The 57,671-nt window shown below is 37.2% G+C and carries 58 protein-coding genes and 1 riboswitch (2 of these 59 cut by a window edge); of the genes, 9 read left to right on the plus strand and 49 right to left on the minus strand.

Features of this window, described 5'->3' with window-relative positions; translation table 11 throughout:
* The 24 genes from KHA95_RS13960 to KHA95_RS14075 form a co-directional block, all read right to left on the minus strand.
* A protein-coding gene (locus tag KHA95_RS13960; protein ID WP_213138551.1) for a glycosyltransferase family 1 protein crosses the window boundary here: on the minus strand, window positions 1-207 show its start. It extends 918 nt beyond the left edge of the window; only the first 207 of its 1,125 coding nucleotides appear in the window; it begins with the start codon at window positions 205-207; the stop codon falls past the left edge of the window.
* Between the two features lie 63 nt (window positions 208-270).
* Window positions 271-1,356 carry an EpsG family protein gene (locus tag KHA95_RS13965; protein WP_213138143.1) on the minus strand — a complete coding sequence of 362 codons (1,086 nt, stop codon included), beginning with the start codon at window positions 1,354-1,356 and terminating at the stop codon, window positions 271-273.
* Window positions 1,357-1,417: 61 nt separating this feature from the next.
* Window positions 1,418-2,308 carry a glycosyltransferase family 2 protein gene (locus KHA95_RS13970; protein WP_213138144.1) on the minus strand — a complete coding sequence of 297 codons (891 nt, stop codon included), beginning with the start codon at window positions 2,306-2,308 and terminating at the stop codon, window positions 1,418-1,420.
* A gap of 5 nt (window positions 2,309-2,313) precedes the next feature.
* Window positions 2,314-3,423, minus strand: coding sequence for a glycosyltransferase family 1 protein (locus KHA95_RS13975; protein WP_213138145.1), 1,110 nt, complete (start codon window positions 3,421-3,423; stop codon window positions 2,314-2,316).
* Window positions 3,408-4,562, minus strand: coding sequence for a glycosyltransferase family 4 protein (locus tag KHA95_RS13980; protein WP_213138146.1), 1,155 nt, complete (start codon window positions 4,560-4,562; stop codon window positions 3,408-3,410). The genes KHA95_RS13975 and KHA95_RS13980 overlap by 16 nt, the downstream gene beginning before the upstream one ends.
* 6 nt (window positions 4,563-4,568) lie before the next feature.
* Window positions 4,569-5,447 (minus strand): UTP--glucose-1-phosphate uridylyltransferase GalU, encoded by an 879-nt coding sequence (galU, locus tag KHA95_RS13985; RefSeq protein ID WP_213138147.1) that lies wholly within the window; start codon window positions 5,445-5,447, stop codon window positions 4,569-4,571.
* 16 nt (window positions 5,448-5,463) lie between these two features.
* Complete coding sequence (locus tag KHA95_RS13990) at window positions 5,464-7,296, minus strand: polysaccharide biosynthesis protein (RefSeq protein WP_213138148.1); 1,833 nt, start codon at window positions 7,294-7,296, stop codon at window positions 5,464-5,466.
* 291 nt (window positions 7,297-7,587) lie between these two features.
* Window positions 7,588-8,253, minus strand: coding sequence for a CpsD/CapB family tyrosine-protein kinase (locus tag KHA95_RS13995; RefSeq protein WP_481748447.1), 666 nt, complete (start codon window positions 8,251-8,253; stop codon window positions 7,588-7,590).
* Window positions 8,240-8,983 (minus strand): YveK family protein, encoded by a 744-nt coding sequence (locus tag KHA95_RS14000; RefSeq protein WP_213138149.1) that lies wholly within the window; start codon window positions 8,981-8,983, stop codon window positions 8,240-8,242. Before KHA95_RS14000 ends, KHA95_RS13995 begins: the two co-directional genes overlap by 14 nt.
* Before the next feature lie 158 nt (window positions 8,984-9,141).
* Window positions 9,142-10,938 (minus strand): ABC transporter ATP-binding protein, encoded by a 1,797-nt coding sequence (locus tag KHA95_RS14005; RefSeq protein WP_213138150.1) that lies wholly within the window; start codon window positions 10,936-10,938, stop codon window positions 9,142-9,144.
* A 12-nt stretch (window positions 10,939-10,950) separates the two neighbouring features.
* Window positions 10,951-12,123: a nucleotidyltransferase domain-containing protein gene (locus KHA95_RS14010; RefSeq protein WP_213138151.1), complete on the minus strand. Its 1,173-nt coding sequence runs from the start codon at window positions 12,121-12,123 to the stop codon at window positions 10,951-10,953.
* Window positions 12,116-12,601, minus strand: a complete 486-nt coding sequence (locus KHA95_RS14015; RefSeq protein ID WP_213138152.1) for a lasso peptide biosynthesis B2 protein — start codon at window positions 12,599-12,601, stop codon at window positions 12,116-12,118. The genes KHA95_RS14010 and KHA95_RS14015 overlap by 8 nt, the downstream gene beginning before the upstream one ends.
* A gap of 15 nt (window positions 12,602-12,616) precedes the next feature.
* On the minus strand, window positions 12,617-12,919 hold the full coding sequence (locus KHA95_RS14020) for a lasso peptide biosynthesis PqqD family chaperone (RefSeq protein ID WP_213138153.1): 303 nt from the start codon (window positions 12,917-12,919) through the stop codon (window positions 12,617-12,619).
* A gap of 4 nt (window positions 12,920-12,923) precedes the next feature.
* Window positions 12,924-13,853 (minus strand): phosphoenolpyruvate carboxykinase (ATP), encoded by a 930-nt coding sequence (locus KHA95_RS14025; protein ID WP_213138154.1) that lies wholly within the window; start codon window positions 13,851-13,853, stop codon window positions 12,924-12,926.
* 91 nt (window positions 13,854-13,944) lie between these two features.
* Complete coding sequence (locus tag KHA95_RS23180; RefSeq protein ID WP_213138155.1) at window positions 13,945-14,124, minus strand: paeninodin family lasso peptide; 180 nt, start codon at window positions 14,122-14,124, stop codon at window positions 13,945-13,947.
* An 18-nt stretch (window positions 14,125-14,142) separates the two neighbouring features.
* Window positions 14,143-16,092 carry an asparagine synthase-related protein gene (locus KHA95_RS14035; RefSeq protein ID WP_213138156.1) on the minus strand — a complete coding sequence of 650 codons (1,950 nt, stop codon included), beginning with the start codon at window positions 16,090-16,092 and terminating at the stop codon, window positions 14,143-14,145.
* A 95-nt stretch (window positions 16,093-16,187) separates the two neighbouring features.
* The gene (locus tag KHA95_RS14040) at window positions 16,188-16,325 is read right to left on the minus strand and encodes a paeninodin family lasso peptide (protein ID WP_213138157.1); all 138 of its coding nucleotides are present in this window, start codon (window positions 16,323-16,325) and stop codon (window positions 16,188-16,190) included.
* Window positions 16,326-16,339: 14 nt separating this feature from the next.
* Entirely contained in the window at window positions 16,340-18,274 is a 1,935-nt protein-coding gene (locus KHA95_RS14045) for an asparagine synthase-related protein (RefSeq protein ID WP_213138158.1), read from the minus strand.
* A gap of 303 nt (window positions 18,275-18,577) precedes the next feature.
* A complete protein-coding gene (locus tag KHA95_RS14050; RefSeq protein ID WP_249316926.1) occupies window positions 18,578-18,805 on the minus strand; it encodes a hypothetical protein in 228 nt (75 codons plus the stop codon).
* 74 nt (window positions 18,806-18,879) lie between these two features.
* Window positions 18,880-19,746, minus strand: coding sequence for a DNA-3-methyladenine glycosylase family protein (locus KHA95_RS14055; protein ID WP_213138159.1), 867 nt, complete (start codon window positions 19,744-19,746; stop codon window positions 18,880-18,882).
* Between the two features lie 96 nt (window positions 19,747-19,842).
* Window positions 19,843-20,637, minus strand: coding sequence for a delta-lactam-biosynthetic de-N-acetylase (gene pdaA / locus KHA95_RS14060; RefSeq protein ID WP_213138160.1), 795 nt, complete (start codon window positions 20,635-20,637; stop codon window positions 19,843-19,845).
* A gap of 74 nt (window positions 20,638-20,711) precedes the next feature.
* Window positions 20,712-21,497 carry a YfkD famly protein gene (locus KHA95_RS14065; RefSeq protein WP_213138161.1) on the minus strand — a complete coding sequence of 262 codons (786 nt, stop codon included), beginning with the start codon at window positions 21,495-21,497 and terminating at the stop codon, window positions 20,712-20,714.
* 84 nt (window positions 21,498-21,581) lie between these two features.
* Complete coding sequence (cax, locus tag KHA95_RS14070; RefSeq protein ID WP_213138162.1) at window positions 21,582-22,640, minus strand: calcium/proton exchanger; 1,059 nt, start codon at window positions 22,638-22,640, stop codon at window positions 21,582-21,584.
* Window positions 22,641-22,804: 164 nt separating this feature from the next.
* Complete coding sequence (locus KHA95_RS14075) at window positions 22,805-23,653, minus strand: YihY/virulence factor BrkB family protein (protein ID WP_213138554.1); 849 nt, start codon at window positions 23,651-23,653, stop codon at window positions 22,805-22,807.
* Between the two features lie 139 nt (window positions 23,654-23,792).
* Between KHA95_RS14075 and KHA95_RS14080 the strand changes: the two genes are divergently transcribed.
* Window positions 23,793-24,017: a DUF1128 domain-containing protein gene (locus KHA95_RS14080; RefSeq protein ID WP_213138163.1), complete on the plus strand. Its 225-nt coding sequence runs from the start codon at window positions 23,793-23,795 to the stop codon at window positions 24,015-24,017.
* Between the two features lie 57 nt (window positions 24,018-24,074).
* Here the strand turns inward: KHA95_RS14080 and KHA95_RS14085 are convergent, their stop codons facing one another.
* The 5 genes from KHA95_RS14085 to KHA95_RS14105 form a co-directional block, all read right to left on the minus strand.
* A complete protein-coding gene (locus KHA95_RS14085; RefSeq protein WP_213138164.1) occupies window positions 24,075-26,117 on the minus strand; it encodes a GDSL-type esterase/lipase family protein in 2,043 nt (680 codons plus the stop codon).
* 290 nt (window positions 26,118-26,407) lie between these two features.
* Window positions 26,408-27,238: a MetQ/NlpA family ABC transporter substrate-binding protein gene (locus tag KHA95_RS14090; RefSeq protein ID WP_213138165.1), complete on the minus strand. Its 831-nt coding sequence runs from the start codon at window positions 27,236-27,238 to the stop codon at window positions 26,408-26,410.
* 19 nt (window positions 27,239-27,257) lie between these two features.
* A complete protein-coding gene (locus tag KHA95_RS14095; protein ID WP_249316929.1) occupies window positions 27,258-27,920 on the minus strand; it encodes a methionine ABC transporter permease in 663 nt (220 codons plus the stop codon).
* Window positions 27,913-28,923: a methionine ABC transporter ATP-binding protein gene (locus KHA95_RS14100; protein ID WP_213138167.1), complete on the minus strand. Its 1,011-nt coding sequence runs from the start codon at window positions 28,921-28,923 to the stop codon at window positions 27,913-27,915. Before KHA95_RS14100 ends, KHA95_RS14095 begins: the two co-directional genes overlap by 8 nt.
* A gap of 72 nt (window positions 28,924-28,995) precedes the next feature.
* Window positions 28,996-29,100, minus strand: a riboswitch (SAM riboswitch).
* Window positions 29,101-29,147: 47 nt separating this feature from the next.
* On the minus strand, window positions 29,148-29,936 hold the full coding sequence (locus tag KHA95_RS14105) for a carbon-nitrogen family hydrolase (RefSeq protein ID WP_213138168.1): 789 nt from the start codon (window positions 29,934-29,936) through the stop codon (window positions 29,148-29,150).
* Between the two features lie 110 nt (window positions 29,937-30,046).
* Here KHA95_RS14105 and KHA95_RS14110 point away from each other — a divergent pair, with 110 nt between their 5' ends.
* Complete coding sequence (locus tag KHA95_RS14110; protein ID WP_213138169.1) at window positions 30,047-31,219, plus strand: pyridoxal phosphate-dependent aminotransferase; 1,173 nt, start codon at window positions 30,047-30,049, stop codon at window positions 31,217-31,219.
* A gap of 775 nt (window positions 31,220-31,994) precedes the next feature.
* Here KHA95_RS14110 and KHA95_RS14115 read toward each other — a convergent pair.
* Both KHA95_RS14115 and KHA95_RS14120 read right to left on the minus strand, forming a co-directional pair.
* Window positions 31,995-33,578, minus strand: a complete 1,584-nt coding sequence (locus KHA95_RS14115) for an aminotransferase class V-fold PLP-dependent enzyme (RefSeq protein WP_213138170.1) — start codon at window positions 33,576-33,578, stop codon at window positions 31,995-31,997.
* Window positions 33,578-34,153 carry a glycerol-3-phosphate acyltransferase gene (locus KHA95_RS14120; protein WP_213138171.1) on the minus strand — a complete coding sequence of 192 codons (576 nt, stop codon included), beginning with the start codon at window positions 34,151-34,153 and terminating at the stop codon, window positions 33,578-33,580. The genes KHA95_RS14115 and KHA95_RS14120 overlap by 1 nt, the downstream gene beginning before the upstream one ends.
* Before the next feature lie 165 nt (window positions 34,154-34,318).
* Between KHA95_RS14120 and KHA95_RS14125 the strand changes: the two genes are divergently transcribed.
* Both KHA95_RS14125 and KHA95_RS14130 read left to right on the plus strand, forming a co-directional pair.
* The gene (locus KHA95_RS14125) at window positions 34,319-34,738 is read left to right on the plus strand and encodes a MarR family winged helix-turn-helix transcriptional regulator (protein ID WP_213138172.1); all 420 of its coding nucleotides are present in this window, start codon (window positions 34,319-34,321) and stop codon (window positions 34,736-34,738) included.
* A 12-nt stretch (window positions 34,739-34,750) separates the two neighbouring features.
* On the plus strand, window positions 34,751-35,944 hold the full coding sequence (locus KHA95_RS14130) for an MFS transporter (protein WP_213138173.1): 1,194 nt from the start codon (window positions 34,751-34,753) through the stop codon (window positions 35,942-35,944).
* A gap of 40 nt (window positions 35,945-35,984) precedes the next feature.
* On the opposite strand, the gene motB is transcribed toward KHA95_RS14130, so the two are convergent.
* The 9 genes from motB to hmpA all read right to left on the minus strand — a co-directional run bounded on the left by motB (window position 35,985) and on the right by hmpA (window position 44,670).
* Window positions 35,985-36,764 (minus strand): flagellar motor protein MotB, encoded by a 780-nt coding sequence (gene motB, locus KHA95_RS14135; protein WP_213138174.1) that lies wholly within the window; start codon window positions 36,762-36,764, stop codon window positions 35,985-35,987.
* Window positions 36,751-37,551, minus strand: coding sequence for a flagellar motor stator protein MotA (gene motA / locus KHA95_RS14140; protein ID WP_213138175.1), 801 nt, complete (start codon window positions 37,549-37,551; stop codon window positions 36,751-36,753). Before motA ends, motB begins: the two co-directional genes overlap by 14 nt.
* Before the next feature lie 99 nt (window positions 37,552-37,650).
* Window positions 37,651-38,328, minus strand: a complete 678-nt coding sequence (locus KHA95_RS14145; RefSeq protein WP_213138176.1) for an amino acid ABC transporter permease — start codon at window positions 38,326-38,328, stop codon at window positions 37,651-37,653.
* A gap of 17 nt (window positions 38,329-38,345) precedes the next feature.
* Window positions 38,346-39,209 carry a transporter substrate-binding domain-containing protein gene (locus tag KHA95_RS14150; RefSeq protein ID WP_213138177.1) on the minus strand — a complete coding sequence of 288 codons (864 nt, stop codon included), beginning with the start codon at window positions 39,207-39,209 and terminating at the stop codon, window positions 38,346-38,348.
* Window positions 39,210-39,538: 329 nt separating this feature from the next.
* Window positions 39,539-40,552 carry an AI-2E family transporter gene (locus KHA95_RS14155; protein ID WP_213138178.1) on the minus strand — a complete coding sequence of 338 codons (1,014 nt, stop codon included), beginning with the start codon at window positions 40,550-40,552 and terminating at the stop codon, window positions 39,539-39,541.
* A gap of 155 nt (window positions 40,553-40,707) precedes the next feature.
* Window positions 40,708-41,649: a metal ABC transporter substrate-binding protein gene (locus tag KHA95_RS14160; RefSeq protein WP_213138179.1), complete on the minus strand. Its 942-nt coding sequence runs from the start codon at window positions 41,647-41,649 to the stop codon at window positions 40,708-40,710.
* A 17-nt stretch (window positions 41,650-41,666) separates the two neighbouring features.
* Window positions 41,667-42,527 (minus strand): metal ABC transporter permease, encoded by an 861-nt coding sequence (locus tag KHA95_RS14165; protein ID WP_213138180.1) that lies wholly within the window; start codon window positions 42,525-42,527, stop codon window positions 41,667-41,669.
* Window positions 42,524-43,273: a metal ABC transporter ATP-binding protein gene (locus KHA95_RS14170; protein ID WP_213138181.1), complete on the minus strand. Its 750-nt coding sequence runs from the start codon at window positions 43,271-43,273 to the stop codon at window positions 42,524-42,526. The genes KHA95_RS14165 and KHA95_RS14170 overlap by 4 nt, the downstream gene beginning before the upstream one ends.
* A gap of 173 nt (window positions 43,274-43,446) precedes the next feature.
* Window positions 43,447-44,670, minus strand: coding sequence for an NO-inducible flavohemoprotein (gene hmpA / locus KHA95_RS14175; RefSeq protein WP_213138182.1), 1,224 nt, complete (start codon window positions 44,668-44,670; stop codon window positions 43,447-43,449).
* Between the two features lie 198 nt (window positions 44,671-44,868).
* On the opposite strand from hmpA, the gene KHA95_RS14180 reads away from it, so the two are divergent.
* Window positions 44,869-45,309 (plus strand): Rrf2 family transcriptional regulator, encoded by a 441-nt coding sequence (locus KHA95_RS14180; protein WP_213138183.1) that lies wholly within the window; start codon window positions 44,869-44,871, stop codon window positions 45,307-45,309.
* Between the two features lie 81 nt (window positions 45,310-45,390).
* The gene (locus KHA95_RS14185) at window positions 45,391-46,623 is read left to right on the plus strand and encodes an aminopeptidase (protein WP_213138184.1); all 1,233 of its coding nucleotides are present in this window, start codon (window positions 45,391-45,393) and stop codon (window positions 46,621-46,623) included.
* Between the two features lie 214 nt (window positions 46,624-46,837).
* Here the strand turns inward: KHA95_RS14185 and KHA95_RS14190 are convergent, their stop codons facing one another.
* From KHA95_RS14190 to KHA95_RS14200, 3 genes are all read right to left on the minus strand, one after another.
* Entirely contained in the window at window positions 46,838-47,626 is a 789-nt protein-coding gene (locus KHA95_RS14190; RefSeq protein WP_213138185.1) for a formate/nitrite transporter family protein, read from the minus strand.
* A 9-nt stretch (window positions 47,627-47,635) separates the two neighbouring features.
* A complete protein-coding gene (locus KHA95_RS14195) occupies window positions 47,636-48,601 on the minus strand; it encodes an L-lactate dehydrogenase (RefSeq protein ID WP_213138186.1) in 966 nt (321 codons plus the stop codon).
* A gap of 335 nt (window positions 48,602-48,936) precedes the next feature.
* Complete coding sequence (locus KHA95_RS14200) at window positions 48,937-49,197, minus strand: hypothetical protein (protein ID WP_213138187.1); 261 nt, start codon at window positions 49,195-49,197, stop codon at window positions 48,937-48,939.
* A gap of 98 nt (window positions 49,198-49,295) precedes the next feature.
* Here KHA95_RS14200 and KHA95_RS14205 point away from each other — a divergent pair, with 98 nt between their 5' ends.
* Together KHA95_RS14205 and mreBH are read left to right on the plus strand one after the other, a co-directional pair.
* The gene (locus KHA95_RS14205) at window positions 49,296-49,817 is read left to right on the plus strand and encodes an acyl-CoA thioesterase (protein WP_213138188.1); all 522 of its coding nucleotides are present in this window, start codon (window positions 49,296-49,298) and stop codon (window positions 49,815-49,817) included.
* Between the two features lie 327 nt (window positions 49,818-50,144).
* Window positions 50,145-51,155 (plus strand): rod-share determining protein MreBH, encoded by a 1,011-nt coding sequence (gene mreBH, locus KHA95_RS14210; RefSeq protein ID WP_213138189.1) that lies wholly within the window; start codon window positions 50,145-50,147, stop codon window positions 51,153-51,155.
* Between the two features lie 124 nt (window positions 51,156-51,279).
* On the opposite strand, the gene KHA95_RS14215 is transcribed toward mreBH, so the two are convergent.
* The 4 genes from KHA95_RS14215 to queF all read right to left on the minus strand — a co-directional run bounded on the left by KHA95_RS14215 (window position 51,280) and on the right by queF (window position 54,847).
* Window positions 51,280-52,815: a flotillin family protein gene (locus KHA95_RS14215; RefSeq protein ID WP_213138190.1), complete on the minus strand. Its 1,536-nt coding sequence runs from the start codon at window positions 52,813-52,815 to the stop codon at window positions 51,280-51,282.
* 17 nt (window positions 52,816-52,832) lie between these two features.
* Window positions 52,833-53,363, minus strand: a complete 531-nt coding sequence (locus tag KHA95_RS14220) for an NfeD family protein (RefSeq protein ID WP_213138191.1) — start codon at window positions 53,361-53,363, stop codon at window positions 52,833-52,835.
* Window positions 53,364-53,706: 343 nt separating this feature from the next.
* Complete coding sequence (locus tag KHA95_RS14225) at window positions 53,707-54,342, minus strand: queuosine precursor transporter (protein WP_213138192.1); 636 nt, start codon at window positions 54,340-54,342, stop codon at window positions 53,707-53,709.
* 10 nt (window positions 54,343-54,352) lie between these two features.
* Window positions 54,353-54,847 carry a preQ(1) synthase gene (gene queF, locus KHA95_RS14230; RefSeq protein WP_213138193.1) on the minus strand — a complete coding sequence of 165 codons (495 nt, stop codon included), beginning with the start codon at window positions 54,845-54,847 and terminating at the stop codon, window positions 54,353-54,355.
* A 230-nt stretch (window positions 54,848-55,077) separates the two neighbouring features.
* Between queF and KHA95_RS14235 the strand changes: the two genes are divergently transcribed.
* A complete protein-coding gene (locus KHA95_RS14235) occupies window positions 55,078-55,650 on the plus strand; it encodes a beta-class carbonic anhydrase (protein WP_213138194.1) in 573 nt (190 codons plus the stop codon).
* Window positions 55,651-55,709: 59 nt separating this feature from the next.
* On the opposite strand, the gene KHA95_RS14240 is transcribed toward KHA95_RS14235, so the two are convergent.
* Entirely contained in the window at window positions 55,710-57,167 is a 1,458-nt protein-coding gene (locus tag KHA95_RS14240) for a PAS domain S-box protein (RefSeq protein WP_249316930.1), read from the minus strand.
* Window positions 57,167-57,671: the 3' portion of a response regulator gene (locus KHA95_RS14245; RefSeq protein ID WP_283248170.1), read on the minus strand. The gene runs 143 nt beyond the window's last position; only the last 505 of its 648 coding nucleotides appear in the window; the start codon falls outside the window, past its right edge — the gene reads right to left on this strand; its stop codon occupies window positions 57,167-57,169. The genes KHA95_RS14240 and KHA95_RS14245 overlap by 1 nt, the downstream gene beginning before the upstream one ends.

The following is a 57,671-nucleotide window of genomic DNA, read 5'->3' on the forward strand; positions in this document are numbered from 1 at the left end:
CATAACATCCATCAAGTTTTTTATATATTTAATCGGGCCTATTGTTCCAAGACTAGGAAGGTTGTAGATTTTTCCACCCAAAGATTTAATTTCATCATCGTAGTCCATGGGTCCTTTACTATGGGTAATAAAATCAAATTGGAGCTTTGTTCGATCTATCTTTCGATAAATATTCATAATTAGTGTTTCTGCTCCACCTCTCCCCATTGAACTTACAATATGAAGGACCCTTTGAGGTTTATCTAAAACTTCCAATTTGTGCCCCCCTTCCTATTTTAAAAGAAAAACATCAAGAAAATTACTTCTATATTGAATATCTAAAGTAATTACATTTTCGTAATAATAATAAAGGAAATAACAAGTTACCAAAGAATAATAAATAAACCTTTGGCTTTTGTCGTTGAAAATTTTTACAATCCAAGATATAAGGATTAATTGATACAAATTGAAATAGATCGAAAACCTTGCAAATATCCAGTTTTGTGTTGATATAATCATAAAAATTAATCCAACAAGCGCCATATTAACGATATAATCACTGCTCGGAAATATCTCCCTCAGTTTATCTCTTCCAAAATAAGCGATGATCAGTGGGACTGCATCTACAGCCACTCTAATTTTACTTGCTCCACCTTCATGAAACTCCGAATAATGTCCATACTGAGTATTTTCAATAGCGGAAAATAAAAAAGTTGAAAATTGTCCATAACCTATAACTATGGCTATCGAAAAAAACAGAAGTATAAATGTTGCTTTAGACCAGGCTTTATATCTAACTAAAAAATAAATGGGTATAAGTATTAGTGCACTTTCATGAAATGTAGATGCAAAGACGATCACTAACATGTATTTCAACCAATTGCCTTGAATTAAAAATTTTGTGGCCGTGAAAATAATTGCGGCAGTCATTACCTGCCTAATCCCGTTCATAGAAACCAAATATAATCCGCCTGTAATATAAACGTACAAACTTAATTCGATCATTCGAGAATATTTAAAAAGAATAAGTACGATCAGAACGTTTGTGATCAGTGCTGCTGTAAATAGTAATATTTGGGGATCATCTGAGTATTGCTTAAGTATCATTTGAAAGATCCAAAATCCAATATTTTTTTGATTTTCGATATCTCTCAAGGTAAAATTAGTGATCTCATAAGCATGTTTATAAAAATAAGTATCACCAATATTGGATCTTAAACCCGAAACGAGTACCAACGATAACATAGAAATGAAAACTAAGGTTTTATTTGGCTTTATTGGAGCCCTTGACCCAATTGTTAATACTGGTGTGGCGAAGTACCTTGAAAGAAAAGAACAAATAAATACGATAGCTAGATTAAACCATAAAAAAGTCATAATATATTTCCCTTCATGACAGATATTTCCGACACCCGTACATTAAAAAAGGTCGTTCAGATTAACTCTGTACAGCCCTAGTCTTGGTTGTAATGTATAAATATAGTAAGAAACCTATTGGAGTAGCTAAAATTGTTAACCCTTTGTTTGGAGTTTCTCTTAAAAATCTTCTGTTTTTTGACAGTATACTACTAGAAACATAATGAATAGCTTGCCTATATTTAAAAACTAGGCTTCCAAAAGGTAATTTCATTAATTCTTTCCGATAAAAAGCAAAACCTTTTGGATTTTTCCGATATTGCCGAAACATATTAAGTGATGAGCCATCTTGAAGATACTCCACACAACATAATATTTCATTCATCAGGAGCAGCTCGTATTGTTGATCGAGCATATAATATTTGTATGCAAGCCCAACATATTTTTCATTTGTGAAGAGTGGATATGGAAATTGTTTCGTTAATTCAGTTCGATAGACGAGCTTTTTGTCACCAATTACACCATGCTTATAATAGAGATCAAATAAGGTTGAGCTTTTTATGTGTTCTGGTAATTTTGTTCCAATGAGCTCTCGGTTCGTATTTGCGTCAAGTCCAATCAGACCACTAAGCTTATCACTTCCATATTTCCGCCAAAATTCTCCTATCTTTTTCACAGCATCTTCCGGCATGTAGTCATCTGAATCAATACATACATTTAGTTCAGTATCAATTAGTTCGTATGCAGAATTATGCGCACCATGCATACCTTGATTCTCTTGCCAATAATATCTAATTTCAATGTTATTTTCCTTTATCCAGCCATCTACTAAATCTTTTGTATTATCAGTGGACCCATCATCAATAATTAACCAAATAAAATCATTACAGGTTTGGTGCACCAGGCTTTGGTAACACGCCTCTAGGCAATATGCTCGATTATATGTTGGTGTAAATATTGTTAATAATTTCAATGTTTTCACCTCAATACCTGTAAGTAATAGCTTGTCATATCTCGTGCTGTGGATGAAATATCAAAACCTTTATTCACTAAACCGTTCTTATTAAAATCTCTTTTTTGCTGCCTTAAAGCGGTTTCCTCTAATCCATCTATCCATATTTCTTGATTGTTTAAAGAGGCAAATTTAATTAAATTCAAATCTAAATCAACGTCTTGTGAAACCTGATCAGATATAAGGCAAGGTAATCCAGCTCCCTGAGCCTCAATAAGCGAGACTGGCAGACCTTCGAAAATGGATGGAAATATGAAGACATCAAAAGCTTGCAGAAGTCGTTCTATATCACTCCGCACTCCAGTAAATTTCACTTTTTTTTCTAAATTCAAGTCCTTTACTTTTTTTTCAATATTAGCCTTTAAAGGCCCCTCTCCTACTAGTATTAGCACTGAATTCTCCTTCACTTTGACGAATTTTGCGAAAACATCTATAAGAAAGTTATGATTCTTTACATGTGAAAATCTTCCGACATGGCCTATTACAAATATATTATTATCAAGCTTTAACTCTTCTCTCATTTTTTTTCTAATATTAGGAGAGAAAGAAAATTTTTCACTTTCAATACCATTTTTAATAATCATTGTTGATTCTAAATTATTGGTAAATAACCATCGAGCAGCGTGTTCAGAACATGCGATGAAGTGAGTAGCATTTTTAGCGATTAATTTCCCTGAATACCATTTATATGTTTTCGAAAAATAACCACCTTCACTACTTGTGCTATGACTATGTGAGATACGGATAGGTATTCCCGCTTTTTTTGCTGAGCGAAGTACAACTCCACTCATCTTATCCAGATGGGAATGAACAATTCTATACTCATTATGACTGGAAAAAAACTGTTCTAATTCTCCTATATACTTAAAATGCCCGACATCTGATATATACGGAATCCTATGAATTTTTCCACCTAGTTTGATAATTTCATCATCGAAAACACCGGGTCTAGACGTTAAGAAATCAAATTGAACAGCGGAGCGATCAATATTACGATATAAATTCATAATTAAGGTCTCGGCCCCACCACGGTTCATATTTACAACAACATGCAATATCCTTAATGGACCGCCCACAAAACTTCCTCCATCTCATCCATCACTTTTTTATACATTAGACTTTTTTCTTCTAGAACTTTATTTAAAGAAAACTTTTCCTCTATTATTTTTCTGCTATGTGATCCAAATAAATCCCTTAAATCTTCATTTGTAGCAAGATTTATAATTCTATCCGCTATGTTACCGATGTCTTTTTCAATAAGCCATCCATTTATATTATTTGAAATAAGCTCCCTATGCCCCCTATTATCAACTGCTACAATTGGCAATCCACATGCCATCGCTTCCATAATGTTCACGGGTAATCCTTCTCTTGAACTTGAAGCAACAGCAATATCGCTCATTTTTAATAATGAAACTATATCGTTACGATATCCTAAAAAATCGATTAAATTCTCTACCCCTAGTTTGACCGCCAGTTGTTTGCAATGTTCTAAAAGTGAACCTTCCCCTGCTAAAAGTAGCTTTATATTTGGCACATGCTCCTTCATCAGAGCTAATGCCTCTATAAGAATTTGTTGGTTTTTATTCTTATTAAATTCTGCAGCATAAAACAGCAAAAAAGCATCATTATGATAATGATACTTTTCCCTTAGTTTTATTTTTTCAGATTCACTTACCGGTTTAAATAATTCTGTATTTACGCCGACTCCATGGACATGCTCAATACGGTTAGCCTTAAAATGATGATTAATGGCCAAACTATAATCTTCTTTATTAATTGTAATTAAACAATCAGTATAGCGAGCTAGCGTTCTTTCGATTGGGTAATATATAAACCAATTTACTAGAGGAGCACCTTTACAAAAATGAAAGCCGTGCGCAGTATAGATGATTTTTGTTTCATGTTTCCTTGCCTTTCTAGCTGCTAATCTGGTTATAACCCCTCCCATTGGTGTGTGACAATGAATCATTTCATACTTATTTTTATCAATCAAATATTTTAATTCCTTATATGCATCAATGTTCTTCCTACTAAATGGAGACCTTTGAATAGGGATATTATATTTCTCATCTACATACGGGAGATCAATATTACCCGCAGCAGCTACATGAACTTCCCATCCTTGTTCCTTAAACCATCTTAAATAAGGTATATGAAAGGCACGAAAATGATAATCAACCGTTGCACAAAACATCACCTTTTTCCCCATCATCCTCACCTACTTAATCATTTGTCTATCAAGAACAGAAGATAAGTAATCGATTAGTTCCCTTCTTAAATCCTCTCGTTGTAGAGCCATCTCGATCGTCGTTTGAATAAATCCCATTTTCTCTCCGACATCATAACGAATCCCTTCAAAATCGTAAGCATAAACAGCTTCATAAAGATTTAACTTAGCGATCGCATCTGTTAATTGGATTTCCCCACCTGTACCTGGATCTTGCCTTTCAAGCAGATCGAAAATTTTAGGACTTAAAATATATCGGCCCATAATTGCTAAGTTTGATGGTGCATCCTCTTGCTTTGGCTTTTCGACTAAATGATTCACATTATAAAAACGTTCTCCTATTTCATTCCCATCAACGATTCCGTATCTCGAAACTTCATTTTCCGCAACCGATTGGACGCCGAGAATGGATGCGTTATATCTTTCATACTGTTCCATCATTTGCTTAAGTGAGGGTTTCTCTGCCTGAACAATATCATCACCTAACAATACGGCAAATGGTTCATCCCCAATGAATTTGCGTGCACACCAAACTGCATGACCTAAACCTTTCGGCTCTTTTTGCCGAATATAATGAATGTCTACCATCTTTGAAGTTTTTTGTACTTCATTCAATAAATCAAGCTTTCCCTTTTCTAACAAGTTCTGCTCTAATTCAAATGAATGATCAAAATGATCCTCAATTGCCCTCTTTCCTTTTCCCGTAACAATCATAATATCTTCAATCCCTGATTCAATGGCTTCTTCAACAATGTATTGAATCGTTGGTTTATCTACGATTGGCAGCATTTCTTTTGGCATTGCTTTTGTAGCCGGAAGAAATCTTGTTCCTAGACCTGCCGCTGGAATAATGGCCTTTCTAACTTTCATCTTTACTTCCCCTTCCTTACTGTTGTATTGAAAATATTGGTTCTGATGTTAATTCGCCTTTATTATTCGCTATATTAAGAAGCATTTCCCTTAATGTTTCTTTCTCTATATTAGAATAGGTTTGGATAATATTATCTATTTCTTCAAGATATAATTTCGCTGTTTTTCCAATATAAATGTTTTGGTATACCTGTTGCTCATGCACTTCATCTTCCTTTAATAACTCTTCAAATAGCTTTTCACCTGGTCTTATTCCGGTAAATTCAATTCCAATATCCTCAAAGGCATGACCGGATAACTGTATTAAATTTTTTGCTAAGTCAACAATTTTCACTGGCTCCCCCATATCTAGAACGAAGATTTCTCCACCTTTTGCTAGCGCTCCTGCTTGAATAACTAATCTTGATGCTTCGGGAATCGTCATAAAATATCGAACCATCTTCGGGTGTGTAACGGTAATTGGGCCACCTTTTTCGATTTGCTTTTTAAATAATGGGACGACACTGCCTTGGCTTCCGAGCACATTACCGAATCTTACAGCAACAAACTTCGTATTACTTTTTTTGTCCATGTGCTGAATGATCATTTCTGCCAACCTTTTTGTTGCCCCCATCACACTAGTAGGGTTGACTGCTTTATCAGTAGAGATCATCACAAATGTTTCCACACCATGCCAGCTCGCCGCTTCAGCAACATTTCTTGTTCCAATAATATTGTTTTTTACAGCTTCTTCCGGATTTCTTTCCATTAGAGGTACGTGTTTATGAGCAGCAGCATGGTAGACAACATGGGGGTGATATCTCCCCATCACTTCCATCATTTTCTTTTCGTCTTTTAAATCGGCAATTTCTGTTATGAATTCAATTCGTACTTGCCCGAACTGTTCCATTAACTCTAGCTCAATCGCATGAATACTATTTTCACCATGGTCTAATAAAATAAGTTGCTTCGGCCGAAATGTTGCAATTTGCCGGCATATTTCCGAGCCAATCGATCCTCCTGCCCCTGTAACGAGCACAGTTTTGTTTGTCACGTAATCGGATATGCTATCAAGATCTAATTCTACCGGTTTTCTTCCTAATAAATCCTCCACTTGTACATCGCGAAATTGATTGACAGAAACCTTACCTGTGACAAGATCTTCTAGCATCGGCAATATTTGTGTTTTCGCTTTCGTTTTGCAGCATTCTTGGAAAATCGTGTTTAGCTTCCTCTTATTTAGAGAGGGGATTGCAATAATGATATGGGTAATATGTAAATCTTGAACAGTCTTTTCGATTTCCTTCACACATCCAACAACAGGAATTCCTAAAATATGTAGCTGTTGTTTCTTTTCATCGTCATCAATAAATGCAACGGGATAAAGGTCTGCATCATTGCTTTTCAACAATTGCCTCGCAACCATCATTCCCGCTGAACCAGCACCAATAATAAGTGTTCTTTGTTTATGTCCATCTTTATTCAAATTATGGTTGCGATGCACTCGCCAATAAAACCTGGTCCCTCCGATGAGCAACATATGGAGCAACCACGTAACGGTGAGTAGCCGAAAATAAACTTCATTAACCGTTATCTTCTGAACGATACTTGCTATTATGATTGATAAGGTCACAACCTTTAAAATAATAATGAACTCCCCAACACTCGCATATTTCCATGCCTTTTTATAGATCTTGAAAATAAAAGAAAAGAGATGATGGCTAATAATAATCGTAACCGCACTAATTATGATAGGAATTGTTAAAGCATGAAAGCTTCCATTAACTAAGAAATAGCTAAAAAAAATAGCCGTAAGTACGAAACACGAATCCAATAAAATAAATAATGATAGTCTTTGTCGATAAGACAATACGACCCCTCCTAGAACGATTTCCACTGAATGTTTTATATTAAAGTGCTTAATGATGAGGTCTTTCTAAGTATAAAATTATTGCTAGAAAAACAGCATGATTAAGTCCTTTAATTGAAATTGGGCATCTAACCCTCCCTCACATCACACTTTCGACGACTGGCGTCTAAGGCTTCTCAACCCACAGCATGACCGAGTATCTCCATTGATATTGGTCAGGAGACATCACCATATCTTTCAAATAAAGCGAATTAAATATTCTCAATAGCGAACAAAAGAACTTAAAAATTTCTAGTAAACCTTTTCATTTAACACAACACCAATAATATGAGCTTTCGCATATTCTAGTACTTTTTTTGTTTCAATAATTTTTTCACTTTTTGTTTTGTTTTGCCTCACGACCAATACAACGCCATCACATAAATTTGCGATAATTTTTGTATCAGTTACTTCTAGTACTGGCGGTGAATCTATGATGATCGTGTCATAAAATGAATTTAGCTTTTGTAATAATTGCTTCATTGAATATGAAGCTAGCAATTCAACTGGATTGGATGGAATGGGACCGCTTGTTAATATGTCCAAGCTTCCAATCTTTGTAGGGTAAACAGCATTTTCAAATGTTGATTTCCCAGTCAATACATCTGTTAATCCCGTCTCATTAGATGATTTAAAAATGTTATGAATATTAGGCTCTCTTAAATTCCCATCAATAAGTAAAATCTTTTCTTTTTGTTGAACCATCGATACCGCTATGTTAGCCGCTGTTGTAGACTTGCCGTCCTGCTTGCCAGCTGAGGTGATTAAAATGTTTCTTCCCTTTTTTTCCCCCATGATAAAGCTTATATTCGTTCTGATCGTACGAAATTGTTCTGAAATGAGAGATTCCGGATCTGTGTAAGTAACTAAATTTCTATTCTTCGTAGAAAACAGCATTTTATAATTATTTAGATCCAATCGTCTCACTCCTTAACTCTAATTCCGCTTTTTTCTTTTTCTTAACGTTCCTTTTATTCTTTTTATTTATTTTAGAAACATTACCTATTACTTGAATACCTAGAATCCTTTCGATTTCACGCTCCGATTTTATAGAATCATCCAATGCATCAATTAAAAATATCAAACCAAATCCTGTGATCATTCCAAAAATTGAAGCTGCGATAATAATCTTGTTCCGATTATCCTCATTAATAGGTATGGGATTAGATTTAGCCGATGATAATATGCGAACGTCTTCAAATTCAAGAATGTTCGGAATTTCAAGCTTAAACACGTTTGCAATCGTATTTGCTATATGTGCCGCTCTCTCTGGATTCGTATCAATCACACTAATCTTCACTACTTGTGAGCTATCAATACTCTCCACATTAATTTGCCCCGCCAATGCCTTAGGCGATTGTTGCAGCCCTAGTTCACTAATCACCTTGTCTAACACAATCGTATCTTTAATAATTACCTGCAGCGTTGTTCTCAGTTCAGCATTTGCTCCAATAATGATATTTGCTGAAGATTCATATAAAGGTGAGGACTTATTGAGGTTACTATAGAACCAACCTGCGACTGTGACTACTATAGTTATTAACAGAACAACCCACAGTCTCCTTTTTATTATTCTGAATACTTCTTTTAAATTTATTTCCTTGGCAATTCTTTTATCATCAATATACACGTGATTTAATTGATTCATAAAACCCCACCTTTATTGACAGTTCATTCGTTCCTAATAAAGAACAAATCAATATTATGAACTCCCTTCATTACATAATATTCTGATTATACACTCATCATAGTTCTTTATAAAGAACAAGTCAATACCCAATTTCTTCTTTATTACAAAAGTCAAATTTATAAGGTAGCTTCCATTTGTTTTCCTAATAAATTACTAAACATCCCCTGTTTTTCTCCCGCTAACTGACCAAACTCACCTTTTTGGATAATTTGCCCCTCATCGAGAACAACAACTTGATCCGCATTCCTAATGGTAGAGAGGCGATGCGCGATCACAATAATTGTCATTTTACCTTTTAATCTTTCAAGCGCCTCTTGAATTTTTGATTCATTCTCAGTATCTAATGCACTTGTTGCTTCATCCAAAACTAAAATAGACGGCTTTCTTAATATGGCACGAGCAAGGACAAGACGTTGTCGCTCCCCTCCTGATAATCTTATTCCTCTATCACCAATGAGGGTATCTAATTGATGGGGAAGCTTTTTAACAAAATCATCAGCAGCAGCGAATTGCAATGCTTCCCATAGCTGATCTTCAGTTGTACTTGGCTGAATTAACATTAAATTTTCTCTTATCGTCGTATTAAATAAAAATGGATCCTGCGGAACATAACTAATCGAACGCCTAAGTGATAGGAGGTTATCTTTTGTTAATGGAATCCCATCTAATAAAATTTCTCCCTTTTCAGGTTGGTTTAGTCCCATTAAAAGGTCAATTAAAGTGCTTTTACCAGCTCCAGACTTTCCAACTACAGCCGACATACGATTTGAAGGGAAGAATACATCAACTCCATTTAATGCATATACATTTTCATTCTGATTATACCGAAAGAATACATGATTACACTGAATACCTTCTTTAATATTGATGGGCATGATTGATTGATAATCTAAATCATCTACCTCTTTAGCAAGTTTTGATTCTATTGTTAAGTTTATCACCGCTTTCAGGGCAGGGATGGTTGTCGCAATTTGTTCCAAACTAGCCTGAATCCCTGTCACTCTTGGCCACAACCTAGTAAAGATAATAATGATTAACATCAGTTGAGCAGCTTGGGAATTAAATAAGTTCACAGATAAAAAAATAAAAATAGAGATTAATACTGCTGATGCTATTTTATAATAAAACTGAGAAGCAGTTTTTAATGTTATATATCCCATTTGCTCATCATACATACGTTGGGAAATGGAGCGGAACCAATTCATTCGTGATTGCTCCAACGTATTGCTTTTAATATCTTTAATTCCATTAAAATTATCTGTTATACCAGCCAAAAAGTTTTGCGCTATCTCTGAAGTTCTCCCACCTAATTCCCTGGATCTTTTAATAAATCCGCGAGAAAAAACTGCTAATATTAGTCCACTTAATAAGACGAATATTGTAATTTTTGGAGATAATAAGAATGCAATACCGATCTGGATGAATGTAAAAATAATTCCCGTTATAAACTGCAGAAATGTATTCGTTCCGGCACTCACACGTGCTAATTCTGCCGTTATAGTATTAATTAGGTCTGATTTTCGTCTTTTAATATAAAAATCCCAATTTGCACAGAGTAAATCCCGATAAATTTCTAATCGCAAATATCTTGCAAAGCCATGCTGAATCTTTACGTTTTGGATCGTTACGTATCGGGAAATTAAATTTTGAAAAATATTAACGATCAAAAACATGGCTAGAATAAAAGTTAAACCTAATGTACTAGGTACTTGTTGCAGTAAACCAAAGGCCGTTTTTGCAAGTGAATTGCCCGCCTCAAAGTTTACAATTCCGCTATAACTTATCACTGGAATTAACAATAACAAAGCAATTCCATCAAGAAGACTAATGAGCACCATCCCTAGAAGGTTAATATATAGTTTTTTACCAGAATAAGAGTATAACTGTTTAAAAAAATATAAAACAGATTTCATCGCTAAGTCCTCCTAAGGTAGTGTATGTTTCCTTGTTTTTCTCAAAATCCATAAAAACGGCCGCAAGGGAAAATAAAGAAAGTGGAATTCTTTTGGTAATGGCAATGTTTCAACGTCTGTGTAATATGGATGTAACATGCTTAAAATATAAAGTGATTTTTGTTGAAATGACATTAAAGAGAATAAATGCTTTTTATGATATTTAGCTATCTCATTAGGAACAGGTTCGGTATGCAAATTGACCATTTGTTCTAAATAAAACATTGATTCTTTAGCTAATCGATTCGGGCGATTTCCCTTAATGAATGGTGACATATCTTTCGTTATGATTGTACCTAGCAATTGATTAGCAAGAATAATTGATTGCCCTCCAATATGGTCACTTTGATATTTCCTTAATAGATCATAAATGCGATCCCACTTCAGATTCTTTTTTATCATTTGATGAATATCTACTAACCACCGCAAGCGGGACCATCCATGGCGTGCACCGTGAGTAACAAGAAAAAAGAACAAGTCTTCGTCTCCCATAATATAAGTTGGATAACTAGCAATCGAGCTTTTCTTCTTTCTACTCCATAATTCATCAAATGTTGGTTCTTTGCTAGGTGCGGGATTTAGCCTCCAATGGACCTCAATTTTCGTACCATGACTCGGGTGATAATAAGTAAAATGATGATGTCTCCATTTCCAATCATTCAATACAGTTAAAATATATTCATCTTTCTCGTATCCTTTACTTTCAAGTAATTCATTTACTCTGTTTAAATCTTCTATACAAACGAGAATATCTAAATCCCCCGATGTTCGTTTAGATATATCTCCATACAGATCTGCCGCGAGAATAGGCCCTTTTAGAAAGAGATGACGAATTTTATTATCGTTAAATAATCTACTCATTTTTTCCATTTCTCCATATAAATGGAGCATCCTATAAGTATTTTGTTGATAGTAATGGTAAAAGGACTTAGAAATATGTGAAGGAATTAGATAGCCTTCGGTCTTCATTAACTCGCTATATAATAACGGGTACAAGCGATGATGCAGTGCCAAGTTGAGAAATAAATCCCAGTCTATATCGACATACCATTCCTTTGAAAGTTCATTTTCTCCTTTGATTATTTTCAGTATTAGTTTTAGTTCTTTTGGTATTTTTGTCACCTTTAAATCCATATTTTTATTCATCGCTTTCCCCTTCTGCCGGCGTATTGCTTATTTTCTTGGCAAACATACTAACGATCGTAAATTTCTCCATCCCCTCAGCACCAGAAATATAATAAGGACCACTTCGAAGCCATGCGTGAGCAATCATTTGTCCCGCATCATCTCTTCCAGTTCCTAAATAGAGGGTACTATCAATCCCCCTCCTTTCTAGCATTTTCATTCCTGCCATCGCTTTAACAAGGCATTGACTTTCCCAAAGAGTATATTTACTCATAATATGGATAGCATGTGAAATATTCTTTACTCTTTCATTATTCCCTTTACTATTATAATGATGGGGAGTCTCATACATATGTTCACCTAATAAAGGTGCCACTTTAGAGAATGGAACTTTTTTTAAAATCCGGGCCCACCCTAAGAACAGATATGCTTCAATAAGAAGCAACATCGTTTTTGGTCGTTGTGCAAAAAAAGTTTTAAGCTTATTTATTATTTTCATTCCATTTACACCTTATTAACGACCCTTATTAGTAATTTCAATTAGACCTTCTTCAAACAAGTGTAATAAAAAGGTAATTACCTGCTCCTCACATTCTTCTTGATCTATTTGATAATTAGATAATAATGTTGTAATTATTTTGTTTACCGAGACTGGTTCTTTTATTACATCCCAGATGACTCCCCCCGTCTCACCTAAATTGTAATATTTCCCATTGTCTATACTTAACATTACTTTTTCTCCACCCATATCGCTGACAATATGGCCTTCTCTTTGGCTAACTATATCGTTTAATAAAATACTTTGATTTGTAATCATTTATTCATTCCTCCTTATTAATTTTATTTAGAATCAGATTGGTTAGATCATTTGCAGTAAATCGATTAATTGGTCGCTGTAATTGAAAGGCCTCTATCTTGGTCGCGATCTTTGCCGTTATATGAAAATGCCACTCCATTAAGCCAAGACGAGCCATTAAAAAATTACGATACGTATGATAAAACAACATATGCAAACGTTCCAATGACGAAATAGCTTCTATCTTAATATCATCGTTTTCTGTTTTAATTAATTCAAACACTCCTGTTAATGGCAGTGATGTCGATGAAAATTGAGCAGTTACTGGAACCGCAAATTTCATTTCTCTCTCAAATATTGGACGATAGTTAGCCGACTCCATTCCAAAAGCATCTAAACTTTCTTGCCAAAGCTTTTGTTGTGGATAGGCAGGCGTTACAATTGGAATATTTTCATTAGAAAGAGAAATAGGTATGACATCATCACTCAATAGTTGATAACCTTTATTTAAAAAAGAAGAAGCTAATGTTGACTTTCCAGCCCCTGAATCACCAACAATCGCATAAGCCCTTCCATTTATAGCAATTGCACTTCCATGTAAAGGAAGGATTTTTCTTTGTAATAAAAGTGCCCCCATACAAGTACCAAGAATATAAAGACGAACATGGTCTGTGTTCGCACCTCTCATAGGTGAAACAATAATCTTATGTCCATTCTCTATCATATAAATTGCCGTATTCGGTACTTGAAACATTACCAAGTTTTCTTTAACAACATAATAGCGGTTTGGTTCTGCTAATTCATTCCAGCGATGTGTTAACTCTTTAAATTCTACGAAAACATCAATTGTATCTAGCTCCCTGTCTGCCATCCTAGGTAATTCAGGTAAAGGGACTTGACTAATAATATTTAAGCCGAAAGCTTTATAAATGACCTTGTTTAAAGTAGTTACCATACTAACCTCCGGGCTTTTCTTTTAATGTTTTTGTAAAGCCCTTATACTTCGTGATTTAGTATAAGAGCTTTTACAATAGTAAAATAATAATTTAACTAGTTCCAAGAGGATCACCACCATTACCTTTACAACTCGCATTCGATCTTCCTGGGTGAGTTTCATGCTTTCCTTCTGAAACATCAAAGCAATCGGCATTGGCGTTTCCAGGTCCATTCAACGTCATACTGATATCAAGAGTCTCTATCACTGGAATTTTCCATTGTCGCTTCATTTATTCACCTCCTTTCAGCTAAAAGCTCTTCAAGAATCGATAAACGATTAAACTTCTTGTTAATATTTTAAATTCATCTGTCCATACAAAATTGGGACTAGGTTGATCCTCTAATTTTGATAAAATATTCCCGATTACATTTATATCTAAAATATTGGCCATAGCGGAATCCTGCTTAATCTGATGTAGTTCTTCTACAAAAGCTTTCCAACTATCTTTCATACGATGAATTGTATCTGCTGCTTGAATTCCTCGAACATAATGGTTTAGCCTTACACTATCTGGAAGGATACCTTTCGTTGCTCTCCGCAAAAACGATCGTTGCATTCCATTTTTAACATATTGATCTTCCGGTATCGATAAACAAAATTGGATAACACGTAAATCATTTGTGGGATCACGATCCCATAATGAATATCGTAAAGACATTTTCGTTGTGGCTGTTCCGCTTTTGTTCCAAACATAAAGTTGGTTATAATAATTCTTTCTATATTCATTAAGATCTCCATGGAAATTCCCCGATATGCCAATATCATATTGTTGAAGTTTATTATATATATTAGTTTTCTGGGCAAATGTCGAATTAATAAAGGCTGGGAATTGATAGGCAGACCCTTCAGCTTTTCTGAAAAAATTAGCGATTTTAGGAAACGCATTCCTTACCGCAACCGGCAAAATCACCTTTTTACCGGTTATGAAGTTCTGACAGTATATAGTTAATTCTCTATTTAAGTGAAATAATCTTAGCTTTTTTAATAGTGAGGCATAGTATTCAATATTTAGTCGCTCAGACCCCCAAGAGATGGAGTGATTACCTCTCGATCCGTTTAATACTATTTTCACACCATCTTTTTGAGCCTGGTCACCTATACCGCTTAGCCAATAGGCATTTTCAAAAAATTTATATGGCATTTCCAACAGATCTAAGAAATTATCTACTTCAGATAATGGATTTTTGTCTTCAAAGCTTAGATATCGATCTTTAATATTCCCTACATAACCGACAGTTTCTTTAATATATGGAGTTTCATCTGCTGCATAATATTTTGGAGTCCAATCATTAAAACTTTCTTCTGGGATGTAGCTATACGTATGTAATCGTTTATTTATTTGTTTAAGCGCTTTAGCTGCAAAACTTACAACCGATCCTGAATCAAGCCCACCACTTAGATGTGCTCCAACATTTCCATGTGTACGTAGTTTTTCAGTAACCGCTAAATTAAAAACCTCGTGAAACGCTTCGTAGTACTCTTCATCAGATTTTAATCTTAAGATTTCAGTTGCGGGTAAATGCCAGTATCTTTCAAGAGAGACCTTACCGTTTTGTATTGTAATAGTATGAGATGGAGGAAGTTGAAAAATATCTTTATAAACTGTGTTATTTACGTTTACACTTTCAATAATCGTTGGAATCGCTATAAATTCCGCAAGCCACTCTTCATTTAATTTCTTTTTGATATATGGCAGCTTGAGAAGCGGTTCCAAAATTGTGCAAAAGGTAAAACGTGAATGATCTTTGTAATAATAAAGGGTACGTGCTCCCGAAAAATCTCTAGCACCAAAAAGAGTCTGATTTCTTTCATCCCAGATCATATAGGCAAAATCACCGATTAAATATTTAGGTGATTCCTTGCCCCATTTTAAGTATGCAAGTAAAATTAATTCACTATCTGTGATCGTAGTTCTTTCAGATTTATTTACTTGTAATCTTTCAAATAATTCCGTTCGATTATCTATGATTGCATCAGCTGTAATAGCAATCTGTCGTTCATAATCATAATAAGGTAATCGTTCATTAATAGATTCAGGGGTGATCCATTGGACATGGCATCCGAAAAAAACTTTCCTACTATGCCATATGTGAATATCATCGGAAGGAAATCGTTCGAAGGATTTCATCAAATTATTGCCATGATCAAGAAGGATTGGATCATTAGTGAATTGGTAAATTCCTGTTATTGCGCTCATTTTGTAAACCTCCTTTCCTTATGGATTTCATTTTTAGAAAAAGCCCTCATACTTCCGATTTGTATAAGGGCGGTAACTCTAAATACTTTAAATCCTTAACTATAGTGGACGACATCATGCTCCATTGCATCTGGATCTGGTTGAACAGCATCCGGCGTTTTAATTCCAGGTCCGGCCATTGTCAAACTTACATTAAGTATTTCTATCTCTGGCTTTTTCCACGCTTTTTTCATCGTGTCACCTCCTTTCAATTTAGGGTTTTAATAAATCGGTGTAAAATAAGACTTCTCATTAAAACTTTTAACTCAAATTCAAATGCTAATTCAGGTTTTGGATTATCTTTAATCATCGAGACGCACTTTTCTAAAACATGAACATCTAAATACTCCTGTATGAACGGTTCGCTTTTTAATTGTTCTACTTCATTGATAAATCTACCCCAATATTGCTTCATCCGATGTACTCCATCAGCCCCCTGAACACCTTTAGTTCGCACATTTAAACGTATTTTGTCAGGTAAATAACCTTCTGTGGACCTTCTTACTAGGGCCCTCCCTATACCGTTTTGTACATATTGATCTTCAGGAAGTGATAAGCAAAATCGCACCACTCTTAAATCATTTGTGGGATCACGGTCTACTACCCCATAGTTCAATGATAACTTTGATCCATATGTTCCAATTGTGTTCCAATAATACAATTGTTGAAACTGTCGCTTTCTTATCTTATAGGAATTTGAATCTATCCTACCTCTAGGGTCGATACCATGTTCATATAATTTCTCTAATACATTAGTTCTAATAGCAAAATCTTTGTTTATGAAAATAGGGAATTCGTCTTCTTTTGAATATTGATTCTGATACAAGAATGGAAATGCTTTTTTTGTTACCGCTGACATTACTCTTTTTCTCCCTGAGCCTACATTTTTACTAAATTGATACACTTCTTTATAAAGTCGCAACCAATTCAGTCTTCTTAACAATAAGGCATAGTAATCCACGGTTGGTCCCCAAGATATAGACCAGTTACCTCTCTGGCCATTTAAAAGGATTCCGATTCCCTTTTTACTCGCTTCTTCATAAATCCCCTTTAACCAAAACGTATTTTCAAAGAATTTATAGGGCATTTCCATTTTCTCAATCCAATCATCTATCTCCGTATATGGATTCCGATCCTCAAAGCTTAAATAATTCGGTGATATATTCCTTACATGTTGTACGATCGACTCGATTTGTGGTCTTTCGTCGGCAATTCTACTTTTGTGTGTCCAATCTACAAAATCCTCGACAGGAACATAACTAAAAGTATGTAATCTTTTATTCTCCTTTAAAAGAGATTTTGCTGCAAAGCTAGCGACCGATGACGAATCCAATCCCCCACTTAAATGTGAACCAACATGATGATGAGTACGTAATCGATCGTTCACAGCTCTTTGAAAGACATCCTTAAATGCCTCTACGTATTCCTCATTTGATTTTAAAATGAGTTTATTTCCTTCGGGTAAAGTACTGTATCTTTTAAGTGTCACATTATTTTCTGTAACTAAAATTGAGTGTGAAGGAGGAACATGCTCAACATTTCTGTATATCGTCGATATTGGTTCAACCGAGTCAAACATTAATGGATTAGCCAAAAACTCAGCAAGCCATTGTTCATTCAATTCTTTCTTAATATAAGGTAGCGTAAATAATGGCTTTATTACGGTACAAAAAGCAAATCGTTGTTGACTTCGGAAAAAATACAGCGTTCTTGCTCCCGAAAAATCCCTTGCTCCAAACAACTTACACTCTTTTATATCCCATATCATAAAAGCAAAGTCTCCGACCAAAAATTTCGGTGATTCTTCCCCCCACTTATGGTAAGCAAGCAAAATTAATTGGCTATCAGTTATCTTTGTTCTATCCTCACAATTTACATGTAATCTTTCAAACAGTTCATCTCGGTTATCAATGATGGCATCGGCAGTGATCGCTAGCTGTCTATCATAATCGTAAAATGGTAATTGTTCACCGATTGATTCAGGGGTAATCCACTGAGCATGACAGCCTAGAAAAATATTTTCTTTACGCCATGTCTGAATATCATTTGCAGGAAACTTTTCTAGCGCTTTCATTATTCCATTACTTTGATCAACGGATACTGGTTCGCCGTTAAGATGATAAATACCAGCTATTGCACTCATTTTTTCCCTCCAACATAAACCATAGTTGTTCTTATTAAAGAACAATCGAATTAAATTGTGTAAGGCATTTTTAAAAAAAATACCTATTTATAATTTGCTAGTTGTCAGAATAATATTCTTTAAAACAGCCAACTTGTTCTATATAAAGAATATATATGTAACAAAAATAACACCTATGAAAGCGAAAGTCAACTACTTCATACATTTTTTTCAGAATTTCGCCAAGCTTCTTTCCTATAAATAGTAGCCAATAAAAACACAACGGTATTTGTACGAATGGATAAACAAATACCGTCAGAATGATTATTTAACAAGTTTATATGGATCTTCATTTGAAGCAGTCAATTGCATTTTTTCAAGTTCTAACTTTAATTTTTCTGTTTCTAATAAATAATTTTCATGCTTTATTTTTTCTAATTGTAATTGTTCTTGAATTAAGCTCATTTTTATTTTATTGCTTTTTCGAAGATGCTCTGTGATGATGGCAACGATTGGTATTGAAAAGATCATAATTGGAATAACTATCCACATTGATTTGACCTCCCTATTACGTATTATTTTATAAGTATATAATATATTCACAGAACTTGAAATTACTCTTCACCCTAATTTTCAATACTTCGCCATAAATAGAGTGATGCATAGCTTAAATAAGGCTCCCATTCCTCACTATATTGCTGCATCTCGGTTATTGTCGGTTTTTGCTCAAGCTTAAATAACGCTTTGATTGCGTTTTGAATGCCGATATCTGCCATCGGAAATAAGTTTGCTCTTCCAAGACCAAATAAAAGGAAGTTTTGAGCAGTCCATGGTCCAATTCCCCGAATTTTTGTTAACTCTTTGATGACTACCTCTTCCGGTAGCTGCGCAAGATGTTCTAAATTGAGCTCGCCACTTACAATTAGTTTTGATAAATCGATGATGTACTCCGCTTTCCTCTGGCTAAATTTTAAGTTTCTTAATTGCTCAATATGTAATTCCGCTACGGTTTTGGGCGATGGATAAAAAGGGACCCCATCCAATTCAAAGCCAAATGTTTTAACAAATTGTTCTGTTAAAGAAATGGCAAACTTCATGTTCAATTGCTGATGAATAATCGATTTCACTAATGTATTGTATAAAGAAAACTCCAATACAATCGGTGTGCCATAATGTTTTGCAAAAACATCTTTCAAAGACGTTGTAGAAAAATGCTGATCAATCTCACTAAGAGAAATATCCCACTGAAAAATAGAAGCGACCTTTTGCAGCACATTGAATTTTGACGAAGAATCCTGTCCACTAATAAGGAACTCGGGCTTTTCAGTCGTTCCGATCGCTCGAACTGTCGCAACCTCCGGAGAATTTGAATAGATCGGAACCTTGATCATCCTTTCCTCCTGAGTAACAATATTTAACGGATCTATTGCTAGTCTACTTAATGCGAGATCAAATTGATACGGACCCGCGATTTCGATTTTTTCCTGCCACATTTATATTCACCACGCTTTCCTTCTTTCTCATTATATAATAATTTATCGTACTAAAAAACACACTGCGACATTTCATCGAGTGTGTCTTCGATTGGCTTAGTTTATAATCGGATTCTTCATTCTTTCTTTTATCATATACTCATCCAAGCTTTTAAAGACATATCCGCGCTTCTTTAAGTCTTTTAGGACTTGTTCCAGTGCGTCTGCATTATCTTTTGATACGGTGTGAAGCAGCATGACTGAGCCGGGGTGAACTTGGGCCATTATATTGTCGTATGCATATTTCGAACCCTTTTGGTCATTTGTAACCCAATCCCGGTAAGCAAGCGACCAAAGGACATGGATATAACCGGCATCTTTCGCAATTTTTAACGTTCTTTCACTTAATATTCCACGCGGTGGGCGTAAATATTGCATCGTTTTTTGACCAGTAAGCTTGGCAGTTGCTTCTTGCACTTTCGAAAGCTCTACTATTATTTGCTGTTCGCTAATTTGCGTCATATCGGGATGGCTCCATGAATGATTCCCGATAATATGTCCTTCATTAACCATTCGTTTCGCTAAGTCTGCCGCTGTTTCTAAATAGTGTCCTGTTACAAAAAAAGTCGCAGGTACTTTTTCTTTTTTTAGAACATCGAGTATTTGAGCCGTGTAGCCATTTTCATATCCATTATCAAATGTTAGGTACAATATTTTTTCATTTGGACTGCCTTTATAAAAAGCATCATATTTTTCTAAAAGCTGATCATAAGGAACTCCTGCCTCTGCTTGTTGTTCATTGGAGCCTTTTTTAAATCCCCAATGAATCGGTTGATTGGATAGCGCTGATACAGGAATCGCAGCTAGAAAAATAAGGAAAAGAGCTGGGATTACATAGATAATCTTTTTCATTTGTATTCCTCATTTCTTTCTTTTCCTATATATTTTTCATTTGCCGTAAAATCATGCCTTCCAGCTTTTACAACTTATTTTGCTTGGTATATAAAAGATAGATGATCTTGAATCGGCAACCATGCCCCAACTGGCTGCGATGTAGCATTTTTCACAACAATTTTTCGTTTTGTGCCTTTAATAATTAAGTACACTTCACCGTATGTTACCTCACCTTTTTCAATGACTGCTGGAACGTAGGCATCTAAGTAGCCAGCTTGCTTCGGATGAACATTATAAATTTGATGATGCTTCGTACCTGCCCCAATATTTGTTTCATTTCCAAGAGGTAGCTTCGACTTTTTCATTGCCTTCAATAATATCATTTTTTGTACATCATCTGAATGAGGTACTTTCAACGTTAACCCGCCTTTTACTCTTTTATGCATTTGCTGTGTATAAGAAATCTGATGGTTGGCTGTTCCGGCATTGTTATCATACACGTTCGTATTTACTTTTTGATATTTCCAATTCACATTCATTTCATGTGATTTATAATTTAATGGCCATTCACCCATATAGATAGTTGCACGCATTCCAATAGAAAAGGGTGATTTATTAATCGCAGATTCATTTAAAAGTCGAATTAAATGGGGGTTTTCGATTGGCTCTTCCGCCGAATCAAGTAATTCTTTTGTAAATTTACTTGGCTTTAAATACGGCTGGTCCTGTGCTTGACTTGGAATTGTGTTCTCCTTTCCAATATTTACAACGGAGGATGGTATTTCAAATGTCTTTTCAGCACCATGAACGGATGCTCCACCAATTACAATAAAAAATAATAAAAGCACCATTTTCACGAATGTCATCGACAGTTTCATAAAGGTATACTCCTTTCCTATGGGCGGCTGCTCGAGCCGTCGTTTACCTTTATGTTTTTCCTAATTGAACATGTTTATCCACTCTTATAATAAATAAAAGCCAATTCCCATAATCAAATAAGCGGCTAACAATGTTGCCCCTTCAAACCAGTTGGATTCTCCATCGTTTGCAATGACGATCGTGAGAAGAACGGAAGTCACCATTGCAACGACTTCAGGAATAGTAAATACGAGTGGCATGTTAATCTGGAAAAATAATGATGCAATGACGAGAATCGGCGCAACAAACATACAAATTTGTAACGTTGAACCAACAGCGATTTCAACAGCTACATCCATTTTATCTTTATAGGCCATTAATACAGCCGAAGCATGCTCTGCCGCATTTCCAACGATTGCGACGATGATGACTCCAATAAATAATTCAGTCCATCCGAATTTTTCACCAACGGCTTGAAATGTATGAACAAGTCGTTCAGACGTATAAGCAACAGCGATTGTCGAAATTCCTAAAATAATAATCGCCTTTGTTTTTGTCCACTCGGGTATTTCTTCTTCTATATTTTCTTCCGTTTCTTTCGACTGATACACTCCCCGATGGGTAACAAGTTTAAAAAAGAGTGCAGCCAAATATAATGTAATCATGATAATCGATATACCAACACTTAAACTAATCGTTTTCGCCTCATTCATGTTTTGTGAAAAAATTTCTGGGATGACAAAAGCGACGATTACAGCAAACATGAGCAAACCTGAATTATGCCTTGCATCGTACACATTAAATGTTTGCCGCTTAAACTTTAATCCGCCGATAAAAAAGGACAGCCCGCCAACAAGCAATAAATTCCCAATAACAGAACCTGTTAAAGAGGCAAGCACAACACCAATAAGACCCGCCTTTAACGCAAAGATTGAGATAATTAATTCAACGGCATTACCAAATGTTGCATTCAGTAACCCTCCAATACGAGGACCGGCAACAATCGTTAAACTTTCTGTTGCTCTCCCCATAATACTAGCAAGCCCGATAATCGTAATACAATAAACTCCAAACATGAGTACATTAGAGAAATGGAATAACGATCCGATTACTGATAAAGGAAATCCGATGAAAACGACTCCTAAAAAAAATTTGTTCAACATCTCGTCCAAATCCTTCCATTTTGAATAATGCTCGATCTTTCATTAATATTTCAACTTTTCCCTAGAATAGAGTTTTTTACCCTTACTTTTTTCTTGTTTTTCCAGCTTTCTATCGAAAAAGGGACTTATCAGATAAGATGACAAGTCCCCTCATTCAAACGGTGTTATGAATGGCATTCTCCATTTCGCTCACCAAAAAGTGAATTCACTTCTCCTCCTACCATCATAATAATGGCAGAAATATAAAACCAAAGCATCAGAATAATGATTCCTCCAATACTTCCGTATGTCGAGGAATAGTTCCCAAAATACGAAACATAATGGGAAAACCCTAAAGAAACGATGATCCATCCGACACTAGCAAAAATGGCACCGGGAACGGCTGCTAAGCATTTAATTTTTACACTTGGCGCAATATAATAAATGCCAAGAAATACGATAAATAAAATGACCGGACTTATAACCCATCGTAATAAATTCCATGTTTTTAAAAAAGCTACTGACAACCCAAATTGAGAGAAAATAAATATTCCGAGCTGTTTACCAAATACCGGAAGTAGAAGCGCTAATAGAAAAACAAAGATCATTGCAAGCGTTAATAATATAGCTAGCCCTCTTGCTACTAGAAACGGTCTTTTTTCCGTTACATCATATGCTCTATTTAACGAGCGCATTAGCGCATTCATCCCATTTGATGCCGACCAGATTGTCCCGATTATCCCGATCGACAACAGCCCTCCGCTTCTGTTTTCCATAACTTCATTAATTGTATTTTGAATCATGGAAAATGTCTCCGTAGGTGCAAAATCTTTAATAACATTAAAAATATCATCCTGTGTCAATGGTGTATACGGAAGTAATGTAACGATAAAAATAAGCAAAGGGAACAATGAAAGTAAAAAGAAATAGGCTAATTGAGCAGCCATTCCTGTAACATCATTATCCATCACTTTTGCCAACAGTCTTTTTAAAAACTTCCGATTTATTCGTACGTTCTTCTTTCGCTTTTTCAGAGTGGCCACCACCTAAATATCATCATTACTTTATATTTTACCTTTTTTCTTATCATCAAACATATTCATAAAATGTTGACAATTTCCCATTGTAATGAAAGGATGGAAGATATGAATAAAAGGATAGGGGGTTTGGATTATGGATTTGACAAAAAGTTCACGTGAAAATATTGAATATATGCTTAACGAAATTATTACGAAGTTAAGAATGGTTAATATCGGAGCAATTAAATCAGATAGCCTTGACGAAGAGCGCTACGAAGAGCTTCAGGAAATTTATGAATTGGTGATGAAAAAAAATAGCTTTAGCCCAAACGAGATGCAAGCATTGGCGGAAGAGCTTGGTCAATTAAGAAGAGCGTAAATGATAAATTAAGGGAAAGGAAGGCGAACCCCTCCTTTCCCTTATTCTATGAAACTACTATGCATTAATTGATAAACGACGTTTTCTCGAAAGCAAGAACATTGCAACACCCGTTAATAATAGGGATATTCCAAGCATGAGCCAATTATAATCGTTTGTTGCCGTGTTTGGTAAGCTGCCTTTCTTTGTATGTTTCGTTTTATCGTCCTTTTTATCTTTTTTCGTGTCATCTTTTGATCCATTTCCAGGATCTTTCGCACCCGGGACAGGGGTTTTATCGTCATCCCCATCATCTGGATCTTGAACAGGATCTTTAGGATCGACAGGTGGTGTGTCGTCTGGCTTGTCAACTTGAGCAAAGACACCGTAATTCGAGAAGTGAGTAACAACTATGCTAATTGTTTGTAACTCCTTATTTTTCTCTCCTTTCTGACTTTCCCATTTACCTTCGGCTTCGTTATAATAGTAAATATCTACATCTTCCGGTGAATCAGCATCATAGCCCATCATAAGTGTAAACGTTCCTTCGTAATCTTTAAACCCTTCTGGATATTGGAATTCAAAATTCAAAGCATCGCCAAAAGCTTTTAGTCCTTCTGCTTTGGAGAGGGCATCTTCGCTTGTAAGTGTAACAGTGAGTAACGTTCCTTCTGGAAGATCATTCGGCAATAATAAGGTTACATCCGCTCCAATAATCCGGATCAGCTCATCCGAGTTCACCATTAGCTCTTTTCCTAATTCAACATCTTTTACATAAGGTTCTTCCGGGTCTGGATCTTCGATTTTTGGGAATGACGGATTAATTGCTCCGATAAATGCACTAGCAAGTGCTTCATACCCAGCCGCACTTGGATGAATATTAGCTTGGTTCGGAAGATACGTTTGATAGTTTCCTTCAAATAATTGAGCAACGGGTACAAACGTCGCACCAAATTGGGATGTTGGCATTGATATTGCCGTGTTTAAATTGAATAGCATTGGCTTCGTCATAATTTCTTGCACTTCCGCTGGTAAATATGGAAGAGCATTATAATAACCCATAACGTAAATTTTAGAAGTAGGGTTTACCGACCTAATTGCCCCTAATATTTGTGCCGTGTTCGAGCCAACCTCCCCAATAATCCCTGGAATCGCAGCTAGTTTTGTCAATGCATCTCCTAAAAGCTGAGCCGCTTGTTGTGCTTGCTCGGCAGCCACTTTTGCTTCATTGGACACATTTACAGCTGTTATTGCACCATCGGCCGCTGCCTTTGCTGTACTCGCCTTTGCCGAAGCATCGGATAATTGGGCCACAATCTCATCTGCCAATGTTTTTAAGTCATCCGGTATAAATGTTTTTAGTGAATTGATTATAGTTACCGTCTCATTTAGTTTTGCCCCAGCGGTATTCAATTCACTTGAAACTGTTTCTAATGACCCCGCGCTATTATAAGTATCCAGAGCTAATCCAACACTCGTCTGTGCAGTTAAAACATTCGAAAGAATATTGTCTAAAGTCGGCTGAACGAGTGGAAGTTTCTCAGCAGGTATTTTTGTTTTGATCACCTCTATTGCTCCCGTGACTTCTAAATTATTCATTGCGTTCTTAATTTCGTTTACTTCTCTTTCAACTGCGCTTTTTGCAATATCCTCAGCATCTGCCGCTAGTTTGGCATTCGCCATTGTTACTTCGGCTAATTGTTGTACTTCTGCTAATTTTTCCTTGTTTAAATCAGCTGGATTTATGCCGGAACTAAGTATCGGCATTAGTCCTCCTAAAATATCATTCGCACCTACGCTTATCGTGATAATGTCCGCATCTGCTAATTTTGAAATTTCGGATAGCCCCGCTAGTACTTGCCCTGACGTAGCACCCGATTTACCGGCATTATGTACATTTACCTCATATCCATTTCCCTCTAGACTATTTTTAATTAATCCAACATACCCCGTACTAGGTGTATTGTCAGAAAGAATTCCTGCCGCCAATGAATCACCTAACGCGACATAATTAACTGTGTTTGTCTTCCCTTCATTAGCTAATGTTGATAATGGGGCAAAAGCGAGTACAAAGACAAGCATTAATAGTAGTGCGCGCGATCGTTTTATTACTCTTTGCAAATGAAATCATCCTTTCCTTTTAAGTATTTTTGAGGACCTTAAACTATGTAAACTCCATAGTATAACTCGTTAACTACTAAATTATTACCTTCCTTTCATAGATTATTTATTATATATATATTATCAAAAGCAATACAATTTGCAATATTCTGTATTTTTCTTTAAGTAAACTTAATATATATAGTCCTTTCGAACTAACATCTAACTTTCTATCCGGAGCCTATTGCAATAGAAAAAGCCCTTCCTCGCTTATAATCGAGAAAAGGCTTATTTAAGGATAAGTGCAACTATTATCTATTTTGCATCCAATCCGGTTTTGTAAAATCAACGAAGTCTGAGTCGATAACCGCTTCGAATTCTTCTGATTCTACTACTTCTTTAATGTCTTTTACAAATTGAGCATCTTTGTTTTTTGTGTCAATAACGACGCGGTTGCGGAAAACATCATCCATATCTTCAATTGCAATGCCGTCTTCTGGTTTCATTTTCGCTGCAAATGCGAAGTTTCCTGGTACTGCTGCCATATCCGCGCTTTCAACCGCACGTGGAAGCTGACCTGCTTCAATCGGTTGGAATTTAATATTTTTAAAGTTGTCTTTAATGTCTTTTTCAGAAATCGTTAAATGACTAACATCGTCTTTTAATGTAATCAAGCCTTCTTGTTCTAAAATTAATAGCGCTCTTCCCATATTCGTTGGGTCATTTGGTAACGCTAGAGTCGCTCCTTCTGTAATTTCATCTAATGAATTAAATACATTAGAGAAAATAACCATTGGTGAAGTTGGAACAGTAATTACCTCTGACAGGTTCAGTTTGTTTTGCTCTGCAAAAGTTTCCATGTATACTAAATTTTGAAAGACGTTCGCATCGATATCACCGTTTGCTAAAGCATTGTTTGGCTGAATGTAATCGCTGAATTCTACTACTTCCACTTTATAGCCTTTTTTCTCCAAGCCAGGTTTAATCGCTTTTGTAACCATATCTGTGAATGGTCCAGCTGTTGCACCAATTTTTACTTCCTTTTTATCTTCGTTTGCTGCACCTTCGTCTTTGCTACCACCACATGCAGCAAGTACACTAATTGCTAGAATGATTGTAACTGCTAAAAACCATTTTTTCATGTCTGTTTCCTCCTGAAGTTTATCTTTTATCTGCATATTTTGCCCAGCGGTCTCCAATAAATTGGATCAACTGAACTAATATTACTAACAAAATAACGGTTGTAAACATAATGACTGTATCATAGCGATAATATCCGAAGCGAATGGCTAAATCCCCAATACCCCCGCCGCCAACAGTACCTGCCATCGCTGAGTAAGCGACAAGGCTAATCGTCGTTAACGTGATACCTTGAATAAGACTTGGCTTTGCTTCTGATATGAGCACATCTTTAATGATCATCCACGGTGTTGCGCCAACTGCAATCGCCGCTTCGATCACCCCTTTATCAATTTCTCTAAAAGATGTTTCTACAATTCTTGCATAAAATGGGATCGCAGCAACCGATAAGGAAACGATGGCTGCCGTAGGTCCTATAGCTTTTCCTACAATTAAAATCGTAAATGGAATGAGGAGAACGAGTAAGATAATAAACGGAATCGAGCGAATTAAGTTTACTAGAAAGCCAACTGTCGATTTCACCAACTTATTTTCCCAAAACATACCTTGATCCGTAACAAACAGTAGTACCCCTAACGGTAATCCAATAATGACCGAAACGAGAAGTGCAATCCCGACCATATAAATTGTTTCAAAAAAAGCTTTATTCAAATCTGGCAGCATTTCGATTATATGCTCAACCATGAGTGACCACCTCTGCATTTCCCGTTCTTTCTTGTAAATATTGAATGGCTTTTTCTACCTCTGGTCCCTCGCCAATCAATTCCATGATGAAAATTCCTAACGGTTCTTCTTGAATATATTCAATATTCCCATGTAAAAAGTTCCCTTTAACTTTGAATTGCTGCAGCGCATCTGAAACGACCGTTTCACCGGCTTTTGATCCCTTAAATTGGATTCTTACAATTTCTCCCGAACATTGTTTTAATAATTTCTCCGGAATATCCAATTGTAAAATATCACCGATAAACTCCTTTGTTAGCTCTGCCTTTGGCGTTGCAAAAATATCGTATACTGAACCAAGCTCAACAATCTTTCCATCTTGCATGACAGCCATCCGATCACAAATTTCTTTCACAACTTCCATTTCATGTGTAATCAGAACGATTGTGATGCCAAGCTCTTTATTAATTTTTTTCAATAGAGCTAAAATCGACTTCGTCGTGCTTGGGTCAAGCGCTGATGTTGCTTCATCACATAATAAAACAGATGGATTATTCGCAAGTGCTCTAGCAATACCGACACGTTGTTTTTGTCCACCGCTTAATTGTGATGGATACACATCCCTTTTATCGGAAAGACCTACCATATGGAGTAGTTGTTCTGCCCTTTTTACACGTTCTGCCTGTGGATAATTGGCGGCTTTTAAAGCGAAGATAATATTTTCAATAATCGTTTTAGAACTAATTAAGTAGAAATGTTGAAAAATCATCCCAATTTTCAGACGAGCTTGGCGCAGCTCAGACGCTGAAAGCTTTGTTAAATCAGTCCCATCAATAATTACAGACCCTGATGTCGGTTTTTCCAGCAAATTCAGGCAGCGAATCAGAGAACTTTTACCAGCGCCTGAGTAACCGACGATGCCAAAAATTTCACCTTTTTTTATCGATAAGGATACATTATCGACACCAACCACTTCGCCTTTTTTTGTTTTATATTTTTTTGTTATATTGCTTATTTGTATCATATTCTCCACCTCAAAAAGTAAAAATGCCTCTTTCATCTTGAAAGAGGCATCGAAAATTCATTGTTCGCTTTCGACTTATCTTTCAGAATTTTCCATTCCGCAGGAAGTGGCACCTTTCCCCAATTGGAGGTTGCCGGACGTCTTCGGGCCTGATCCCTCAGTCACTCTTGATAAGTTTCATATTCATATGGATAAAGTTATTATGACGAAAAAGTCGAAACTTGTCAACAGAAATATTTCTTTGGCTGGCGATCGTCAAAAATAGGGATGCGGCTGCGAATTTCTTCAATTTCATCAAGGTCCACTTCTCCAACTAATAATTCTTCGTCAATTCCACCTTCAGAAATGATCGTCCCCCACGGATCAATGATGAGTGAGTGACCGGCAAACACATTATTCTTGTCTTCACCTGCACGATTGCATGCAATGACATAACATTGATTTTCAATCGCACGAGCTTTTAATAACGTTTGCCAATGATCCAGTCTTTGAATCGGCCATTCTGCGACAACAAACAATGCCTTTGCCCCATTTAGCACAGGTTTTCTTAACCATTCCGGGAAGCGAATATCATAGCAAATAAAACTTGCCGCTTCTTCTCCATCAAGCGTAAAATTGGTTTCGTCATTGCCCGCCTGCAAATATAAATGCTCATCCATAAGCTGGAACAGATGAAGTTTACTATATTCGTGAACGAGCTTTCCTTCGCTGTCGATGATGTACATCGTATTTTTTACGCCATCTTTTGTTTTATTTGCTACCGAGCCACCAACGATATGAAATTGATGTTTCTTCGCTTGTTCTTGTAAAAACGCAATCACATCACGTCCTTCTTGATGAGCAATTTCATTTAAACGGGTTAAATCATAGCCTGTTGTCCATAATTCTGGCAAAACAACAACTGTACATTGTTCTTTTGCCGCTTTTTCAAACCATCGCTCCGCACGTGTAAAATTTCCCTCTGGATCTCCGAACGCAATGTCCATTTGAATACAGCCAACTTTCCACTTCATCCCCAAATTCCTCCCCAAATTTTCTGTACTTTACAAACATTATTATTCGTTATAACATGGAACACTAGAAATGAAAAGGAAAATCCAATTAATTTTATTGAGGTGGCGGAATGAAAAACTTTGAAACTTCCGATATATTAAAACAGTTACCGAAGCAATTTTTTGCCTCGCTCGTGCAAAAGGTAAATCAAAAGATTGCTGCTGGACATGATGTCATCAATCTTGGGCAAGGGAATCCTGATCTCCCGACACCGGGTCATATCGTCGAACGCTTAAAATCAGCGGCAGATGAAGCCTCTAATTACCGCTATCCACCTTTTCGCGGCAAAATGGAACTAAAAGAAGCAGTAGCAACTTTTTATAAACGTGAATATGATGTTGATCTTGACCCTGAAACAGAGGTCGCTGTTCTATTTGGCGGAAAAGCGGGACTTGTTGAGTTGCCGCAATGTTTACTAAATCCTGGTGACACGATGCTCGTACCAGACCCGGGTTATCCAGATTATTGGTCCGGCGCTGCCTTAGCGAAAGTACAGATGGAGATGATGCCATTAAAAGCAGACAATCATTTTCTTCCACGCTACGATGAGATCCCCGCTTCAATTGCAGAAAAGGCAAAAATGATGATCTTAAATTACCCGAACAATCCGACAGGAGCGATTGCTGACTTAGAATTTTTTGAAAAAACAGTTGCATTTGCAAACGAGCAAGATATTTGTGTCGTTCATGATTTTGCATACGGTGCGATCGGTTTTGATGGTAAAAAACCAATTAGTTTTCTCCAAGTACCCGGAGCAAAAGAAATTGGCGTAGAACTTTACACAATGTCAAAAACATACAATATGGCAGGCTGGCGTATCGCATTCGCCGTTGGTAATCGCTCTGTTATTGAAGCAATCAATTTATTGCAAGACCATTTATATGTTAGTTTATTTGGCGCTATTCAAGACGCAGCAACAGAAGCACTGCTTAGTTCACAGGCATGTGCGATTCAGTTAAATGAAACGTATGAAAAGAGACGAAACACCTTTATATCTAGCTTGCATGAAATTGGCTGGAATGTCGATGCACCTCCAGGCTCCTTTTTCGCTTGGTTAAAAGTTCCAGATGGATATACGTCAGAAGCTTTTGCCGAACTCTTACTAGAAAAAGCACATGTAGCCGTAGCACCTGGTATTGGGTTTGGTGAACATGGCGAAGGATATGTGAGAGTTGGTTTATTAACAACCGAAGACCGTCTACGCGAAGCGGCCAAACGAATAGCAAAACTTGATATTTTTTAAAACTCTGGGGGATTAGAAATTCTAGCTATGGCTTGTGGAAATCCTCGCTATGGCTTAGAAATCCTCGCTATGGCTTAGAAATCCTCGCTATGACTTAGAAATCCTCGCTATGGCTTAGAAATCTTCGCTATGGCTTAGAAATCTTCGCTTTGGCTTAGAAATCTTCGCTATGGCTTAGAAATCCTCGCTATGGCTTAGAAATCCTCGCTATGGCTTAGAAATCCTCGCTATGGCTTAGAAATCCTCGCTATGGCTTAGAAATCCTCGCTATGGCTTAGAAATCTTCGCTTTGGCTTAGAAATCTTCGCTTTGGCTTAGAAATCTTCGCTTTGGCTTAGAAATCCTCGCTATGGCTTAGAAATTACCGCTACGGCTTAGAATTTCTAAAATGGGCTAGTGATTCTATCACTTTCGGTCTAGATTTACTGCTAGTACATAATAAAAGTGTGTTTTTATCTTTCTATATAAGTTGAAGTTAAGATGTTCATTTAAATGGTTTTAAACAGATTGATTAGAGTGAAAGACGGCGACTCCTGGGGGATTAACGGCAAACATGAGATCCCACAGGAGCGCATTTTAAGGAACGAAGCCTTAAAATGCGCTCCTGTGGCAACGGCTCCGTGGCCAACATCCTGTTGGCACGAGGCTCACGTGCCGCCCCCAGAAAGCGTCCGCTTGGAACGGAAATCAACAGTGTTTACTTTCAGCATTTTATGTATGTTATTTATTCAACTTATATAAATAGAAAAACAGATCCTAAACAGGATCTGTTTTATTATTTAACTAATGTTTTTTCACTTAACCCACGAATCGTGTGCAGTAATTTATTTACGTCTTTCTCAGACACATCATTTATACAAGAGATTTGCAGCCAGTTTTTTTGTTGTAAATACGAACTTTCATAATGGACGGTAAAACCATTGAAATATAGATCATCACCCAATTGGATTGCATTTTTTCCATCAGGTAAAAGGATTGTCATAATACCCGGAGCAGATTCATTTTCGGCGGAAAGCACTGACAAACCCGCTTCCTCTACTGCCCTTCTAATCTTATTGTAGCGCAATGCGATCGTTTCATATACACTTTCCGGATATTTATATTTTTGTAAAGCAACCGTAAGAGCACTTAATAAATTTGATGATTGCGTATAAGGCGTACCCCCGGCAGCAGCATATGCCCCAAGATCGAGGTAGCGCGGCAAACGGTTGGATGGGATTAATTCCTCTTCATGAAAAACAAATGATACACCTGTATAACTAGCAAGTGCTTTTCCACTTACTGCTGAGGCGAAAGCAACACCTGATAAATCAATCGGAATTGTCCCGATCGAGCTAATACAATCAATTGCCAGTTTCAGATTATATTCTTTGCTTAATCGCTTGAGTTGCTCTAAGTCATTTAAAACACCCGTTGATGTTTCACAATGGACAGCCCAAATCCAGTCGACCTTTCTTCTTTCTAGCCATTCCTTAATCAACACCATATCAAATGCTTTTCCCCACTCCGCTTCCATCGTTTCAAATTGGAGTTGAAAGCGATTGGCATGATCAACAAGGCGCTTACCGAACTCTCCATTCATAAGAATAAGCCCTTTTCCGTTGAGGAGCGATAGTTGTCCGGCAACGGCATCATTCGCTAATGTGCCGGTTCCATGTAAAATTTGCACATCGTTTGCCCTCACGAGCGTCTTTAATTGTCCTTGAACCTCATGTAATATGCCATCAAATTCCTTTGATCGATGTGAAATCGGTACTTTTGCTAACGCTTGCTGAACTTCTGGTGCAATCGTGGCTGGACCAGGCAGAAAATTGATTTGTTCTTTTAAAATTCGTCCAGCAATTCCTTCATCAAATGTGGATTTTGTCAAATACATTGGTTGAAATGCCGCATCCTCGCTTCCTGTTAAATAAGCGAATGGCTGAAACCCCATTTGTTCATATAGTTTTTGTTCTCGTGTCGTTCCGGAAATGAGCGCCATATCATAGCCTGCTTTTAAGCAAAAACGAATTAATGCTTGGGCAAGCCCTAAAAAGACACGTCCGTTCCGATAGGCGGGATCCACCGCTAACAAGCGAATTTCGCATGGTTTTTTCGCTTGCACAGGTAAATGTTCCTCTACTTCTCCAATCTTTCCATCAAGTGAAAATGGTCGATTGCTTCGAACACAAATCATCCCAATCACTAATTCATCTTTTAAACAAATCATATATGTATTTTCTTTATGAAACTTATCAGTCAATGTTTTTGACTTATTTTTATCATGTTGAGGAATTTCCTCAACGAATGTTTGATAGTTTAATTGATTAATTTGCTCAAACTCTTCTTGTTCTGTGGCAATTTTATAAATAAAGCTCATCAGCTGATTTTCCTTTCAGTAAAAAATTTTTCTCTTAAATTTTGACGATGGGCAAATATAATGATGACTGAAATCATCAAGGAAATGACAACGGCTTCCCACCGATAATAAAAGAGCATAAGTAAAGGATATAAACCAACCGCAATCATTCCGGCGATTGTAAAGCTGCGTAATAAAGGATAGAAAATAAGAAAAATAATTGCAAATAAACAAAATAAAATGGGGTCAAACGCCAGAATTCCACCGATATATGTAGACATCCCTTTTCCGCCTTTCCACTGAAGAAAGACTGGATATATATGGCCCAAAACAACTGATAATAATAATAGCATTTGCCATTCAGCTGCAAAACCAAGCCATTTCGCCATTAAAATCAAAAGCGCACCTTTGCTTGCATCACCTAAAAATGTAAAAATAAAAGCCTTCTTACCAAATAATCTGCCAGCATTGCGCGCGCCTGCGTTCCCACTCCCTTCTTGACGAATTTCTTTGTGATAAACGGTTTTCGCCAGCACATAGCCCGTCAACAAATTCCCAAGTGCATACGCGCTAACGAGCCAAATCAATTTAATCATCATGCACCCTTTTCCAATTGTTTATTTATACCTAATTTTAACATAATTCGTAAATGATTGTATCAACAATTGCGAATTCAACGTAACGGTATTCTTGCAGCATTTGACAATAATTGCAAAACATAATATAGTTAGCTAGGTAACTATTAATTTTGGAGGGAAAAAATGACGGAGTATCATCGTTTTTTTCATTTGTTTTTTCAAACTTCAAGAAAGCTTTCCAAAAAAATCAATGAATTACTTTCTCCGCACGGAATATATAGCGCACAATGGACGGTTATTTATACGTTGTATATGTGTGGCCCACTTACACAGTCAGAGCTTTGTAATCATCTAAATGTAGAAGCCCCGACGATGACAAGAAGCATTCGAAGATTGGAGTCAGCCGATTTTGTTTTTAGAGGTGAAGGAAAAGACAAACGTGAAAAGCTCGTTACTTTAACAGATAAAGCAAAAGCTCATTATCCAATATGGAAGGAGACAATCCATTCATTTGAGAAACAATTAATGCAGGAGATCACAATACAAGAGCAACTGCATTCACAAGAGGTCCTAAATAAGTTAATGAGAAACATAGAAAAATAGGAGGAATGTTTTTTGAAAAGAGAACCATTATGGACGAAAAATTTTATCGGTGTATCCGTTTCAAGCTTTTTTTTATTTTTAACTTTTTATTTACTTATGGTCACTTTGCCGATTTATACGATGGAAGAACTAAATGGAACAGCAACTGAAATTGGCTTAGTCGTCACTTCATTTCTTATCGGTGCGGTCCTTGTTCGCCCTTTTTCTGGCATATGGATTGAAAAAATCGGGCGTCGAAAAATGCTAGCAATCGCACTCGCTATTTTTCTTCTATCAACTTTTTCTTATATTTTTTCTTCATCACTTATTACCTTTCTTATCCTTCGTTTTCTTCACGGTATTGGTTTTGGAATCGCCACAACGGCAACAGGTACAATCGTAGCTGATTTAATTCCCGACTCAAGAAGAGGAGAAGGAATGGGGTATTATGCGATGTCAATGAACATTGCGATGGTTGTTGGTCCATTTCTTGGCCTAACGCTCATTCAAATAACAGATTTTACGATGATGTTCATCATCTGTACTGGGCTAGGTTTATTGGCGATCATTTCCGTATTATTCGTTACGATTCCTTCTTCCAGCGCACAAATGGAAATGAAATTTTCCTTTAAAAAATTAATCGACAAAAGCGCGTTGCCGATCGCGGTTGTCGGTGGAGCGTTAGCGATTGGTTATTCCGGCATATTATCGTTCGTATCGGTCTATGCTAAAGAACTCGATCTCATTTCAGCCGCTACCTACTTTTTTGTCGTGTACGCCATATTCTTGCTTGCATCAAGACCATTTACTGGAAGATGGTTTGATAAATATGGAGAAAACGTCATTATCTATCCGGCGATTCTTTCAGCAGCAGCGGGACTTCTTCTCCTAAGCTTCTCAACATCTACCTTTACATTTTTAGTATCTGCTGCCTTTGTCGGTCTTGGGTTTGGTTCATTAACCCCTGCTCTACAAACGATTGTCATCCGTAACGCAACACCAACAACTAGAGGCATGGCAACTGCTACGTTTTTTACTCTATTTGATTCAGGCATTGGGATTGGTTCCTATGTATTAGGAATGATCGCAGCAAGCACAGGATACGGACATTTATATTTAATTCTTTCCTTCTTCGTAATGGGCTGTCTTGGCCTATATTATTTTTTACATGGGAAAGGGCAAACAAAAAAAATCAAGCAACCGCAGAAACAAGAAGCACATATTTAAAGTCAAAAAGGGTGGTGAAAAATTTTCACCACCCTTTTCATTAATCGGTTTCTTTTACTTTAGGTAAAATAAGTATTTCCACACGACGGTTTTTCGCTCTGCCTGCACTTGTTTGATTGTCCGCAATCGGTTGGAATTCACCATATCCCTTTGCGCTAAACCAACGTGGGTCAAGCTTGTCATCTTCTAAAAGAACTTTCATGAAATTGATCGCACGCATCACGCTTAATTCCCAGTTTGATTGGAATGCTGAGTTATGGATCGGGATATTATCCGTATGACCACTAATAATAATATTCCGTGGAGGCTCCATTTCTAATAAAACAGCCAGCTCCCTCGCCGTGTTTTTGTCTTCTTCCCGCACATCTGCCCGCCCTGACTCAAACAAGACATTATCTCTAATCGTCAGGAGCAGCCCCTCCGAAGTTAAGGCGACATCAAATTTATGATGAAAATCATTTTTTTGTACAAAGGCATTGACCTTTTCTTGAATCGCTTCTAGTTCTTGCTGATCTTCTGTATCCAGAACGGCTTCGATATTCTGTTCAATTTCAGCTTCCGGTTCTGAGCTGTTGTCTGGGACATCTTTGCTATGATCATCATTTTCCAATGGCTGTTGATAGTTTAATGGTCCCGTTCCTCCCATAAAGATACCGTTAAACACTTGGGATAACTGCTGGAATTTTTGGGCATCAACCGCACTAGAAGAAAATAACACGATAAAAAGCGCCAGTAATAATGTTAATAAGTCAGCATAAGGTAAAAGCCATGATTCACTCATTTCACTTTCTTGTCTTTTCTTCCTTCTACGCTTCGACATTTTGCGCTTCACCACCTTCTAGAGTGAGTGCATCTCGCTCAGATGAAGGCAAGTAAGAGGCAAGCTTTTGTTCAATGATACGTGGGGCCTCTCCTTCTAAAATTGATAAGATCCCTTCGACAATCATTTCCTTCACTTTTACTTCTTCCATTGACTTCCTTTTTAATTTATTAGCAAACGGATGCCACCATACATAGCCAGTAAAGATTCCAAATAACGTGGCGATGAATGCAGCAGAAATTGCCTTTCCTAATTCATCCGTATTGTCCATATTTCCTAACGCAGCGATTAACCCGATAACCGCTCCTAAAACCCCCAATGTAGGGGCATATGTACCAGCTTGTGAAAAAATAGAAGCACCAGTCTCATGACGCTCTTCCATCGCCGAAATTTCCTCATTTAAAACATCACGTATATAATCGGCACTTTGACCATCAACGGCAAGGCTTAAGCCATGCTTCATGAAAGGATCTTCAATCTCCTCCATTTTTCCTTCTAACGCGAGCAACCCTTCCTTCCTCGCTAATTGAGCCAGTTCGGAAAAGTGAAAGACCAATTCTTTTGGCTCTAATTCTTTACGCTCTGTAAAAATAATGCGAATTAGCTTTGGTACTTTTTTGATTTCCGAGGTTGGAAAAGCAATGATCACACTTGCGGCAGTTCCAACAATAATAATTAAAATAGCAGCTGGATTAAGCAAGGCTACAAAGCTTACCCCTTTTAATAGCATACCGACGCCAATCGCCACAATTCCTAATATAAATCCAATCAGAGTTGTTTTATCCATTTATCTCATCCTAACCCTATGAATATGTACTACTTTATATATCGGCAAGAAACGACAGTTTTCAATACAATAAAAAAAAGAGAGGCCAAAAGCCCCCCCTTATTCATTGTAACTATATTTTTTTTCCAAATGTTCCTGCCAGATTGCAACAATTGTGCAAATTCCCCAGTAAATCAGAGCAACTAATAAATACATTGTCATATAATCAAATTCTCTGCCGCCAACAATTTTAGCCCGTTGAAATAAATCTGGAACAGTAATCATTGCTGCCAATGAAGATGCCTTTATTAAATCAAGCAATACATTCGAAAGCGGCGGGATCGCAATTCTCGTCGCCTGCGGCAAAATAATCGATATCATCGTTTGCCAATAGGTGAGTCCAAGAGCTTTTGATGCTTCCCATTGTCCCTTATTTACAGCTGTTAGTGCTGAGCGATTTATTTCAGCCATATATGCAGCACTATGTGAACTAAAGCCAATCAGTGCAGCCTCAATCGCACTAAATTGAATACCGATATTAGGCAAACCAAAATATAAAATAAATAAGAAAACAAGCATCGGAATCCCGCGCATAAACGAAATGTACATGCGCGCTGGCCATCTAAGTATCGCATATTTTGACATCCTGGCAATCGCTAAAAAGAAACCGAGGACAAGACCGATTCCCATCCCGGCAAATGAAATGAGCAATGTATACCAAATGCCTTGAATAATATATGGGAAGGATTCAATGGCAAGAGAAACATCAAAAATATGCTGCCATTGAATATCACTCATTGAAGAACCTCCACTTATTAAAAATCAAGCTCTTGTTTAACGGATACATCTGCACCACCGAAAAATTGCTCCGATAGCTTCGTAATCGTTCCATCTTCATGCATATCCTTCAGAACTTCATTTATTTTCTCTAAAATATCTTCATTTCCTTTTTTGACAACAATCGCTTGCTCGTTCGGATGGTAGCGGATGTCAGGATGGATCGTTAAATTTAATTCTGGAAACGCCGCGACAGCAAGGCTGCTCAAGTAATAATCGTTCATAATTACATCGGTTCTTCCGATCGAAACATCACGTAAATATTGCTCGTTTGTTGCATTATCATAAATGACTTCCTCTGCACCATATTCACGTGAAATTTGCATATAAATCGTCGTTGATTCACCTGCTGATTTCTTACCTTTTAAATCTTCTAGCGTTTTTATTCCTGATAAATCATCTTTGCGTACAACCGCACTACCAAATGAAAATTTATATGGATCAGAAAAAGAAAATTTTTCTTTACGCTCTTCCGTTACTTCAATATCATTTGCTGCAAGATCAACCATTCCACTATTCAAGGAAGTTAAGATCCCATCAAAGCCCATCTCTTTAAATTCGATCTCTAATCCTAATCGCTCTGCTACATCCCGTAAAATTTCCACTTCAAAACCTGTTAATTGATCCGTGTCTTTTTCATGGAAAGATGTCGGATATAAAGTACCCGATGTACCCGCAATGATTTTCCCAGATTCTTCGATCTTTTCCCAAGCTGTTTGGGCTTGCTCCTCGCTTTCCTTTTTAGTACTATCATTATTTTTGCTGCCGCCCCCACAGGCTGCAAGCATAATTAAAGTAGCCATTGCCACAATCGCAAGGAATACTTTGTTTAATTTTCTCATGGTAATCCTCCTAGATGTTACTAAATTATTATCTATTAAAATATACATTGGTACTAATTAGATTGCAAACGAAAGCAAGAAATCTATCAATAATATACATACAATGTGAGAAGCAAATACCATTGATTCACACTCCTCGCAAACGCTTTCTCACCCCTTAGTCAAGTGTTTTTTTATGGAGTCTTCTTTACGGAGTTATCCAAAAAATTGAAAAAACGAACGTTCTTGGAAGCTCTCTTCTATTTACCCACTCATATTTATAATGTGAATAAAAAGAAGGTTATATTGACCGTTAATAAATACAGTCAATATAACCTCATATGTCTTTCTTATATCTTTTTAGGCTGTTTATTCGTTACATCTAACACATCGAGCAAGAAGACAAAAACCGGAATCCCGATAATGAGCCCCCATACACCAAAGAAATGCTGTGAAAAAATGAGAACGATAAACGTATAAAAAACAGGAAGATCTGTTTTAGATGACATTAGCTTTGGATTTAACACATACGCTTCGCCTGCATGAATGACAGCAATAGCGATCATCACATAGACAACTTTGATAAATCCGCCGATTGTATAAGCAATTAAGGTAAGAGGGATCAATGATATGATCACACCAGCGACTGGAATCAGCCCAAGAAAGAAGATCATAATCGCTAATCCAAAAATTTGCGGAAAGCCCAAGATGATGAGAGAAATAACAGTTAGTACACAATTGACAATCGCAATAATAAATTGTGCTTCGATTACTTTCCCAAACGTACGAGTAAATTTTGTTCCAAAAAATTCAATTTCATAATAAAACGGGGAAATTTTACTCGTTTTGAATTTGCTCGTAAACTCTTGCAAACGAGGCTTTTCGAGCAAGAAGAATAAACTTAAAATTAAGGCAATCAACACTTGAATACTCGTTTTACTAATATCAGTAAAGTATTTAAGTAGCATTGAAAAACCATTTTCCAAATATGCAGCAATTTGATTATTTGTAATAATTGTTTCGATATAATTAATGATCACATTGTCATGTGGTTGGGTATAAAATGATGTAATCCGCTTGATAAGCTCGCTAATTTCATTTGTAATAATCGGCAAATATTTTACAAGTCCAAATGTCAATAAGCCGACGATAAGTGTGTACATAAATATAACAAGCAATCGCCGATTAATCGGTACGCGCTTTGCTGTAAACTCAACAAGACGATCCATTAAAAACGCGAAAATAAACGTTAACAAGATTAAATTTATAATACTTCGTACGCTATATAGGAATAAAACCATTAATGCGAAGATAATGATTCGTTTTACTCCTTTGTTTCGAAATAATTGCGCTATTGCTTCCATCTAGACATTTCCCCTTAGTAAATATCCCATTTTCCTTACTAATTCTAAGAATACTATATAATGTGCATATGAGTAAATAATTAGCTTGACTTTATTGTAAGGAATGTTGATCAATAAAAAAGCTTCAGGTGATCCATCATCACCTGAAGCTTTTTTTACGATTCTTTCAACCCTTTATAAATCATATCTGCATTCCATTGAACCATTTTCATATACGTATCTCCGTCCGATCCAGACTTTCCTAATGAGTCCGTAAAAATTTTCCCGACGATCGGGACGCCTGTTTCCTTAGAAACTGTTTCCATACTTCTTGGGTCGACACTTGATTCAACAAATAACGCTTGAACATTCCGTTCTCTAATTGTATCAACAATGACTTTTAATTGGTCTGGTGTTCCTTCATCATGAGAGTTAATTTCCCAAATATAAAAAGCTTCAAATCCATAGGCATCGGCAAAATATTTAAATGCTCCTTCACTCGAAACTAGGATGCGTTTTTCCTTCGGGATTTCTTCCATTTTCTTTGTAATATCTGCATGAAGTGTTTCTAATTGCTCAATATATTTTTCTGCATTCTCTTCATATAATTCTTTATGTTCAGGATCTATCTTTATTAATGCTTCCTTTACATTTTCCGCATATTTGATCCCATTTGATACATCAAGCCAAGCGTGTGGGTCTTCTTCCCCTTCGTTGCCCTCTGACTTCAAGTACATCGGTGTAACTCCCTCACTAATTTTAAAAACAGGAGCATTCTCTCCACTCTTACCTGTCGTTTCAAGCAATTTATTAAACCAACCGCCGCCAGTTTCTAAATTCAGCCCATTATAAAACACAACATCGGCATCGGTCGTTTTTTGAACATCAGCTGGCAACGGTTCATACTGGTGGGGATCCGAACCAATCGGTGCCAAGCTTTCCACGGCCACTGCTTCTCCACCTACATTTTTAACAATATCATAAATAACTGAATAAGTAGTAACTACTTTGAGGCGATCATCATTCTCATTGGCTGACGAGCCTTTCGTACTGTTACATCCATATAAAAGTACTGCTGATAAAGCTAACATCATAAATCCATAAATTAATCTACGCATCTATATCCTCCTGATTTTTATATATTTGCGGTTGCCCGTTTTGATTTCGATCTTATTGTGCGCCAAATGACGCCTTGCTTAGGTGATAGTAACAAAGCTAGAATAAAAAATACGGTTGCAACGAGGACAATGGTTGCCCCTGAAGCTAGATTATGTTTAAAGCTAATGTATAAGCCAATAACCGATGACAGCGCACCAAATCCAGCAGAGATATAAATCATTTTCCAAAGCCGATCCGTTAATAAATAGGCAGTGGCAGCTGGTGTAATTAACATCGCAACGACGAGCACGATACCAACCGTTTGCAGAGAAGCAACTGTAACCATCGTTAATAAAGTCATTAAAAAGTAATGTATAAGCTTATTTGGTAGACCATATGCTTGCGACATTGTCGGATCAAATGAGCTGATGAGCAATTCTTTATAAAAGAAATACACTCCCGCTAACACAATTATCCCAATGAAGAGCGTCATCCACATATCTGAAAGTCTAACAGCAAGCACGTTTCCAAATAAAATATGATACAAATCAGTGCTGCTTTTCAACAACGTAATTAATATGATTCCCGTTGCAAATGCAGCTGTAAAAACAATTCCAATTGACGTATCATTTTTAATACGGCTGTTTTGACTAATATAGCCAATTCCAATTGCGGTCAGCACTCCTGTAATGACTGCTCCAATAAAAAAGTTAATGCCTAGCGCATATGAAATAGCCACCCCGGGTAAAACAGCGTGGGAAATTGCATCCCCCATTAACGCCATCCCTCTTAAAATAATGAAGCAGCCAATGACACCGCAAATGATCCCTACAATTACAGATGTAACAAGCGCTTTTTGTAAAAATTCATAATGCAACAGAGCTTCCATAAATGTCATGTCGGGTTCACCACCATATCCTTCATAAACGATAATTGACCACCATATGCCCGAGTAATAACTTCGGGTTTTAATACTTTACTAACCGGGCCAAATTCAACTAATTCCTTATTCAAAAGAATTAATTCATCAAAATACTCCTTTGCTTTCGTTAAGTCATGATGGACGAGCATGACTGTTTTACCTTGTTCACAGAGCTCTTTTAAAATCCGGACAATCGTTTCCTCACTACTTACATCAATCCCTACAAAAGGCTCATCTAAAAATAGGATATCGGTTTGCTGAGCCATTGCCCTTGCTAAGAATACTCTTTGCTGCTGTCCACCCGAAAGCTCACCAATTTGGCGATCCTTAAAGGATTCCATTCCAACCTTTTTCAAACACTGCAAACTAATTTCTTTTTCTTTTTTTCTAGGCTTGCGAAATGCTTTCAAATTCGGGTATGTGCCAAGCATGACCGTTTCAAAAACGGAAATAGGGAAATCCCAGTCAATATTACTACGTTGTGGGACATAGGCAATCTGACGGCGAATCTCTTCTATTTTTTTCCCTAAAATACGCACATGTCCATTGTCGATTGGCAATAATCCTAATAAAGATTTCAATAACGTTGATTTACCAGCACCGTTTGGACCAATGATTCCTACTAGTTTCCCAGCTTCGACTTCGAAACTTACATTCTTTACCGCCTCATTTCCATAATACGAAACTTGTAAATGTTCAACTTTCACTGCTTTCGTGAGCATCTTTCCTCACACCTTTACTATTTCTAATTTACATTTATTTTACCACCCGCAAATAAGTTTGACAAGGGCAACTTTTATTTATTTATTCAACTTTAGCGTAAAATGTTCATCTCACTTATGAAATTAGGCAAAAAAAAACTAGCACCAAATGAGTGCTAGGCTTTTTCCATTGCTTATGCTTGTACTTGAGCTTGTTTTTCCAACTGCATAGCTGGTCCGAAAAATTCAAAGCGAATATTTTCTTCTTTGATGCCGATATCAGCTAGCATATTTACAACATTTCTTAAAAACTGAACAGGACCACATACATAGCAGATCGCGTCAATGCTTACTTTATCCGCTAAAAACTCCTTTGTAATATAGCCAGTAAAATGATGAATCCCTTGATCATTCAACGGCTTTTCATAGCCAAAATAAACATTTCCAGTTGCCAATTGCTCTAACATGTCCATTGTCTTCGTTGCAAATGCGTGAACTTTTTCATCGCGGGCGGCATGGATAAATGTAATATCACGTGTCGAAGCTTCATTTACAAGTGTTTCCATCATACTCATCATTGGTGTAATTCCTACACCACCACTGATTAATGCGATTGGAGCCACTTCTTCTTTATTTAAAATAAAATCACCAGCAGGTGCACTTACTTCAATTTTGTCACCGATGATTACATGATCGTGTAAATAAGTAGAAACTTTTCCATGTGGAGTAAATTCCGCTTCTCTTTTAACGCTTATGCGAAAATATTCATTTCCTGGTGCACACGATAATGTGTATTGACGATTTAATGCGTACGTTTCCCCAGGAATGTGAACCCGAATCGTAATATATTGACCAGCTTCATAAGTAGGCACCGCCATACCATCATTCGGTTTTAAGTAAAATGAAGTAATAACATCACTTTCTTTAACCTTATTAATGACTTCAAAATCCTTAAAGCCGTCCCAGCCATTCACTTGTTGCTCGGCAGCTTCAAACATATCGCTTTCGATATCGATAAACACTTGGGCGATTATGCCATAAGCTTCTGCCCATGCAGCGATGATTTCATCTGTTGCCGCATCACCTAACACTTCTTTAATTGCTTCTAATAAATGTTGGCCAACAATCGGATAATGCTCAGGTTTTACGCCTAAACCACGGTGCTTATGAGCAACTTGCTTCACAGCCGGAAGAACTGCCTCTAAACGATCAATGTTTTGTGCAGCCGCATAAACCATATTTGCCAATGCGGTTTGCTGTCTTCCTTGTGATTGATTAGAGTGGTTAAAAATATTTAATAACTCTGGATGGTTTGTAAATAGTTTTTTGTAAAAGACAGATGTAATTGTTACACCATGTACTTCTAAAACCGGTACAGTTGCTTTAATTGTATCAATTGTTTTTTGAGAAAGTGCCATAATGAATACTCCTTTTAAAAGATGTATTTTAAATACACTTTTACTTTAAACTAGTGAAACACCCTAAAGCAATATATTAAATACATGTTTAAAAAAACTGTCACAAAATAGACTTTGATTGTTCAAGAAGAAAATAGAAGCATCTAATTGTTCATTTGTAAAATAATTCTTTATAATTATTTTAAGTAGGTGATATATTTGCGACTAACGAACTATACAGACTATGCATTACGTCTTTTAATTTACTTAGCAGCGAAACAGCCAGATTCACTTTCAAATATTACAGAAATTGCTGAGGCATATGGAATATCGAAAAACCATTTGATGAAAATCACTCACGAGCTTGGAAAAATAGGTGTCATTACGACGATCAGGGGGCGTGGTGGCGGAATCAAATTGGCTGTTCCTCCCAGTGAAATAAATATTGGCTCGATTGTGAGACAGACAGAAGAAGATTTTAAGCTCGTCCCTTGTTTCGGTGATGGTCCACATTCATGTACCATTTCACCAATTTGTGGATTAAAACATGCCCTTCATCGTGCATTAAATGCTTATTTATCTGTCCTAGATCAATATACGTTAGCGGATTTGGTGAAAGAGCCGACACATTATCGGAGACTGTTGGGAATGGACGAGTAATGTCATATTGAAAACATTGGCATTCCTTCCTCCTCTTGGTAAAATAATAAAGAAAACTTTGTACACAAAGGAGACATGTTAATGGCAAATTTCAAAGAAAACTTGGAGAAATATGCAGAACTCGTCGTTCAAGTAGGTGTAAACATTCAAGCCGACCAAACACTTGCAATCAATGCGGCAATTGATAACGCTGATTTCATTCGACTTGTTGTAAAAAAGGCGTATGAAGCGGGCGCTAAAAATGTCATTGTCAATTGGAATGATGATATCGTTTCACGCTTAAAATACGATATGGCTCCAGATGAAGCGTTCAGCGAATATCCATTATGGCGTGCACGTGAGATGGAGGAATTAGCTGAAGGTGGAGCGGCGTTTATGTCGGTCGTTTCTTCAAGTCCAGACCTATTAAAAGGAGTAAACCCACAGCGTATTGCCAGTTTTCAAAAAGCAGCGGGGACGGCTCTCGATAAATACCGACAATACATTCAATCCGATAAAGTGAGTTGGACAGTGATCGCTGCACCGTCGAAGGATTGGGCAGCTAAAGTATTCCCTGAAGATGCTCCAGAAGAACAAGTGAGCCATTTGTGGGATGCGATTTTCCAAGCGACACGCGTGAATGTTAATGATCCAGTCGCAGCGTGGAAAAAGCATGATGAAACCCTGCACGAAAAGGTTGATTACTTAAATAATAAGCGTTATAAAAAATTGCATTACAAAGCTCCTGGTACAGATTTAACAATCGAGCTACCAGCAAAGCATTTATGGGCTGGTGCAGGAAGTATCAACGAAAAAGGCAATGAATTCATGGCAAATATGCCTACGGAAGAAGTTTTTACCGTTCCACATAAAGACGGGGTAAACGGCTACGTCGCTAGTACGAAACCATTAAGCTATGGCGGCAATATTATTGATGAATTTACGATCACATTTGAAAATGGACGAATCGTTGACGTAAAAGCAAAAGAAGGAGAAGAAATATTAAAGCAACTTGTGGAAACAGATGAAGGCTCACATTATTTAGGTGAAGTCGCACTCGTTCCATACAACTCTCCTATTTCACAGTCCAATGTTTTATTTTACAATACACTCTTTGATGAAAATGCATCGAACCACCTTGCGATTGGTAGTGCCTATGCTTTTTGCCTTGAGGGTGGCAAGCAGATGTCACAGGAAGAATTAGCAAAGCATGGCTTAAACTCAAGTATCACACATGTTGACTTCATGATTGGATCAGAACATATGGATATCGATGGTATTACGGAAAATGGCGAAGCAGAACCGATTTTCCGTAATGGAGATTGGGCATTTTAAAGCTTAACAAACGATAAGGACCTGTCTGGATGATAGGTCCTCTTTGTTCTGTTAATGCTGGCTTCGTGAATTGCGCCAGTTTCGAGTGGAATTGCGCATCTTTTTAAATAATTGCGCCACTTTTTGTTTAATTGCGCCACTTCGGCTCATAATTGCGTAATCTCCCATTTTATGCAAATTAAAAACCCCGGAACAACATCTCCGGGGTTTAAATTTACACATCCATTTCCTCATTAAAAGGCTTGTTAACATAGTAATACATCCAGCCCATAAAGACGCCTCCGCCAATCAGATTTCCGATCGTCACCGGTATGAGATTATGAATAATTCCGCTAAACGTTACGGAGTCTGCGTGACCAAGCACGAGCGAAACTGCAAATGTGCACATATTCGCGATGCTATGCTCGTAACCGGATATAAAGAAGCAAAAGACAAATAACATCATTGTAAATAGCTTGGCTCCGTCACCTTTAAGCGTCATCGGTACGAAAAACGCTAAGCAGACAAGCCAATTACAAAGGATTGCTCTAAAAAATAATTGTGAGGTCGGTGCAATCGTTTTGTTTTTCGCGACTTCAAGCAAAAAGCCATTTACTGAAACATCATCAAACAGACCAGTCGCATAAATAAGAAGCGCAAAAAGACCAGCTCCAACAATATTACCTGCATAACTTAATGTCCAAAGTTTCCCGACTTGATTCCAACTCATTTTTCGTCTCAATGCAGTAAACGTATAATAAAAGGTATTCCCCGTGAACAAATCTCCTCCACCGTACGAAATCAGGATGATGGCTGCTCCAAATGTGATCGCAGCCATCGGATAGGCAAAGGGTGACTGTTCCAAATAAAAGAAATTTCCCGTTTTAAAAGCAACAATGACTCCAAAACCAATAAACATACTAGCAAGCATCGATCTTAGAAAATAAATAAAAGAGCTTTTTTCAAAGATTTTTAATTTTTTTAATGCGAGTCGTTCGACTTCTACCAATGATTTGAGTTCCATTAACGTCTATCATCCTTTGACTTCTTCAAAGTGAGGAGCAAGGATCTCTTTTAGTACATTCACACTGTTTTGGAAGCGCTCCTCCTCTTCTTGATTAAGATCAAGTTCTACAATTTCCCGAATCCCATCCCGGTTAATAACGGCTGGAACGCCAATATACACATGGTCTTCCCCATATTTTCCATCGAGATGAGCTGAGACAGTTAATATTGAGTTTTCATTATAAAGAATCGCCTTCGTAATCCTGACGAGTCCCATCGCAATCCCGTAATATGTTGCGCCTTTGCTTTTAATAATCTCATACGCGGCATCACGGACATTGATGAAAATATCATCTAAATCTTCTTTCGTATACTCCTTATTCCGTTCAATAAAATTCATCACTGGAATTCCACCAATATATGCAGAGCTATATACTGGCAGCTCGCTATCTCCATGTTCACCAATAATATAAGCATGGACATTCGTCGGTGCAACATCAAAATATTCTCCCAATGAATAACGGAATCTCGCTGTATCCAAAATGGTACCAGAACCAATTACTCGTTCCTTCGGAAGTCCACTAAAACGCCATGTCGCATAAGTTAAAATATCTACCGGATTAGTTGCGACAAGGAAAATACCATCAAAACCACTTTCCATCACATTATCAACAATACTTTTAAAAATTTTCAAGTTTTTCTCAACTAGATCGAGGCGTGTCTCACCTGGTCTTTGGTTTGCACCTGCACAGATGACAACTAAGTCCATGTTCGCACAATCAGCATACGTCCCAAATCGGATATGCATTGGGTCTGGAGCGAAAGCTTTCCCATGATTTAAGTCAGTTACATCTCCTTTCGCTTTTTCCTCGTTTAAATCAATCATTACGAGTTCTTTAGCAATTCCTTGGTTCATTAATGCGAACGCATAGCTTGAACCAACAAAACCCGTACCGATCAATGCAACGCGACTTACTCGATTTTTTAGTTCCATACAAACCTCAACCTTTCTTCATTGAAAATTTTAGTAAAAACATGATTGTATTGGGACGTCATTAATGACGGTCGTTTTTAAGTAACCTTACAAATATATACATCCTCACGGTTACAATCATTTCCAATCAACATCATTATTGCTGACAGGTTATTTACTTATTCCCTTCTTATTTTCATTATAACTAGACTAATTTTCATTGTCTATAAAAATATGTGAAGTTATTCACAATGATTTTACATATGTAACAACATTGCCATAATATAAGTGTGGAAGAAATAAAAATGAGCCTAACAGCATATTTGTCAGGCTCAATATATGCGTCCTATTGATAATCAATAATCGAGCTCTGTTTCCCACCCGCGGTCAACCGCCTCTTCTTGAGCGAAAAAGAGCATCTCATCCATCGACTCATAGTTCCCTTTTTGTTTATCTATTGGGTCAAAGCCGACTTCTGTCTCAATGATGGCCTCAGACTTCCCGATTAAAACGACTTCATCATTGGAACGTTTCAAGTAAATCGTCCCATCCGGGTTGCATAATATACGTTTTGTCAGCCTCTCCATAGATAACACCCCTTCTTGAAAAATTTCCATTGACTTCCCCTACTAATGATTTAATAATACCCTCTTTTACACTGTAATAAACATACATGATATAATGAAAAACAATGAAATAGACAGAGGTGACGCACATGGATAAGCAAGAGAAAAAGTTTATGAAAGAAACAGTGACAATCAAAACAAGCCATGTTTTACCGCCAGATACAAACCATCTAGGCACAATGTTTGGCGGAAAGCTCATGTCTTATATCGATGATGTCGCATCAATTGCCGCTGTTAAATTTGCTCGCAATTTAGTTGTGACCGCATCAACCGATTCCGTCGATTTCATTAAGCCGATACGAACTGGCGATGCTGTCACGTTAAAAGCGATGGTCACGTGGACAGGAAACAGTTCGATGGAAGTTTTCGTGAAAATTACATCTGAGCATTTATTAACAGGAGAACAATCGATTGCTGCATTATCATTTTTAACTTTCGTCGCATTAGACGAACATGGAAAGCCTACTCCCGTTCCTGAAGTTATTCCAGAAACGGAAGAAGAACGTTGGCTAAATGAAACAGCAAAAACAAGAGCCGCCCATCGAAAAATAAGAAAACAAGAAAGCAAAGAACTTGCTGCTTTTTTCTCTAAATCAGAAAACAACCGATAAGAAAGCACAATCTCATATTGCATAGCCTATGTAGAGAGGGAGCAGATGTTGACAACTCGCTAGGCGGCTTGCCCTGCATATAGATTAAACGGTCCTCTAATTGAAAGCGGACCGTCTTTTTCATTACAACAAGATTAAGTTTTCTTAACAGCACAAGCGTATGAAGGATGCCCAATCTTTCTCTACGTCTTGCGCCTCAACGTTTTTATCGTTTTTCTCATTTGTAACATTTCTAAAATCCCATATAATGTCACAAGCAATCATCCTAATTTTTGTCTATACTTAAAAAATGATACATATGTAATTTTTTAAGGTAAGGTGAAAATCATGTTCTCAAACACTGAAATTGGCATTGATTTAGGAACAGCAAATGTGCTTGTTTATACAAAAAATAAAGGAATCATTTTAAATGAGCCTTCAGTTGTAGCTGTTAATGTAAATACGAATAAAGTACTCGCTGTTGGTACTGAAGCGAAAAGTATGATTGGTAAAACCCCGGAAAATATTATTGCAGTCCGTCCATTACACAATGGTGTTATCGCAGATTTCGATATTACGAGTCAATTACTTAAAAGCTTGATGGCAAAAGCCGCGAAAACGTTAGGATTTTCGATTCGAAAACCCGATGTGGTTGTATGTACTCCATCTGGTGCGACGTCTGTTGAACGACGTGCGATTCATGACGCGGTGAAAGCGTGCGGAGCGAAAAATGTGCATTTAATAGAAGAACCGGTTGCTGCTGCCATTGGCGCAGATTTACCTGTCGAAGAACCCGTAGCAAATGTGGTTGTTGATATCGGCGGTGGAACAACAGAAGTAGCAATCATTTCATATGGTGGTGTCGTTAATTGTAATACGGTTCGAATCGGCGGCGATTTATTCGATGAAAACATTATCCAACATGTGCGCAAAAATTATAACTTACTTATTGGTGAACGAACAGCCGAGCAAATCAAAATCGAAATTGGCTATGCATTAATTGAACACGAAAAGCAATATATGGACGTACGCGGTCGTGACCTTGTGACAGGACTGCCCAAAACGGTCACATTGGTATCAACTGAAATTCAAAATGCGTTAAAAGAATCATTGCTTCATATATTAGAAGCGATTCGGACAACATTAGAAAACTCACCTGCGGAATTGAGTGGGGATATCGTTGATAGGGGTGTTGTTCTAACTGGCGGTGGCGCTCTATTAAATGGCATCCAAGAATGGCTAAGCAATGAGATTATTGTCCCTGTTCATATCGCTCCACAGCCACTCGAATCTGTTGCAATTGGGACGGGAAGATCACTTGCATTTATTAATAAGCTTCAAACTGCATTAAATAGATAACCATATCTCTAATGAGATCCAACTAGCAATTTATCGATTTTCCAAAGAAGCCATCAATGGATCAAAAAAGACGACTTAAAGGTCGTCTTTTTGATTTTGCCTATTTAGGTGTTTCTACACGGATTTACTCTTGCTCACTTACTTCTTTTTCCTTTTTGTTACTACTTAATTCATCTGTTAACGCATCAATGCTCCCACGTACATTATGCTTTCCTGATAAATTTTCTAGTAATTCTTTTACATCGATACCAGATGATGCTTTCAACGATTCTTGCATCGTTGCCATTAAATTCGTTGCGTAGCCAGATACTTTATTGGCGCCACCTTCTCCATTGCTGCCTGTATCAACGACCGTAATTTTATCAATATTGCCGAGCGGTGCTGCCACTTGTTTCGCATATTCAGGAAGCATTTTTAAGACCATATCGAGTACAGCAGCTTGACCGAACTGTTCGAATGCTTCTGCCACTTTTTGCTTCGCTTCGGCTTCTGCCACCCCTTTTAAACGAATGACCTCAGCTTCCGCTTCCCCTTGTGCCCGCTGCGCGTCAGCTTTCGCTACACCATCGAGGCGAACCCGTTCTGCATCCGCTTTGGCTGTTGCTTCTACTCGATATTGATGTGCATCCGCTTCTGCCATTTGTTTCATCTTTTCAGCTGTTGCAGCCTGCTCAACAGAGTATCGATCCGCATCGGCTTTCTTCTTCACTTCTGAATCGTATTGGCGCTCTCTACGCAAAATTTCCTTCTCTTCAAGTTCAATTTGCTTTTGACGCTCAATAATTTTAATTTGCATCTCTTGCTCTGTAACGTCTTGCTTAGCACGAGCTGTTTCTAAGTCATATGCTTGGTCAGCTGCCGCACGAGCGATGTCTTGCTCACGACGGTACTCAGCCATCTTCAACTGATTAACCTTTTCTGCTTCCGCGATTTCTGTTGCTCGTTCAAGCTCAGCTTTTTTCGCCTCTTTCGCTGCTTCTGCACGCTTAATGCGAGTTTCTTTATCTGCTTCAGCAGTCGCAATATCAGCATCTCGCTTCACTTGAGCGATTCGTGGTTTCCCTAGTGAATCAAGGTAGCCATTTTTGTCGCGGACTTCTTTAATTGTAAATGATACGATGACAAGACCCATTTTCGCTAAATCTTGTGAAGCAACACGCTGTACTTCTTGTGAAAACTTATCACGGTTTTTATAAATTTCTTCAACCGTCATTGAACCAAGAATCGAACGCAAATGTCCTTCTAACACTTCTTTCGCTTCGATTTCACGGTCTTCTTTTGTTTTACCTAAAAATTGTTCAGCTGCTGTCGCAATTTCACCGATGGAACCACCAATTTTAATAATCGCCGTTCCATCCGCCATGACCGGTACTCCTTGCTCTGTGTACACTTCTGGCGTCGTAACTTCGAGTTTACTAGATAAAAGGCTAAGCGGTTGTGCCTGTTGGAAAACAGGAAGAACAAACGTACCTCCACCGCGAATGATTTTTATTTTATTTCCAGCATCGTCAGTGTGAACATTTTTTCCGCCAAGATAGCTCCCTGTTACAATCAACGCTTCATCAGGACCAGCCGTCCGATATTTCGTAACAAATACTGCGAATAGAGCGATAAGTATAAATACAACAAGACCAATTACAATTAAAATACCTGTATCCATTCAATTACCTCCTCTTTTTACGTAAAGCTTTTCTGATATGGAACAACGTAAAGAACACCATTTTTTACTTCGATGACTAAAACTTCTGTACCTTCGGAGATTATTTCATTCTCGAAACTAGCTGCCGGCTTAGAAATCATACCGCTATAATTTTCGATGATAACCTCACCAAATCCATCGGCAGGGATCGAAATAATAATTTTTCCTACCCGACCTTCTAAAGATTTTTCCGTATAGCTAAGTGACTGTTCCGCAGATTTCATCGGCACCAATACGAATACATTTAACAACACATCAAGGATTACACTTACGAATGCGGAAATGGCGATAATTAGAAAGCTATTCAGTGTTGTCGTTTTTTCGAGGATGTATCCCCCAGCAGAAAAAAATGTAATGAAGGCCAATATTAAGACGGGGTTTAAAAGTCCAGAAATTTCATCTAAACCTTCTAAAACATCACCAAACAATAAATATAACACTGTTAAACTACCGGAAATAATGAGTAACGTCAGATAAATTGTTTCAATTGCCATTCCAAACAACATCATCGTTATCCACCCTTTACATTTTTATTTAATCGAAATAAAACCACCTTCTCTCGATTTTGTTGATAGTATGTATACGGAACGCTTCATTAAAAAGTTTCATTTTTTTATGAAATTTTAAATCGTTTTTATATTGAAATCGAGAAATTCAAGGTGTACAGCTTTGAGCGGTATATTACTGATGTTTTAAACAGATTCTTTTTGAGCATAGATTAGTCGCTGAGGCGTCTGGAGCTAGACACGAAAATCCATTTTTTGAAATGAAGACGATAAAAATTTTATACTTTCTTTCCTTTAAGCTTATTATACATGAAAATAGGCAGCCCTCAACGTGAGGACTGCCTATTTATGCAATTTTATGAATGGATTTCGTCCGTTCTACATCTTTTTTACACCATTTTACAAGCAAGTACACAAGTGGCGTATCAAGAATTGCCACGACAAATTTAAATGCATATTGTGTCATAATAAGTGCTAGCAAGGCAGGTAACGGCATTGTTCCAAGAAAGGCAATCGTGATAAAAATCGTCGTATCAACAAGTTGGCTAATCATTGTTGATGCATTGTTGCGAATCCATAATTTTTTATCGCCATGTTTAGCTTTTAAACGATGAAACACGGTTACATCAAGATGCTGACTAATAAGAAAGGAAAGCAAGCTTGCGATCGTCACCCGAAATCCAGCGGTAAAAATCGTTTCATATTCCGCTTGGAACTCATAAAAAGAAGCGGCAGGCAGTTTAATTGTAATATAGATGAAAATGACCGCCATGATTTGCGTAATTAATCCAGCTGTAACGGTTTTTCTCGCCATTTCTTTTCCATACACTTCTGTAATCGTATCGAGAATCGGATACGTAAACACATAGATAATAACTGCTGCTGGGAGAACTGCCCAGCCGCCGAGACTGAACAATTTTACAGCTAAAATATTAGACAATATTAATAGGCCGACAAACGCACCGTTTAAATATAAAAGCATGTTTTTCTCCTTAGCGGTTATCGACTTTTTCCGGATACATATCATGATTCATCATCCGGTATTCAGCCATTTCCTCGTATTTCGTTCCAGGCTTTCCGTAATTGCAATACGGATCGATCGATAATCCGCCTCTAGGAGTAAATTTCCCCCACACTTCGATGTAACGCGGGTCAAGCAATTCAATTAAATCATTCATAATGATATTTACGCAGTCTTCATGAAAATCGCCATGATTGCGAAAACTAAATAAATAGAGCTTTAATGATTTACTTTCAACAATTTTTTGATCAGGAATATAACTAATATACATCGTTGCGAAATCCGGCTGCCCTGTTTGCGGACATAGCGACGTAAATTCCGGGCAATTAAATTTTACAAAATAATCTCGGTTCGGATGTAAATTATCAATTGATTCCAATACATCTGGTGAATACTTATACAAATACTCCGTATTCTGATTTCCAAGCAATGTTAAATCCTTCAATGTATCTTCATTTCTTTCCATAAAAAAAGCCTCCTTATGTTTTTTCGTGTTGGAAGGAGGAATCAAAATAAAAAACAGCCATACCGCAATGGATATGGCTGTTATTGATCATCCATAGTTTTTTATAGAGGGTTTAGCGCTATGAACCTCTTCCGTACACGTATGTAATTTCTAACATATCATACTTTTTTTCTTGCACTTCGTCAATGTTTTTCGGTACAATATGAAAATATATAGAAAGGGTGGTAAAAATGTCATTATTATCAGAAATTCTTGATTACAACAAAATTTTCATTGAAGAAAAATTATATGAGCAATATGCTACAACGAAATTCCCTGATAAAAAGCTTGTCATCCTTACTTGCATGGATACAAGATTAGTTGAATTATTACATAAAGCGATGAATATGAAAAATGGCGATGTTAAAGTTGTTAAAACCGCAGGTGCTGTTGTGAAAAACCCATTTGGCAGTATTATGCGCAGCCTTTTAATTGCTGTCTATGAGTTAAAAGCAGATGAAGTGTATGTGATCGGTCACCATGATTGCGGAATGAGTGCAGTTGAAAGCGAAGTAATCCTGAAAAAAATGACGGATCGCGGAATTACAGCTGAGACGCTCGATATTATTAAAAATTCCGGGATTAAACTTGAGCAATTTCTTGAAGGCTTTGACAGCGTTGAAGAAAGTGTTGAGCATAGCGTCAACATGATCCGCAATCATCCATTGATGGCTGCTGAGATTCCAGTTCACGGTCTTGTCATTGATCCTGTAACCGGCGAGCTTGATTTAGTTGTTGATGGGTATAGCAGCAAAGAAGATTGATCTATAAATAGTGATTAAAGCAGGCGAAGCTCTTTGCCTGCTTTATTTTATTGACTGTTTTAAAAAGGAATTTCCAAAATGACTTTCGTTCCTTTCCCTTCTTCGGAACGAATCATAATTTCCCCGCCTGCTGTTCGAGCACGCTCTTCCATACTAAATAAACCGACACCTTGTCTTATTTTATTCACATCGAAGCCTTTGCCTTGATCTTCGATAACGGTGCGGAAAAATCCGTCAAGTTCACGGATCGTGACAGCCGCTTCTTCCGTTTCGGCGTATTTGCGAATATTCGTTAACGCTTCTTGGATAATTCGATAGACGGCGATTTCCTTATTTGCTGAAAGTCGTCGCTGCAAAGAGCAATCAAAATGAACGGGAATTTGATAATTCTCAGAAAAATGGGTTAAATACGAGCGAATCGCAGGGATTAAGCCGAGATCGTCAAGAACAGATGGCCGAAGTTCCCAAGATATCCCACGGACTTCTTCAATCATTTTTAATGCCTCCTGCTCCATTTGGTCGAGCAGTGGGTGATCCATTTCCGTCTGTAATCGATTGATCGTAATCAGATGGCTGTACAAATTTTGCCCTACTCCATCGTGAAGCTCCCGTGATAAGTATTTTCGCTCGTCCTCTTGAATATCCATCATTTTTTTCATCATCGTTTGTAATTCTTCTTCTACCTGTTTGCGCTTCGTAATTTCATGACGTATCGATAAATATTGATATGGTTTGCCTTTTTCATTTAGAAATGGGACGACGGTCGTATCTACCCAATAGTACGTCCCATCCTTCGCCTTATTTTTGATTTCGCCCTTCCACACATTTCCGGATCCAATCGTCCGCCAAAACTGTTTAAAAAACTCTTTTGTATGATAGCCTGAATTAATAATCCGGTGATCTTGACTGAGCAACTCTTCTGTTGAATATTTGGAGACTCGGCAAAATTGGTCATTCACATATGTAATTTTTCCCCTTTGATCGGTAATCGCGACAATCGATGACGCATCAAGAGCAAACTTAAAATCCATTAACTCATTTGTATTTGAAGAGGTTGATTGACTCATTTCCATCTCCCTTTGAAAATGGATCGAGTAATCTTTTTCGATTTGTTTTGCAGCTGCATATATTTTTTGTTTATCAATCGATCCTTCCATTATTTCACTACGTTTCCCAATGAGCAAAACACCTTTCGGATGATCTTTCACATAAATAGGCATAGCAAACGCGTAGATTAATTCTTCAGCGAGCATAATCGGATAATCAAGCACTTTTCCGATAATCTTTTTAGGAAATTTCATGATTTCAATCGGACTTCCCGTCGCTATCACTTTTCCAGCGATCCCTTTTCCATAACGAACGCTGATCCTTTTATACTTGTCACTTCTATTGCCCGCCGCAACTTTCCAAGTAACATCGGGGCCGACTTCATCTTGAATCGCATAACCGACAAAATCAACATCTAACTCCGTTCGTAATGTTTCACATATTTGCTGAATGATTCCCATTAACATCATTAGATACCTAGCAATCCTTTTTTTAATGCAATCGAAACTAATTCCGGCCTTGTTTTCATTTGTAATTTTTCCATTACATTTCCTCGATGTGTTTCAACGGTTTTGACACTAATGACGAGCTGTTCGGCAATTTCTTTATTCGAAAATCCTTTTGCGATCAATGTTAATACTTCTTTTTCGCGATCGGAAAGCAGACTGAACGTATCGGCATTTCCTTGTTTCACATTCCCTAAATACTCTTCCATCAATCTTTTTGTTGCCGAAGGATGCAAATAGGCATTTCCTTCTGATACAGAATAAATCGCTGCTAAAAGTTCATCATGTGGAGCGCTTTTTAAAACACTTCCCGATGCACCTGCTTCAATCCCCCGAAATAAATATTCCTCGTCATCATGCATCGTTAAAATTAAAATCGCCGTTTCTGGCAAGAGTTTTTTTAGCTCAGCTGTTGCGGACAATCCGTCTTTTCCGTGCGGCATGCTTAGATCCATAATAATAACATCC

Origin of the sequence: Bacillus sp. FJAT-50079, assembly GCF_018343515.1 — a bacterium.
Taxonomy (GTDB): Bacteria; Bacillota; Bacilli; order Bacillales; family Bacillaceae_C; genus Lederbergia.

Coding starts and splice junctions, on each gene's coding strand:
- KHA95_RS14050 (WP_249316926.1), bottom strand. CDS start 18,805: ATGTGGATAGTTATTCCAATTATGATCTTTTCAATACCAATCGTTGCC.
- KHA95_RS14095 (WP_249316929.1), bottom strand. CDS start 27,920: ATGGTTGAGCATATAATCGAAATGCTGCCAGATTTGAATAAAGCTTTT.
- KHA95_RS14125 (WP_213138172.1), top strand. CDS start 34,319: ATGACGGAGTATCATCGTTTTTTTCATTTGTTTTTTCAAACTTCAAGA.
- KHA95_RS14015 (WP_213138152.1), bottom strand. CDS start 12,601: ATGAAAATAATAAATAAGCTTAAAACTTTTTTTGCACAACGACCAAAA.
- KHA95_RS14115 (WP_213138170.1), bottom strand. CDS start 33,578: ATGAGCTTTATTTATAAAATTGCCACAGAACAAGAAGAGTTTGAGCAA.
- KHA95_RS23180 (WP_213138155.1), bottom strand. CDS start 14,124: ATGAAGCGACAATGGAAAATTCCAGTGATAGAGACTCTTGATATCAGT.
- KHA95_RS14110 (WP_213138169.1), top strand. CDS start 30,047: ATGAAAAACTTTGAAACTTCCGATATATTAAAACAGTTACCGAAGCAA.
- KHA95_RS14040 (WP_213138157.1), bottom strand. CDS start 16,325: ATGAAAAAAGCGTGGAAAAAGCCAGAGATAGAAATACTTAATGTAAGT.
- KHA95_RS14055 (WP_213138159.1), bottom strand. CDS start 19,746: ATGTGGCAGGAAAAAATCGAAATCGCGGGTCCGTATCAATTTGATCTC.
- KHA95_RS14215 (WP_213138190.1), bottom strand. CDS start 52,815: ATGGATACAGGTATTTTAATTGTAATTGGTCTTGTTGTATTTATACTT.
- KHA95_RS14165 (WP_213138180.1), bottom strand. CDS start 42,527: ATGACATTTATGGAAGCTCTGTTGCATTATGAATTTTTACAAAAAGCG.
- mreBH (WP_213138189.1), top strand. CDS start 50,145: ATGTTCTCAAACACTGAAATTGGCATTGATTTAGGAACAGCAAATGTG.
- KHA95_RS14205 (WP_213138188.1), top strand. CDS start 49,296: ATGGATAAGCAAGAGAAAAAGTTTATGAAAGAAACAGTGACAATCAAA.
- KHA95_RS14190 (WP_213138185.1), bottom strand. CDS start 47,626: ATGGAACTCAAATCATTGGTAGAAGTCGAACGACTCGCATTAAAAAAA.
- KHA95_RS14065 (WP_213138161.1), bottom strand. CDS start 21,497: ATGAAACTGTCGATGACATTCGTGAAAATGGTGCTTTTATTATTTTTT.
- KHA95_RS14185 (WP_213138184.1), top strand. CDS start 45,391: ATGGCAAATTTCAAAGAAAACTTGGAGAAATATGCAGAACTCGTCGTT.
- motA (WP_213138175.1), bottom strand. CDS start 37,551: ATGGATAAAACAACTCTGATTGGATTTATATTAGGAATTGTGGCGATT.
- galU (WP_213138147.1), bottom strand. CDS start 5,447: ATGAAAGTTAGAAAGGCCATTATTCCAGCGGCAGGTCTAGGAACAAGA.
- KHA95_RS14145 (WP_213138176.1), bottom strand. CDS start 38,328: ATGAGTGATATTCAATGGCAGCATATTTTTGATGTTTCTCTTGCCATT.
- KHA95_RS14155 (WP_213138178.1), bottom strand. CDS start 40,552: ATGGAAGCAATAGCGCAATTATTTCGAAACAAAGGAGTAAAACGAATC.
- KHA95_RS14235 (WP_213138194.1), top strand. CDS start 55,078: ATGTCATTATTATCAGAAATTCTTGATTACAACAAAATTTTCATTGAA.
- KHA95_RS14160 (WP_213138179.1), bottom strand. CDS start 41,649: ATGCGTAGATTAATTTATGGATTTATGATGTTAGCTTTATCAGCAGTA.
- KHA95_RS13980 (WP_213138146.1), bottom strand. CDS start 4,562: ATGATGGGGAAAAAGGTGATGTTTTGTGCAACGGTTGATTATCATTTT.
- KHA95_RS14005 (WP_213138150.1), bottom strand. CDS start 10,938: ATGAAATCTGTTTTATATTTTTTTAAACAGTTATACTCTTATTCTGGT.
- queF (WP_213138193.1), bottom strand. CDS start 54,847: ATGGAAAGAAATGAAGATACATTGAAGGATTTAACATTGCTTGGAAAT.
- KHA95_RS14195 (WP_213138186.1), bottom strand. CDS start 48,601: ATGGAACTAAAAAATCGAGTAAGTCGCGTTGCATTGATCGGTACGGGT.
- KHA95_RS14020 (WP_213138153.1), bottom strand. CDS start 12,919: ATGATTACAAATCAAAGTATTTTATTAAACGATATAGTTAGCCAAAGA.
- hmpA (WP_213138182.1), bottom strand. CDS start 44,670: ATGGCACTTTCTCAAAAAACAATTGATACAATTAAAGCAACTGTACCG.
- motB (WP_213138174.1), bottom strand. CDS start 36,764: ATGTCGAAGCGTAGAAGGAAGAAAAGACAAGAAAGTGAAATGAGTGAA.
- KHA95_RS14100 (WP_213138167.1), bottom strand. CDS start 28,923: ATGATACAAATAAGCAATATAACAAAAAAATATAAAACAAAAAAAGGC.
- KHA95_RS14220 (WP_213138191.1), bottom strand. CDS start 53,363: ATGATGTTGTTTGGAATGGCAATTGAAACAATTTATCTGACGTTACTC.
- KHA95_RS14150 (WP_213138177.1), bottom strand. CDS start 39,209: ATGAGAAAATTAAACAAAGTATTCCTTGCGATTGTGGCAATGGCTACT.
- KHA95_RS14090 (WP_213138165.1), bottom strand. CDS start 27,238: ATGAAAAAATGGTTTTTAGCAGTTACAATCATTCTAGCAATTAGTGTA.
- KHA95_RS14080 (WP_213138163.1), top strand. CDS start 23,793: ATGGATTTGACAAAAAGTTCACGTGAAAATATTGAATATATGCTTAAC.
- KHA95_RS13965 (WP_213138143.1), bottom strand. CDS start 1,356: ATGACTTTTTTATGGTTTAATCTAGCTATCGTATTTATTTGTTCTTTT.
- KHA95_RS14120 (WP_213138171.1), bottom strand. CDS start 34,153: ATGATTAAATTGATTTGGCTCGTTAGCGCGTATGCACTTGGGAATTTG.
- KHA95_RS14225 (WP_213138192.1), bottom strand. CDS start 54,342: ATGCTTTTATATTTAAACGGTGCGTTTGTCGGCCTATTAATATTGTCT.
- cax (WP_213138162.1), bottom strand. CDS start 22,640: ATGTTGAACAAATTTTTTTTAGGAGTCGTTTTCATCGGATTTCCTTTA.
- KHA95_RS14000 (WP_213138149.1), bottom strand. CDS start 8,983: ATGAATCAATTAAATCACGTGTATATTGATGATAAAAGAATTGCCAAG.
- KHA95_RS14105 (WP_213138168.1), bottom strand. CDS start 29,936: ATGAAGTGGAAAGTTGGCTGTATTCAAATGGACATTGCGTTCGGAGAT.
- KHA95_RS14200 (WP_213138187.1), bottom strand. CDS start 49,197: ATGGAAATTTTTCAAGAAGGGGTGTTATCTATGGAGAGGCTGACAAAA.
- KHA95_RS14045 (WP_213138158.1), bottom strand. CDS start 18,274: ATGAGTGCAATAGCTGGTATTTATCATCTTAACGGCGAACCAGTATCC.
- pdaA (WP_213138160.1), bottom strand. CDS start 20,637: ATGAAAAAGATTATCTATGTAATCCCAGCTCTTTTCCTTATTTTTCTA.
- KHA95_RS14035 (WP_213138156.1), bottom strand. CDS start 16,092: ATGAGCGCAATAACAGGAATTTACCAATTCACTAATGATCCAATCCTT.
- KHA95_RS14010 (WP_213138151.1), bottom strand. CDS start 12,123: ATGAATAAAAATATGGATTTAAAGGTGACAAAAATACCAAAAGAACTA.
- KHA95_RS14170 (WP_213138181.1), bottom strand. CDS start 43,273: ATGCTCACGAAAGCAGTGAAAGTTGAACATTTACAAGTTTCGTATTAT.
- KHA95_RS14240 (WP_249316930.1), bottom strand. CDS start 57,167: ATGATGTTAATGGGAATCATTCAGCAAATATGTGAAACATTACGAACG.
- KHA95_RS14025 (WP_213138154.1), bottom strand. CDS start 13,853: ATGGTAACTACTTTAAACAAGGTCATTTATAAAGCTTTCGGCTTAAAT.